The 57,671-nt window shown below is 48.3% G+C and carries 52 protein-coding genes (1 of these 52 running past the window's edge); 17 read left to right on the plus strand and 35 right to left on the minus strand.

The features are described from left to right. On the plus strand, positions 1–1,297 hold a 1,297-nt coding region (locus tag BQ7117_RS00405), incomplete at its 5' end, for a G5 domain-containing protein (protein ID WP_237563019.1). A gap of 120 nt (positions 1,298–1,417) precedes the next feature. On the opposite strand, the gene BQ7117_RS00410 is transcribed toward BQ7117_RS00405, so the two are convergent. After that, entirely contained in the window at positions 1,418–2,074 is a 657-nt protein-coding gene (locus tag BQ7117_RS00410; RefSeq protein WP_073995704.1) for a DUF4352 domain-containing protein, read from the minus strand. A gap of 171 nt (positions 2,075–2,245) precedes the next feature. Between BQ7117_RS00410 and BQ7117_RS00415 the strand changes: the two genes are divergently transcribed. Together BQ7117_RS00415 and BQ7117_RS00420 are read left to right on the plus strand one after the other, a co-directional pair. Next, the gene (locus BQ7117_RS00415) at positions 2,246–3,529 is read left to right on the plus strand and encodes a sensor histidine kinase (RefSeq protein WP_073995705.1); all 1,284 of its coding nucleotides are present in this window, start codon (positions 2,246–2,248) and stop codon (positions 3,527–3,529) included. Positions 3,530–3,564: 35 nt separating this feature from the next. After that, a complete protein-coding gene (locus tag BQ7117_RS00420) occupies positions 3,565–4,236 on the plus strand; it encodes a response regulator transcription factor (RefSeq protein ID WP_073995706.1) in 672 nt (223 codons plus the stop codon). Positions 4,237–4,308: 72 nt separating this feature from the next. On the opposite strand, the gene BQ7117_RS00425 is transcribed toward BQ7117_RS00420, so the two are convergent. After that, complete coding sequence (locus tag BQ7117_RS00425) at positions 4,309–5,316, minus strand: LacI family DNA-binding transcriptional regulator (protein ID WP_073995707.1); 1,008 nt, start codon at positions 5,314–5,316, stop codon at positions 4,309–4,311. A 214-nt stretch (positions 5,317–5,530) separates the two neighbouring features. On the opposite strand from BQ7117_RS00425, the gene BQ7117_RS00430 reads away from it, so the two are divergent. Then, positions 5,531–6,934 (plus strand): sugar porter family MFS transporter, encoded by a 1,404-nt coding sequence (locus BQ7117_RS00430; RefSeq protein WP_073995708.1) that lies wholly within the window; start codon positions 5,531–5,533, stop codon positions 6,932–6,934. 19 nt (positions 6,935–6,953) lie between these two features. Beyond that, positions 6,954–7,916: a carbohydrate kinase family protein gene (locus BQ7117_RS00435; protein WP_073995709.1), complete on the plus strand. Its 963-nt coding sequence runs from the start codon at positions 6,954–6,956 to the stop codon at positions 7,914–7,916. A 65-nt stretch (positions 7,917–7,981) separates the two neighbouring features. Here BQ7117_RS00435 and BQ7117_RS00440 read toward each other — a convergent pair whose 3' ends face one another. Next, positions 7,982–8,809: a FadR/GntR family transcriptional regulator gene (locus BQ7117_RS00440; protein WP_073995710.1), complete on the minus strand. Its 828-nt coding sequence runs from the start codon at positions 8,807–8,809 to the stop codon at positions 7,982–7,984. A 464-nt stretch (positions 8,810–9,273) separates the two neighbouring features. On the opposite strand from BQ7117_RS00440, the gene BQ7117_RS00445 reads away from it, so the two are divergent. From BQ7117_RS00445 to BQ7117_RS07595, 6 genes are all read left to right on the plus strand, one after another. After that, on the plus strand, positions 9,274–10,077 hold the full coding sequence (locus tag BQ7117_RS00445) for a sugar phosphate isomerase/epimerase family protein (protein WP_073996905.1): 804 nt from the start codon (positions 9,274–9,276) through the stop codon (positions 10,075–10,077). A 108-nt stretch (positions 10,078–10,185) separates the two neighbouring features. Further along, the gene (locus tag BQ7117_RS00450) at positions 10,186–11,043 is read left to right on the plus strand and encodes a phosphogluconate dehydrogenase C-terminal domain-containing protein (RefSeq protein ID WP_073995711.1); all 858 of its coding nucleotides are present in this window, start codon (positions 10,186–10,188) and stop codon (positions 11,041–11,043) included. A 101-nt stretch (positions 11,044–11,144) separates the two neighbouring features. Then, positions 11,145–12,503 carry an MFS transporter gene (locus tag BQ7117_RS00455; RefSeq protein ID WP_073995712.1) on the plus strand — a complete coding sequence of 453 codons (1,359 nt, stop codon included), beginning with the start codon at positions 11,145–11,147 and terminating at the stop codon, positions 12,501–12,503. Positions 12,504–12,577: 74 nt separating this feature from the next. Continuing rightward, positions 12,578–14,317, plus strand: a complete 1,740-nt coding sequence (locus tag BQ7117_RS00460; protein ID WP_073995713.1) for a D-apionate lactonase family protein — start codon at positions 12,578–12,580, stop codon at positions 14,315–14,317. A 50-nt stretch (positions 14,318–14,367) separates the two neighbouring features. After that, positions 14,368–16,095 carry a dihydroxyacetone kinase family protein gene (locus BQ7117_RS00465; protein WP_272914086.1) on the plus strand — a complete coding sequence of 576 codons (1,728 nt, stop codon included), beginning with the start codon at positions 14,368–14,370 and terminating at the stop codon, positions 16,093–16,095. Between the two features lie 217 nt (positions 16,096–16,312). Then, positions 16,313–16,555 carry a CsbD family protein gene (locus BQ7117_RS07595; RefSeq protein WP_073995715.1) on the plus strand — a complete coding sequence of 81 codons (243 nt, stop codon included), beginning with the start codon at positions 16,313–16,315 and terminating at the stop codon, positions 16,553–16,555. Between the two features lie 150 nt (positions 16,556–16,705). Here BQ7117_RS07595 and BQ7117_RS00475 read toward each other — a convergent pair whose 3' ends face one another. Next, complete coding sequence (locus BQ7117_RS00475) at positions 16,706–19,186, minus strand: isopeptide-forming domain-containing fimbrial protein (RefSeq protein ID WP_073995716.1); 2,481 nt, start codon at positions 19,184–19,186, stop codon at positions 16,706–16,708. Positions 19,187–20,036: 850 nt separating this feature from the next. Between BQ7117_RS00475 and BQ7117_RS00480 the strand changes: the two genes are divergently transcribed. Beyond that, on the plus strand, positions 20,037–20,726 hold the full coding sequence (locus tag BQ7117_RS00480; protein WP_202613005.1) for a GntR family transcriptional regulator: 690 nt from the start codon (positions 20,037–20,039) through the stop codon (positions 20,724–20,726). A gap of 127 nt (positions 20,727–20,853) precedes the next feature. On the opposite strand, the gene BQ7117_RS00485 is transcribed toward BQ7117_RS00480, so the two are convergent. The 7 genes from BQ7117_RS00485 to BQ7117_RS00515 all read right to left on the minus strand — a co-directional run bounded on the left by BQ7117_RS00485 (position 20,854) and on the right by BQ7117_RS00515 (position 28,316). After that, the gene (locus tag BQ7117_RS00485) at positions 20,854–21,615 is read right to left on the minus strand and encodes a triose-phosphate isomerase family protein (protein WP_073995717.1); all 762 of its coding nucleotides are present in this window, start codon (positions 21,613–21,615) and stop codon (positions 20,854–20,856) included. Continuing rightward, positions 21,615–22,052: an RpiB/LacA/LacB family sugar-phosphate isomerase gene (locus BQ7117_RS00490; protein WP_073995718.1), complete on the minus strand. Its 438-nt coding sequence runs from the start codon at positions 22,050–22,052 to the stop codon at positions 21,615–21,617. The genes BQ7117_RS00485 and BQ7117_RS00490 overlap by 1 nt, the downstream gene beginning before the upstream one ends. A gap of 205 nt (positions 22,053–22,257) precedes the next feature. Then, complete coding sequence (locus BQ7117_RS00495; RefSeq protein WP_073995719.1) at positions 22,258–23,631, minus strand: GntP family permease; 1,374 nt, start codon at positions 23,629–23,631, stop codon at positions 22,258–22,260. 33 nt (positions 23,632–23,664) lie between these two features. Beyond that, positions 23,665–24,432, minus strand: a complete 768-nt coding sequence (locus tag BQ7117_RS00500) for an SDR family NAD(P)-dependent oxidoreductase (RefSeq protein ID WP_073995720.1) — start codon at positions 24,430–24,432, stop codon at positions 23,665–23,667. Positions 24,433–24,597: 165 nt separating this feature from the next. Then, positions 24,598–25,527, minus strand: coding sequence for a sugar phosphate isomerase/epimerase family protein (locus tag BQ7117_RS00505; RefSeq protein ID WP_073995721.1), 930 nt, complete (start codon positions 25,525–25,527; stop codon positions 24,598–24,600). Positions 25,528–25,665: 138 nt separating this feature from the next. Beyond that, on the minus strand, positions 25,666–26,949 hold the full coding sequence (locus BQ7117_RS00510) for an MFS transporter (RefSeq protein ID WP_073995722.1): 1,284 nt from the start codon (positions 26,947–26,949) through the stop codon (positions 25,666–25,668). Next, entirely contained in the window at positions 26,946–28,316 is a 1,371-nt protein-coding gene (locus tag BQ7117_RS00515; protein WP_073996907.1) for a glycoside hydrolase family 1 protein, read from the minus strand. Before BQ7117_RS00515 ends, BQ7117_RS00510 begins: the two co-directional genes overlap by 4 nt. Before the next feature lie 218 nt (positions 28,317–28,534). Between BQ7117_RS00515 and BQ7117_RS00520 the strand changes: the two genes are divergently transcribed. Beyond that, a complete protein-coding gene (locus BQ7117_RS00520) occupies positions 28,535–29,929 on the plus strand; it encodes an amino acid permease (RefSeq protein WP_143273934.1) in 1,395 nt (464 codons plus the stop codon). A 159-nt stretch (positions 29,930–30,088) separates the two neighbouring features. Here BQ7117_RS00520 and BQ7117_RS00525 read toward each other — a convergent pair whose 3' ends face one another. The 7 genes from BQ7117_RS00525 to BQ7117_RS00550 all read right to left on the minus strand — a co-directional run bounded on the left by BQ7117_RS00525 (position 30,089) and on the right by BQ7117_RS00550 (position 36,912). Then, entirely contained in the window at positions 30,089–30,829 is a 741-nt protein-coding gene (locus BQ7117_RS00525) for a 5-formyltetrahydrofolate cyclo-ligase (RefSeq protein WP_202613007.1), read from the minus strand. Then, positions 30,829–30,978, minus strand: a complete 150-nt coding sequence (locus BQ7117_RS07675; RefSeq protein WP_154662959.1) for a hypothetical protein — start codon at positions 30,976–30,978, stop codon at positions 30,829–30,831. The genes BQ7117_RS00525 and BQ7117_RS07675 overlap by 1 nt, the downstream gene beginning before the upstream one ends. Positions 30,979–31,007: 29 nt before the next feature. Continuing rightward, positions 31,008–32,435 (minus strand): sodium:solute symporter family transporter, encoded by a 1,428-nt coding sequence (locus BQ7117_RS00530; RefSeq protein ID WP_073995724.1) that lies wholly within the window; start codon positions 32,433–32,435, stop codon positions 31,008–31,010. 370 nt (positions 32,436–32,805) lie between these two features. Further along, complete coding sequence (locus BQ7117_RS00535) at positions 32,806–34,287, minus strand: NCS2 family permease (RefSeq protein ID WP_073995725.1); 1,482 nt, start codon at positions 34,285–34,287, stop codon at positions 32,806–32,808. A gap of 186 nt (positions 34,288–34,473) precedes the next feature. After that, positions 34,474–35,715 carry a mannose-6-phosphate isomerase, class I gene (manA, locus tag BQ7117_RS00540; protein WP_073995726.1) on the minus strand — a complete coding sequence of 414 codons (1,242 nt, stop codon included), beginning with the start codon at positions 35,713–35,715 and terminating at the stop codon, positions 34,474–34,476. A gap of 14 nt (positions 35,716–35,729) precedes the next feature. After that, positions 35,730–36,533 (minus strand): DUF3027 domain-containing protein, encoded by an 804-nt coding sequence (locus BQ7117_RS00545; protein WP_073995727.1) that lies wholly within the window; start codon positions 36,531–36,533, stop codon positions 35,730–35,732. Then, on the minus strand, positions 36,526–36,912 hold the full coding sequence (locus BQ7117_RS00550) for a cold-shock protein (RefSeq protein WP_084789790.1): 387 nt from the start codon (positions 36,910–36,912) through the stop codon (positions 36,526–36,528). The genes BQ7117_RS00545 and BQ7117_RS00550 overlap by 8 nt, the downstream gene beginning before the upstream one ends. 370 nt (positions 36,913–37,282) lie before the next feature. On the opposite strand from BQ7117_RS00550, the gene BQ7117_RS00555 reads away from it, so the two are divergent. Together BQ7117_RS00555 and BQ7117_RS00560 are read left to right on the plus strand one after the other, a co-directional pair. Next, positions 37,283–39,346: a TPM domain-containing protein gene (locus tag BQ7117_RS00555; RefSeq protein ID WP_073995728.1), complete on the plus strand. Its 2,064-nt coding sequence runs from the start codon at positions 37,283–37,285 to the stop codon at positions 39,344–39,346. Positions 39,347–39,419: 73 nt separating this feature from the next. Then, on the plus strand, positions 39,420–40,139 hold the full coding sequence (locus BQ7117_RS00560; RefSeq protein WP_073995729.1) for a PspA/IM30 family protein: 720 nt from the start codon (positions 39,420–39,422) through the stop codon (positions 40,137–40,139). Positions 40,140–40,215: 76 nt separating this feature from the next. On the opposite strand, the gene BQ7117_RS00565 is transcribed toward BQ7117_RS00560, so the two are convergent. Together BQ7117_RS00565 and BQ7117_RS00570 are read right to left on the minus strand one after the other, a co-directional pair. Continuing rightward, the gene (locus BQ7117_RS00565; RefSeq protein WP_073995730.1) at positions 40,216–41,073 is read right to left on the minus strand and encodes a lysophospholipid acyltransferase family protein; all 858 of its coding nucleotides are present in this window, start codon (positions 41,071–41,073) and stop codon (positions 40,216–40,218) included. Positions 41,074–41,084: 11 nt separating this feature from the next. Further along, complete coding sequence (locus BQ7117_RS00570; protein WP_084789792.1) at positions 41,085–41,909, minus strand: SDR family NAD(P)-dependent oxidoreductase; 825 nt, start codon at positions 41,907–41,909, stop codon at positions 41,085–41,087. A gap of 117 nt (positions 41,910–42,026) precedes the next feature. On the opposite strand from BQ7117_RS00570, the gene BQ7117_RS00575 reads away from it, so the two are divergent. Beyond that, positions 42,027–43,523 (plus strand): HD domain-containing protein, encoded by a 1,497-nt coding sequence (locus BQ7117_RS00575; RefSeq protein WP_143273935.1) that lies wholly within the window; start codon positions 42,027–42,029, stop codon positions 43,521–43,523. Between the two features lie 116 nt (positions 43,524–43,639). Here BQ7117_RS00575 and groL read toward each other — a convergent pair whose 3' ends face one another. The 3 genes from groL to BQ7117_RS00590 form a co-directional block, all read right to left on the minus strand. Further along, entirely contained in the window at positions 43,640–45,259 is a 1,620-nt protein-coding gene (groL, locus tag BQ7117_RS00580; protein WP_073995732.1) for a chaperonin GroEL, read from the minus strand. Positions 45,260–45,601: 342 nt separating this feature from the next. Continuing rightward, a complete protein-coding gene (locus BQ7117_RS00585; protein ID WP_073995733.1) occupies positions 45,602–46,225 on the minus strand; it encodes a LytR C-terminal domain-containing protein in 624 nt (207 codons plus the stop codon). A gap of 142 nt (positions 46,226–46,367) precedes the next feature. Further along, positions 46,368–46,637, minus strand: coding sequence for a DUF3263 domain-containing protein (locus BQ7117_RS00590; RefSeq protein ID WP_073995734.1), 270 nt, complete (start codon positions 46,635–46,637; stop codon positions 46,368–46,370). Positions 46,638–46,867: 230 nt separating this feature from the next. Here BQ7117_RS00590 and BQ7117_RS00595 point away from each other — a divergent pair, with 230 nt between their 5' ends. Next, positions 46,868–47,548, plus strand: a complete 681-nt coding sequence (locus BQ7117_RS00595; RefSeq protein WP_073995735.1) for a uracil-DNA glycosylase — start codon at positions 46,868–46,870, stop codon at positions 47,546–47,548. 38 nt (positions 47,549–47,586) lie between these two features. On the opposite strand, the gene BQ7117_RS00600 is transcribed toward BQ7117_RS00595, so the two are convergent. The 12 genes from BQ7117_RS00600 to BQ7117_RS00655 form a co-directional block, all read right to left on the minus strand. Beyond that, positions 47,587–49,008: an alanine/glycine:cation symporter family protein gene (locus BQ7117_RS00600; RefSeq protein ID WP_073995736.1), complete on the minus strand. Its 1,422-nt coding sequence runs from the start codon at positions 49,006–49,008 to the stop codon at positions 47,587–47,589. A gap of 142 nt (positions 49,009–49,150) precedes the next feature. Further along, positions 49,151–49,513 carry a YbaN family protein gene (locus BQ7117_RS00605; protein ID WP_073995737.1) on the minus strand — a complete coding sequence of 121 codons (363 nt, stop codon included), beginning with the start codon at positions 49,511–49,513 and terminating at the stop codon, positions 49,151–49,153. Positions 49,514–49,541: 28 nt separating this feature from the next. After that, complete coding sequence (locus BQ7117_RS00610) at positions 49,542–50,477, minus strand: Ppx/GppA family phosphatase (protein WP_073995738.1); 936 nt, start codon at positions 50,475–50,477, stop codon at positions 49,542–49,544. 48 nt (positions 50,478–50,525) lie between these two features. Continuing rightward, the gene (locus BQ7117_RS00615) at positions 50,526–51,155 is read right to left on the minus strand and encodes an alanine:cation symporter family protein (RefSeq protein WP_474070775.1); all 630 of its coding nucleotides are present in this window, start codon (positions 51,153–51,155) and stop codon (positions 50,526–50,528) included. A gap of 277 nt (positions 51,156–51,432) precedes the next feature. Further along, positions 51,433–51,795, minus strand: a complete 363-nt coding sequence (locus BQ7117_RS00620) for a YbaN family protein (protein ID WP_073995737.1) — start codon at positions 51,793–51,795, stop codon at positions 51,433–51,435. Positions 51,796–51,823: 28 nt separating this feature from the next. Next, the gene (locus BQ7117_RS00625) at positions 51,824–52,759 is read right to left on the minus strand and encodes a Ppx/GppA family phosphatase (protein WP_073995738.1); all 936 of its coding nucleotides are present in this window, start codon (positions 52,757–52,759) and stop codon (positions 51,824–51,826) included. Between the two features lie 199 nt (positions 52,760–52,958). Next, on the minus strand, positions 52,959–55,565 hold the full coding sequence (locus BQ7117_RS00630; protein ID WP_084789793.1) for a YhgE/Pip domain-containing protein: 2,607 nt from the start codon (positions 55,563–55,565) through the stop codon (positions 52,959–52,961). Positions 55,566–55,805: 240 nt separating this feature from the next. Then, positions 55,806–56,255: a 50S ribosomal protein L9 gene (rplI, locus tag BQ7117_RS00635; RefSeq protein ID WP_073995741.1), complete on the minus strand. Its 450-nt coding sequence runs from the start codon at positions 56,253–56,255 to the stop codon at positions 55,806–55,808. Positions 56,256–56,269: 14 nt separating this feature from the next. Continuing rightward, positions 56,270–56,506 carry a 30S ribosomal protein S18 gene (gene rpsR / locus BQ7117_RS00640; RefSeq protein ID WP_073995742.1) on the minus strand — a complete coding sequence of 79 codons (237 nt, stop codon included), beginning with the start codon at positions 56,504–56,506 and terminating at the stop codon, positions 56,270–56,272. Positions 56,507–56,673: 167 nt separating this feature from the next. Then, positions 56,674–57,216 carry a single-stranded DNA-binding protein gene (locus BQ7117_RS00645; protein WP_073995743.1) on the minus strand — a complete coding sequence of 181 codons (543 nt, stop codon included), beginning with the start codon at positions 57,214–57,216 and terminating at the stop codon, positions 56,674–56,676. A gap of 14 nt (positions 57,217–57,230) precedes the next feature. Continuing rightward, positions 57,231–57,533, minus strand: coding sequence for a 30S ribosomal protein S6 (rpsF, locus tag BQ7117_RS00650; protein WP_073996911.1), 303 nt, complete (start codon positions 57,531–57,533; stop codon positions 57,231–57,233). Positions 57,534–57,650: 117 nt separating this feature from the next. Then, a protein-coding gene (locus BQ7117_RS00655; protein ID WP_237563020.1) for a transglycosylase domain-containing protein crosses the window boundary here: on the minus strand, positions 57,651–57,671 show its final stretch. The gene runs 2,109 nt beyond the window's last position; the window shows 21 of its 2,130 coding nt (coding positions 2,110–2,130); its start codon lies beyond the right edge, outside the window — the gene reads right to left on this strand; it ends in the stop codon at positions 57,651–57,653.

Below are 57,671 nucleotides of genomic sequence, written 5' to 3' on the forward strand. Positions count from 1 at the left end.
CCCCCCCCCGATGATATTTGCGAATACGAGCAAAAAATCCACTTGGACTTCTCGCCTTTTTGCCTTTGTGCTTGCAGTAGCTTTGGCCTGCACAGGCTTTGCTTTTATCACAGCTACCCAAGCTCATGCTGAAGACGACGAAGCTCCCGTTGGAAAAGATATAACTATTGGATTGCGCTGGAAGACGTATGCAGATACCCCTGGCCAGGCTTGTAATCCAGAGCAGGCTGGGCAATCAGCTGGAAAAGTTACTTTCTCTCTGGACTTCGTAGGAAAAAATAAAGCAACCGGGCAGCGCGAAAGGTTTCACAGCCAATTCTTCCCTCGCGATATTAAATACTGCCAAGATGTAACAATTAAAATTAAGAAGGACGAAGAAATAAAAGACGCGCGCGAAGAGAAGACTTATACTGAGCTTTCTAAACCGCTGCAGGTATTTTCTTATATAGATGGAAAGAATTACCCGGGGCGAGTAAGGCTAGCAGCTACTCTTATAGCCGAGCCGGATGCGTACTGGATTAGCATGGTACAAGCTGCCAATTTAGATGTAAATAGCACTAAGCTGACGGGCATAATTGCACCGAAAGATGAGAATAAATTGAAGGTGCGTACTTCTTTCGATGTGCAGAAAAAAGGCGAAGAGCGCAAAGTCTATAAATCCTGGAATCGCCGTTGGAAGATGGAAGGACTTTTTGATTTCAAAGATAATCAAAAGTTCTCACTTATTTCGCTTAAGGATAGCAACGGAAACACCGGCTATAAATCGGCCATAAGCAGCGCCAGTGGATTCGAAATTTGGAATGCATATGCAGGCAAGAATCGCGATTACTTCTTGAAGGCAGCTTTCGCTGATCCGGAACTAGCAAAAGCTAAGTACTACTCTTTAGAAGTGAGCGGAAACGATATCGCCGGCTGGAATATTGAGCTGAAATCTAAGCTGCAGAAAAAGGAATACGACGCCGTGAAGAATCTTCCTTATGAAGAAGAGCGCCGCGCTAATCCGAATATGCCTACTGGAGAAGAAAAAGTAGTGCAAAAGGGCGTAGCGGGTATGGAAACCACGAAGATGGTGAAGTATTACTATGACGATAGTGGCGAAGAAAAAATTGTAGAAGACAAAGCTCTCGGAGATCCGGAAGTTAAAGCAGCAGTGAAGCAGATTGTAGAATACGGTACCGGAGCAAAAGCTGCGGCAAAGCCAGCTTTACCGCGTACTGGTTCGGCTGCTGGCCTGCTAGGCCTCTGCAGCTTACTGCTTCTGGCAAGTGGAGGTGCTTTGGCTCTGCGCCGGCGCTAGTAGTAAATTTTAAGTAAATTTACTAGAACCTAAACTTAGGGGCAGACGGGAAATTCCCGTCTGCCCCTAAAAATATCAACTCTTTATATTGCAGAGCCGCTTTTTAGCACAAAACTACTTTTACTGCAGAGCCACTTTCACGGGCGCTGCCAACCACTCCGTATCAAATTTTAAGAAAGTGGGGGTGGCATCTTGTGGTACATCAAAAAGCAGTACTCCTTCTACGCTGTTACCAGGATTAATATCCTTCAGCATTAAATTGGCATCTCCCAGATAGAAGGAATCGGAAGAAGTGGAGTGCTCTCGATTCTGATCGTCGATGAGCTTCACGTCGTTATCAAAAAATACGGCCTTTTTCTGCCCGTTATTCTTTATACTCACCACCGCTTGGATAAATTTACCTTGCGCTTTCTTATTTAGAAATTCATCTCCCACTTGATCCTGCGGAGGCTGCAGTGCCTTCACAGTTATCAGGAAATCTCCAGAGCTGAATTCTTCTCCAATCTTCACTTCCTGCTCTTTCGATTTCTCCGCTTTCTTAGCAGTTTTTTCGGATTTCTTATCCGCACTATCTGCTTTATTCTCTTCGCTTGTAGAAGCTGACTTCGCGGAAGAAGCGGAATTATCGCTATTTCCCCCGCCAAACATACTGCCTAGACCTGCCAGCACTACCAGCACAAGCAAAGCGGTAAGAATTTTATGCCGCACAAACCAATTCTTTTTCTCCGCGGTGCTCTCTGGAGTAGCCGGAGCTGGATTAGGGGTTACGTTATCCATATTATTCGCCTTTCTAGTGGTTAAAGCATTTGTACTTTATTTTCTGCGCCGCAATTAATTTTTACCTCCACCAAGTGGATAATTATTTTTGCCAAAAGAATGATTTTCTGCGAAATTTAAGGGCCAAAAGCAGTATTAAATTTTTCGGAGCCTCTTCATATAGTTATATCTATGAATAAGAATTCGCAGCTTCCCTCGCTCGCAGCTACATTGCGCGTGCTGAATTTTTGTGGCCGGATTTTCAGCGTCTTATTACTTTTTTGCGCCCTCGCACTGCCCCTTGGCTACTTTGCCATGCGCATACCTGCCTCGCAGCAAACTCAAACTTCCGGCAAAGCAATTTTTATGAATATAGAGCTTCTCCTGGCAGCAGTGGTAATTTTCTATATCCTTTTCCTCTTTTGCCGCCGGAGCCGAAATCCATTCCGAGCTGCCCTCATCACCGGAATAGCGCAGATATTTCTCCCTCTCGGAGCACCACTAGCATTTTTCTTACCCGAAACCCTCCGCAAATGCACTCCCCGCACCAATATCAAACTTATTGCCCTGCACCTAGTAGGATTCACAATAAATATCTGGCGCGATCTGCAGGGCTGGAATACCGATACTTCTTTCTTGCGCATTGATCCGAAAAATTCTTCTCACCTCTCCAATATTTCCAATCCTGCCAATTTAGATATTTTTAAGTTATTTATCTTGCTGCTGATTGTAATGGTGATACCTATCTGGATCGGGCTCTGGTCACGCGAAAAACTGCAGGTAAAGCAAACGCAAGAAACAGCAGAAAAGGAACGCATAGCCGGAGTCGCTTTGCAGAACGAAATCCTCAATCGCGATCAGCGCGATGCTTTAGCGAGAAATATCCACGATACAATCGGCCGGAAACTTTCACTTATTTCTCTCTATGCAGGTGGTTTAGAGGTATCGAAAAATAGTGACGAAAAATTGACGAAACAAGCTCGGCAAATGCGGGAAACCGCGCAAGAAGCCGTCGTCGATTTACATAATTTAGTCACTATGATGCGTGAGAACACCGCAGAGGTAGCCGATACCGAAAAAGTAGCGCCCTCCTTAGCGAATCTATCAACACTAATTGACCACTCTGTGCAGGCACAGCAAAAAATAATATCTACGATTTCTTTACAAAATTTAGAGACGGCGGGGGCTCGCTCGGCAGAGGCAACTTATTTTATAGTGGCCGAAATCTTAACGAATGCAGCTAAGCACGCTCCGCAAAGCACCTTGCAACTAAAAATATCGGGCAGTGCCAGCCAAGGTATTAGCATTTCGGCGGAAAACGAGCTCGCGGAAAATGAAGAAAATGCCGAAAACTTCCTAACTACCGGATACGGAATGAAAGGAATTGCGGAGAGAGTAGAGATATTAGGCGGAAGTATTCAACAGAAAACTGAAGCAGGATACTTCAAGACTCATATTTGGCTTCCATGGAAATGACTTCTGGGTATTAGTAGTTCTGTATATTAGTAGTTGTGAAAGAAACCAAGCGCCCTTTAAAAGTGCTTATCGTAGATGATGATCCACTGCTGTGTAATGCTTTAGGTAATCTACTAGAGCAAGATCCACTGGAACGCATAGAAGTAGTGGGAGAAGCTTTTAACGCTGCCGAAGCTTATCGCGCGATAGAATCCCAGCGGCCAGACGTAGTCTTGATGGATATTAAATTACCGGGAGAAGATGGGATTCAGGCGACGGCTAATATCACGAAAATGCCGAATCCACCTCAGGTAATCGTCATTACTACTTTGGATTCCCAGCTAGAACCACTGCGCGCTATCGAAGCTGGAGCAGCTGCCTTTCTTTTAAAATCAGAAGATCCAAATTCTATTATCGAAGCGATTGTAGCGGTGGCGCGCGGAGAGGGAGCAGTTTCTGCAAAGACGGCGCGGCAGCTTTTTACGCACTTAGAAGCGAGCTTCGCCACCCCGGAAAAAATTCGCGCCCAAAAATTAATCGCACAGCTTTCTCCAGCTGAATTAGAAGTAGCTAAGTTAGTGACGCAAGGCCTGAGCAATAGCGAAATTTCTGCCCAACTATTTATCTCTACCAGTACGGTAAAGACCCATATCGCAGGAATTATGCAGAAATTTTCGGTGACTAATCGCGTACTTATTGCGGTGACTCTCACTTTGGCACAAATTTAAGGCACCGCAAATTAGAGTGGAGAAATTTTAAGGCACCGCAAAGTAGCACAAAAAATTTGCAGGCGCCGCAGATTAGAAACCCGTAAAGAGTGGCGGAATTTCTCCGGAACCGCGAATCTTGAAGCCCGTAGGTACGATAATTTTTTCCGGCGGGCCAGAAATTTCTCCAGATAGCCGCCCAAAAAGCCGTTCAGCTGCCACGCGCCCTATTTCTGCCGGATTCTGCGTAATCGCCGTCAAACCTACTTTAAATAAATCTGCATTAGGTAAATCATCGAAAGAGACTACCGCTATTTTCTCTTCTAAACCGAGCTCTTGCAGAGCATAGAGAGTACCAGCCGTCAGTTGGTTCTGCGCGGCAAAAATAGCTGTCGGGGGCTGTGGCGCTGTCAATAATTCATGTACCGCCAATCGCGCCGCGTCTTCCCCCGTTATCCCTAGCTTCATGAGATGAGGGTGTGGCAAAATTTTTGCTTCGGCGAGGGCAGCCAAATATCCCGCTTTGCGCAGCTGCGCTGTCTGGATTTGCTCATTATCTCCGAGAAAAGCAATACGCCGATGGCCTTGACTAAGTAAATGCCGTATCGCCCGCATTGCCCCGACTTGATTATCGGAAATTATCGAATCTGCAAATTCTGATTCTGGGCTGCGATCTATGGCCACCAGCGGGCGGGAGATAAAAAGATCTGGCAGCCATTTGTGCTCTTCTCCACTGGGAGAAAAAATTAAACCGTCAATTTGCCTGCTAGCGAGAATAGCGGCGCGCTCTTGGGCGAGCTGTACATTATTTGCCGAGCTCACTGCCAGCACCACTGTGGAATACTTATCGGCCACTTCTTCTACTGCCGCATGTACGGCGCTATCGAAAGGATTAGCTACCGAAGATACCAGTAGTCCCACCGTGCGGGAGCGTCTATCGCGCCGGCGTAACGATTGTGCTTGCAGATCTGCCTGGTATCCCAAATCTGCAATAGCTTGACGCACAGCTTGGGCAGTGGCAGTGGCTACTCCTTTCTCCGCATTTATGACTCGCGATACTGTCTTCACGCTGACACCCGCGCGCGCAGCGACATCTTTCATTGTTATCCGAGGACTAGGCATATAAATAAGTATTCCAGAAAAAAGCTAAAAGTAAATTCTAAGTTTGCTTGCACTCGCCAAAATTGTCTGTTATTGTCTTTTTTATAGACAACGTTGTCAAAGATTAGGAATCATTCCTTTCTCCGCAACGAAGCTATTTACATCGCAAGTAGATAATTCGTAAATTAAATATCGCAACACAGAAAGATACACCATGCACACTGGAGAAAATACCTCTCAGAAATCCGGACCTACCCGGCTGGTGATTCGCAGCGCTATCGTCGCCTCTATTGGTGGCCTTATTTTCGGTTTCGATACCGCCGTAATTTCTGGTACTACTTCCGCCCTCGAAAGAGTATTCGGATTAGATAGTTTCGGCCTCGGAATCGCCGTCTCCAGCGCCACTATCGGCACTATTTTTGGCGCCATTTTCGCCGGCACTCTTGCCGACCGCTTCGGACGGAAAAAGATGCTTTTCACTATCGGAATTCTCTTCCTACTCGGCGGTTTAGGCACTGCCCTAGCTCCCGCTAATGCCTACTGGTTTTTCCTCTTCGCCCGGCTCTGCGGCGGGATCGGCGTCGGAATGTCGAGCGTATGCGCTCCAATCTACACTGCCGAAATTGCTCCCGCTGCCCAACGCGGGCGTTTAGTGGGGCTGGTGCAATTTAATATCGTACTTGGAATTTTGGTAGCTTATGCTTCCAATGCACTCGTGCGCGAAATCGTATCCGGCCCAGAAGCCTGGCGCTGGATGCTGGGAGTAATGGTCATACCCGCAAGTATCTTCTTACTGTTGCTTTTCTCGGTACCAGAGACACCGCGCTGGTTGATGAGCAAAGGACGCACGGCAGAAGCCACTGCCATTAGCCGCCAACTTTGCCGTACCGAGGCAGAATCCGAAGTGGAAATTGCGGAAATTCGCGCCCAGATAGCTACCGATGCCGCCCACAAAGGCGTAAAAATTGCTTTCTTCACTAAGCGCTACCGCCGCGTAATTTTGCTCGCTTTCACTATCGCAATGTTCAATCAACTTTCGGGCATAAACGCTATTCTCTACTACGCCCCCATGGTCATGCAGGAGGCGGGAGCTGCGGAAAGCGCCTCCTATCTCATGTCAATCGCCGTCGGCTTTATGAACCTAATCGCCACCCTGACCGCCCTCACCGTAATCGATAAATTAGGCCGGCGCACGCTCATGCTAGTAGGTTCAATCGGTTATCTAATCAGCCTCGGCTTTCTCACTTTTGTGATGTTCCGTTTCGAAGGTAATTTCACTTCCGAATCTTCGGTAATGGTCTTAATAGGACTACTGGTATTTATTGCGGCACACGCTTTCGGGCAAGGCTCGGTAATCTGGGTATTTATCTCGGAAATTTTCCCCAATCGCGTGCGCGGGCGGGGGCAATCCCTCGGATCGACCACCCACTGGGTATTTGCCGCTATCACTTCTTTCGCTTTCCCCTCTATGATTAAACTGCTCGGAGGCGGAGTAAGCTTCTTAATCTTCTTCTGCTGTATGGCTGCCCAGCTTTTCTGGGTACTAAAGCTTATGCCGGAAACCAAGGGCGTGCCCTTAGAAGAAATGGCAGAAAAACTGGGACTAGAAAATGACTAAACAACTAGGAGAAACACCAATGAAAACCCCCTCAGCAGCACCTGTACTCTGCCTCGGAGAAGCTCTTATTGACGTAATCTCGCGCGCCGGCCAAGCTACGGAAGAGCACGTCGGGGGCAGCCCTCTCAATGTGGCTTGTGGATTAGCTCAGCTTGGCCACCCCACCTTAATGGCCTCCTGGTGGGGAGCAGATAAACGCGGAAAAATGATTGCCGATCATCTAAATGCCGCCGGAGTGAGAATTGTGGACGGCAGTGATCAGGCTGCTCAGACCCCGATAGCTGATGCGCAAATCGATATTAACGGGCAAGCCACTTACCATTTCGACTTAGATTGGCAAGTACCGGAGCTACCCGCAATGGCAGATATAGCGCATCTACATATTGGCAGTTTCGGCGCCACGCTCGAACCAGGCGCGGAAGCGGTACTGGCAGCGGCAAAAGAAATGGCTATTACCGGCACCCTCAGCTACGACCCGAATGCTCGACCTTCTATTATGGGAGATCCGGAGAAAGTACGGGAAAGAGTAGAGGTGCTGATTGGACTGGCTGATTTAGTGAAAGCTAGCGATGAAGATGTAGCTTGGCTATACGGGCCCGATACTCCGCTGGAAGAGGTACTGCGGCGCTGGTTAGAGCTGGGAGCAGGCATGGTAGTAATTACGCGCGGGCCGTGGGGAGCGTATGCGAAAGTCGCAGGTGACCGCGACATGCTGGTAGTAGATCCGCTCAATATCGAAGTAGCCGATACCGTAGGGGCAGGAGATTCCTTTATGGCCGGGCTTATTTCCGGATTATTGGACGCGGGACTGCTGGGAAGTGCGCAAGCAAAGACGCGCCTGCGCCAAGCCACTCTCGCCGATGTGCGCAAAGCGCTACACCGCGGCGTAATTACTTCTGGTTTGACGGTGAGCCGTGCGGGAGCTTATGCACCAGATCGCGCTTGCATTGAACAAGTGCAGACGGCAAATCCGCAGCTTTAATGCAGTAAATCCGCAACTCTAGTCGGGTGCTATTTACGCTCTAGTTGTACTCTAACTGCGCTCGTTTATTGCTCTTCAGATTTCGGCGTATCCGTATCCGTTGCATCCCGCTTTCCTTGTGCATAATTTGCTCGCAACAAGCGCTCATTAGCTGATTTCATATGCTCACGCATTACCTCTACAGCTTGCAAAGGATCAGTGGAATCTAAAGCGCGAAAGATATCTAGATGCTCTGCATAAGCAATCTGCATATCCTTATTAACTTTTAGTTGGTTACGCACCCAAATAGAGAGCATTCTGCGCAGAGTAGAGAGCAAATTTTTCAGAGTTTCATTGCCAGCTAGTTCCGCCATCTCAATATGAAAAGCTGCATCGGCGTCGATAAAAGCAGCCATATTATCGGAATTGATGCTCTCCTCTTGCTCTTCCAAACAGTCACGCATTACGCGCAGCGTCTTCAAAGGCTGGGGATCTTTCACTAAAGATTCGGCCGTGAGCTGCACCGCCAGTACTTCCAATGCCGAGCGTATACGCAAAATATCTGGGTAGTCGGCGGGTGCTAGCAGCATCACCCACTGCAAGCTATCAGATAATAATCCGGTACCGCCGGCTCGCACATAGGCACCAGAACCAGGGCGAATTTCTACTACCCCGAGAATTTCCAATACGGTAAGGGCTTCGCGAATAGTAGTGCGGCCTACTTTCAAAGCCTCTGCCAGAGCGCGCTCCGCCGGCAATCGCTCCTCCGGCTTGTAATCACCGGTAATAATCTGCGCCAAAATATACTGGGCAGCCTCCGCCGCTTCGGAAGTAGAATTGACCGTCAAATTAAGCGGGGTAAAATTTCCTTTTTCCTGCGCTAACCGACGCAAACGATTTTCACTCACCTGCATAATGATACTCTATCCTGCACTTTTTGCCAGACGTCAAAGAGGGAGAGCCCGGCTGGACTCTCCCTCTTATTAGCAGTTATTTCTGATTAACTTAGGAAACTATTACCCAGAGGATAGAAATTCTAATAATTTTAAAGAAATTTGCAATCCATTAAAACTAGAAATTTTATAAACAGATTTACTGGTACTTCAATTTACTTAAAATCTTAAAACTATAAAAATAATAAATGGGAACGTTATAAATTATATGTAATCATTATTGGCTAACCAATTTTCTTAAAATACATCTTACAGCCAGCAATCTACCTTTTTAAAAACATCACAAATTTTATTTACAATCAATACCCACGGGAATTTCCAAGAATACTTTCTAATTAACTTATTTATAAAACCGGTTGACCAAAAATCTTTTTTAGGTAATAATCTAACTAAACGCAAATACGGAATCACCAACGGGGGTGGAAATGCGTATAGGAATCGGAACCTATGCCCTATTTTGGGAATGGTCAGAGCGAGTACCTAATCCAATATCTTTAGAAGGTATGCTCGATCGCACTGCAGAACTGAATTGCAATGTCTTTCAGATTTGCGATTACCCGCTTTTAGAGACTTTTGACGCCGCGCATTTACGCGATATTAAAGAACAAGCTACCGCCCAAGGGATTGCTCTCGAAGTGGGTACCCGCGGTACAGAACTCGAAACTCTCGAAAAATATCTGCAGCTGGCGCAGGCATTAGACGCCAAAGTAATTCGTTCGATGGTGCAGGTAGGAGAAGGAAAACCCTCTCTAGAAGAAAGCCTGCAAAACATCAAAGCAATTGTGCCGCAATTAGAAGAAAAAGGCATCGATTTAGCTTTTGAGACTTATGAACAGCTCCCCACTACTCAGCTAGTAGAGCTAATTCAAAAAGTAGGCAGCGAGCGCGTAGGCGTAGCTTTAGATCCGGCAAATTGTGTGGCCGGCTTGGAGCACCCTCGCGATGTAATCGATAGATGTGCTCCCTACACTCTGAATTTACACGTGAAAGATTTTGCTTTCTCTCGGCAAGCCGGTTGGGTGGGATTCACCTACGCCGGAGCCAATATGGGCGAAGGTCTCTTAGATTACCGCTACGAACTGGAGAAAGTACAGCCCGTAGCGCGTGGTATCAGCCAGATAGTAGAGCACTGGCTGGTATGGCAGGGAGATCCGGAAACTACCGTGCGGATGGAGCGGGAGTGGACAAAGCAAACTCTACAAGTAATTAAAGCGCAAGCCGCTAAATAACCTAGCAAAAATACTTCCATCAAAAGAACAAGGATCGCTTAAAAAATAAGAACCTTTCAAGTTTCCTAAACAAAATAAACAATAAATATAAAAGGAGAATGAATCGATATGGCAACGAAGCTAAACATTGCAGTAATTGGCGCCGGCGGGAAAATGGGAATGCGAGTTTCCCCGAATCTGGCTAGCCACCCCGAATACAATGTAAAGTTCTGTGAAGCTGGCGAAGCGGGCATTAAGCGCTCGGAAGAAGCTGGCCGGCCGATTACCCCCACGCCGGAAGCAGTAAAAGACGCCGACATCGTAGTATATGCAGTACCGGACCGGGCACTGAATAAGATTACTGCCGATATTGCCCCGCTGCAGAAGCCAGGCTCGGTGGTACTCACCCTCGATCCAGCGGCTGCTTATGCGAACCAGCTCTTCATCCGTGATGATTTGACCTATATCGTCTGCCACCCGGCACATCCGTCCGTATTCTTAGAGCGCAAGACGGACGAAGAGTATGCCGATACCTTCGGCGGTGTAGCTGCAGCTCAGCACGTACTGGCCGCCATGCACACCGAATCTGAGAAGTGGCAGCCAATTGGCGAAGAAGTAATCGCCAATATGTTTGCCCCGGTAGTAGCCGTGCACTGGGAGTCGGTACACGATCTCGCAGTACTCGAACCGACTTTGAATGAAACCATCGGCTGCATGATTGGCCAGTTCCTCAAAGACGTACTCGATTACACCGTAGAGGTAACCGATATGAAGTACGAATCCGTAGAAGCTATGTTCTTCGGACACATCTTCATCGCCCTGACCAATGCGCTGCGCGGATCTAACCCCTTCTCCGACGCCTGCCTCTTGGCCATGGAATACGGACGGGAAAGAATCATCAACCCGAACTGGAAAGAAGTATTTAACGACGAAGACCTCGACATAGTGCTAGCTAAGATGCTGGAACTAGACAAGATTGAGCGTTAAAAATTTTATTTATAGCACAGCAAAGACGCTGTATATAAGATAAAAAATAATTTATTTACCTTCATTAAAGGTAAATAAGTTTTTACTTAAAGGAAATTAATATGATTGATAAGTACTCGCCGGAATACTTAAAAGAATTGGAAGATTTAGGCCTAGAAGGCTTTAAATCTGAAAAACACGAAAAACGCTACACAACATACTTAATAATTGTTGCCTTATTGGGCTGGGCACTAGCTGCATACGACACAAACCTATACAACCTAACTATCGCAGACATAACTGCTGAGCTTAATATTTCTGCTTCTTCCCTTGGAATACTAGGAATGTTCGTATATGCGGCAGAATTCCTAATAGCTCTAGCAATGGGCTACTATATGGACGCACGTGGCAGAAGAAAAGCTTGGATGCTTTGTCTGTGTATGGCTGGATTGTTCACGGGACTAACTTTTTTTGTTAATGGATTCTGGACTCTAGTATTAGTACGTTCTCTCGCATCTGGATTTGCAAATGCTGAGCTAGCAGTATCTGTAACCTTGGTAAATGAACAAGTTCCAGCTAAACGCCGCGGAATGCTCTATTCCATCGTGCAATCTGGATACACAGTAGGAGTATTCTTAGCAAGCGGAATGTATCTAATGGTAAATGGGCTTGGCTGGAGAATGGTATTCCTCTTTGGCGTTATACCTCTCATCCTTGTAGGAATAGCACGTGAAAAAGTACGTGAATCTCCTCGTTTTTTGCATATGAAAGCCATGGAAAAAGCACAAGCAGCTGGTGATGAAGAAACCATCAAAAGACTGCAAAAAATTATGCCTATGGACATTGAGGCAAATGAAGATGGCAAATTCATACAGCTTTTCTCTAAAGCTGGTGGGGTATTGCGCACAACGTTATCGCTTTCCACCACTTGGATATTATATGGAATGTCATACGTAGCAACTAACATCTACCTAACTTATTGGATGGTTCATGTAAAAGGATGGGAATCTTCCGAAGTTGCGACCCTTTTGCTCGCCGGTGGCGGAGTAGGAGTACTCTTCTACATATTTGGTGGATTATTGGGAGAAAAATTTGGTAGGCGCAATGTGTTGCTAGGTTCTGCTGCATTCATAGCCCCACTATCATTAATAATTTTATATTCTGATCCACACCCCATTCTCTTAATCTGTATTTTCCTGCTATTCCAGGCAACTAACGGAACATGGTCTGGAGTAGGATACACCTACCAAGCAGAAGTATTCCCAACTCGAGTACGAGCACTAGGTGTAAGCTGGATGGCTGGAATGCTAGTCCTAGGATTTACATTAGGAAGCTTCTTATGGGCACTATTAACTAGCAGCATAAGCCTTGAAAATACATGGTTAATAATTGCTGTATTCCTTGGCGGTGCTCAAGCGATTAGTTGTTTATTCCTCCCCAAAGTAAAACCTGGGCAAGAATTAGAACAAATAGCCATATAAATTATCACGATGTGGCCGTGAACTTTCATTATCCACAATATAAATTCGCATTATTAACCAGAGAAGAGTAAAAAATGAAAATAGATTCATGGAATTTCCGGATTTCTAACGAAGAGCTATCCGACGTATATTATGAAAATATCCATTTAGCTACATCTCTTCGACCAGCAATACGCGATGTAAATTGGGGAACTTATGAACCAGAAGATGTTGTTGTTAAAAAAGATTCAAATTCTATCGAGATTAAAGCCACCTACAGCGTAGGAGTAGCAGAATCTTTAATTGCAGTTGAATCCAATAAACTCAGCTACTCATATAAGTTCACGGCCACATCTAACTTACCTACCAATAGAACTGGAATCACCTTAATGATTCCAGCTTCCTATTCAGGTTTAGATGCAGAAATAACTGATAGTCAAGAAAAAGTAAATCTATTTCGTTTTCCCCAACGTGTTTCTCCCTGGCAACCAGCTAAAGATATTAAACGCATATACCTGCAAGAAAAAAATGCACAGATAGATTTTTCTTTTTACGGCGACTACTTCGAAATGGAAGATCAAAGAAACTGGCACGATTCCAGCTATAAAATATATAATCGCGACCTTTCTTTACCATTTCCATACGAAATTAAAAAAGATGAAATAATCAATCAAAAAATAATCATTACAGTTACTCCCGCCGTAAGTAATATCTCTGAAAATATCAATTCATATATAACCAAAGCACCCACAAAACAAACGGCTAATAAAACGCTAGATTTATCTGAGATTATTGAAAACGGATCGCAGCATACAGTTCCCCCCATATCTATAGGTGCATCCACCGTCTTTAACTCTAAAAAAACTGTATCCACTTTTGCACCATCATCAATTACTGCCGAATTTGCTGAAGGATACCCACTAGAGAAATTCACTAACTCTTTACTTAATGACTCTAATCTCGGAGAAATCCCTATAGATTTAATGCTTGCTACGACAAAAGAAAATGTAGCTAAAGAATGCATAAAAGCATTAAAAAAAGCAAAATTACAAATTTCATCAGTTATGTGTGTAGATCCTAAATTACACATAACTACACCGGAATGTATGCTGATTAGCTCTGTAATAGCAGCCTTATGCGATGCAAAAATAGTAGTTGGAGCTAGAACGCACTTTGCCGAATTTAATAGAAATATTAAACAATTTTCTTCTAAAGCTGACAGCTATCGCTATACCTATACCCCACAAATGCACGTTACAGAACCATGGCACATTATTGATAGCTGCCAAATAATTAAAGACACAGTACAATCTGCACGAGAATATATAGGAAACTCTCCACTCATCCTAGGACCAATTACTTTAAAAGCACGAGTTAATTCAGTATCCACGGAACCTGGAATAAACGATCAATGGGAAGAAGATGGATATGGAGCTAATTATATTGCATCTTCGATTGATGAAAGAGCCGGAAGTACTTGGGCAGAAACCTGGACAGCACTATGCATTTCACATGCAATAGGTTCTGATGTAGACGCTTTAGTGTTTTATGAAATGTTCGGTCCACGCGGAATACATGACGAAAATGGTTCACTGACTCCAGAAGGCATTTTACTTAAAAAACTAAACGACCTAAAAAATGAAACTGTTATAGTCAACAACTCTTTAATTGATTCAAAAGTTTCAGTTATGTATATGCCTGCTAAAAAACAACTATTTTTAATTAACGCTAGCAATGACGATATCTCTTTCAAAATGACTACTCAAAAAGACTCTGAAGTTTTAGTTATTCCAGCAAATGAAATAAGAAATATTACAGTGACTGAAAATAATTAATTAAAGCTTGTTAATTATTTAGCTTAAACAACTTTTACTACTAACCCGGAGTGAAATTGACCTATTTAGTTAATAACCCAGAAGAGTTCGCTGCTGATTCCTTAAAAGGATTCATTGCGGCGTATGAAAATTATGTGCAACCAGTACATGGTGGCGTAGTGCGCACTAGCGGCAGCCCGCAGGGAGAAACCGCTCTCGTAGTCGGGGGTGGATCGGGGCATTATCCAGCTTTTGCCGGCTGGGTAGGGCCAGGAATTGCCCACGGCGCAGTATGTGGCAATGTATTTGCTTCTCCCTCCGCCTCACAAGTGCGCTCGGTCGTAAAAGCTGCTAATAACGGCGGAGGCGTAGTACTACTTTTCGGTAACTACGCAGGCGACGTGCTTCATTTCGGCAATGGCGCAGAGCAGCTTCGCGCCGAAGGAATCGACGTGCGAATCGTGACTATCTCGGACGACATCGCTTCTAACTCTCCGGATAAACATGACGATAGACGTGGCATCGCGGGCGATCTTTTTGTAGTGAAAATTGCCGGAGCAGCAGCGGCAGCTGGGAAAGATGTGGACAAGGTAGAATCCGTGGCCAAAAGAGCTAATGAGCGCACCCGCTCCCTCGGAGTAGCTTTTACCGGATGCACTCTACCGGGAGCTCAGACCCCACTTTTCACCGTGGCACCTGGCACTTTCGGATTGGGTCTAGGAATTCACGGCGAAAAAGGCATCTCTGATCACGAGATGCTTCCGGCCCGCGATATTGCAAAAATGCTGGTAGAAAAGGTACTAGCAGAAGAGCCACCGCGCGAAAATGGCTACAAAGGCGGGGTAGGCGTGCTACTAAATGGGCTAGGCGCCACTAAGTATGAAGAACTTTTCGTGCTCTACGGATCAGTGGTAGAGCTATTAGAACAACGCGGCTTACAAATCGTAGCTCCCGTAGTAGGCGAACAAGTAACTTCACTGGATATGGCTGGGGTGTCGCTGAGCATTTGTTTCCTTGATAGCGAATTAGAAGAATACTGGCTAGCCGCTGCCGATACTCCGGCTTTCCGCAGAGGAGCCCTTTCTGTTGCAGAGAGTGCGGCGCCGGCGCGGCGAATTGTACAGGATGAAGAAGAATCCGCTATTCCCGCCGGATCTCCTGAATCTGCTGCTTTCGCCGAAAAAGTGGCAAAAATCCTCGAAGTTTTTGAAAGTACGGCACGCGCAGCAGAAGCTGACTTGGGGCGGATAGACGCAATAGCGGGCGATGGCGACCACGGGCAAGGTATGACTCTGGGAACTACCGCGGCAGCTAAAGCAGCACGCGAATGCGTAAACGCCAAAGCGGGAGTTCGCACCCTACTGGTGCGCGCCGGCGCCGCCTGGGCAGAAGGAGCCGGTGGCACTTCTGGCGCACTTTGGGGAGCAGCCCTAGGGCGCACCGGCAATTCACTTTCTGATGAGCAGGCACCGAGCACTCGAGAAATCCTCCAAGCCGTAGCTGCCGGAGCACGGGCAATACCAGAAATGGGCGGTGCAAAGGTCGGCGATAAGACCATGGTGGATGCAATTATTCCTTTTGCAGAGGGAATCGAAAAGCGCCTCGATTCAGCGGAGCCCCTAGCAACAATCTGGGCGGCAGCAGCTGCAGAAGCCCAGGCAGCTGCGGAAGCTACTGCAAATATATCGGCGCAAAAAGGCCGGGCGCGTACTCACGGAGATGCCTCTATCGGCACTCCAGACCCGGGCGCCATTTCGTTCTCTCTTTTAATGCGGGCAGCTGCTGCTACACTCTCCTAAACAAAAAAAGCAGCACTACCGAGTATGCCAGCCGGCGTGAATTCTCTGGATTCCGCCGGCTGGCAGCTTTTCATCTTTCGCTTTCTTCACTTTCTCCGCTCTATCTGGCGAATAATTTTCTTTTCACCTATTTCGCTACCAGCTATAAAATACTCGAAATTTCAAATATTGTGTAAGACTGAAGAAGTAGGTATAAGAAACTATTTAAGGAGTGTTTATGTCTACTTTGGAAAATAAATTCGATGAAGCCGCCGGGAAAGCTAAAGAAGTAGCAGGCGAAGTGGCTAACGATAAAGATATTAAAGCAGAAGGTAAGATTCAGAATACCGAAGCAAAAGTAAAAGAAACGGCTGAAAATATCGGCAAAAAAGCTAAAGACGCTGCAGAAGATATTGAAGCAGGCGCCAAGAAACTGGCCGAGCGAGCAAAGGATGCTCTGCACGGCAAAGACAAGAAATAAAGTACCAATAAATTAGAGTTGAGGGGAGCCTCCGGATCAAAATTCCGGGGGCTCCCGCTTTTAATATTTCTCTTCGTTAATAGCTATCTTCTCTAATAACTCTTTTTTCTAGTACCGCTTTTCTTAATATCACTCTTCTCTCCCGCAGCCTTATTTATTGAGCTGCTGGCGAGAGCGGCGGCATATTTCCAATCCACCGATCCCCAGACCTAACATCGCTATAGCAGCAAGAAGAGCATTACTACCGGTCCGCGGCAGCTGTGGTGTAGGTGGTTCTTCTGGTTTAGGCGGTTCTTCCGGTGTAGGAGGCTTCTCCGGCGGCGGCTGCGGCGGTTTATAAGTATTGGTAAATTCCACTACCTTTATGCCGCTAGTATCGATATTTTCCTGCTGCGTCACCACAAATTTGCCCCGCAAATTCTCCGGCAAATTCTCCACTATTTTATAGCTGAGTGCTTCTCGGTCAGCCGGTGCTTTCGTTAATTCACTCGGGGCATACTTCGGTAATTTTTCCAGCACAAAACGGAAATCTTTTCCGCCTAGCGTCTGAAAACTTCCCGGGCGTAGATATTTCTTTACCGGTTCCACGCGCACTTTATTCTCGCCCTGATAGGTCTCAATCTGGAAATTATCGATATAGTTTTCCATATCCATATTTTCCAGTAGCTTTTGCCCACCAGTCCACTTTTTCTGCACCAAAATCTCTAGATAAGGCACTATCTCCACTTCCCCACCCGGAATGCGGTTAAAAAGTGGTTGATTGCCAAAATCTTTCACCTTTGCTTGGAAATTAATCGTGATATTTTTTTCGGCGCGATAGGCAATCTTGGTATTGAAATTAAAATCTACCACTTTGCTTTTTTCATTATCGATTAACTGTATCTGCCGCGAAGTAGCATCATATTTCACCTGATAATTAACGCTCGGCGCACCGTCTTCTAAAATTTCTAAAGTACCATTTACCATTTCTAGACGTTCATCTAAAGTGTCTACCAGGGTGATGGTGTTTTTAAATCCTAGATCTACGTACTTGCCGTATTTCAACACTAATCGATGATCTCCCGGAATTTTTCCTTGGAGTTGAAAATCGATTACATCGCCGCGCGCTGCAAAAGCCTGCTTAGTACCAGCTGGGTCGTCAGCATTTTTAATCACTTTGCTAAATTTTGCTTTCTGCGGTACTAACAGCAAATAAGGATGTTTATATCCTACATAGGCGCGGGATTCCGCACTTCCGTCAAACCGACTATCCGTACCCCCATAAGGATTAATCCACACTTCTTTATCCGGGCTCGCAGCAGTAAATGCCTTTACGTGCGTACTGCCATCTTCTTGTAAACGCAGTTGATACTGCATAGATAGATCATAATTTTCTTGAAAATTAGCATTAGCCTCGAGAATTTTTATCGTATATTCTCCCGGCACTACCTTTGTGAAATAGTAGCGAGTCACCCCTAATTGAGGGTCTCTATCGGTGCGAGATTTCTCCACTAAGTTTCCCGCAGAATCATATAGCCCTAATACGAATCCAGATTTGCCAGAAGCCGTGGCGAAATCGTCGTAATTTACTTTCTCGATATTAGAAAGCAGAAAATATACTTTCTTTCCCAAAGTGACATCTAAAGTATTGGTAGCGGCGTCATATTTCTGCTCCGCAATGGAATAATAAGGATATTTCTGCGGAAGTTGCGGCAGCGAAAGCGCGGCCGTTTCCGCTACATCGGCAGCATTGATATCGAAAGTAAAATCGCCTTTACCGAGCGGTATATTTAACTGCGGGGCGGCTTGAGAATCCAACTTTCCATTGATAGCAAATTTCCATTTGGTATTCTCACCCAACACTTCAAATGGGCGCTTAATATGCACATGGAAAGTCTTATTTACTAACTTTACTTCTTTAAGCACTAGCTGGTAATCTGCACCCACTTGCGCTACTTTTTGCACCGCATAAAACTGCTTCCCGCCGTCTTTCCGGAAAGTGAGCAAAGGCAGTTGCGCCTCCGCCGCCGGCTGCAAAGCGCTAGGCAATAATTCACCTGCGTCGTCATAGGAAATATCTTCTAGAAAATAGACGCCAGTGGCATCTTTGGTGACCGATACATTTTGCAGCGCACCTGAATTTTTATTTTGTAGCGGAAGCTGGAAATTATCTGGGATACCGGCTACTGCTTTCCCCTCTACCTCGCTAAAACTAAGAGTACGGCGTGCCTTTATCTTCTCTTTTAAGACGGCGTTTACGGCCGGATTGCCCTGTGCATCCGCACTAACTTTTACGCGCACCGTATCGCTTATATCCCGCAAATTTTTCACCAAAGTAAAAGGAAATTCTTTACCGAGTGGATAATCAGCTGCATCTCCTAAAAATTCTATTTCGTATTTTTTCAGCCCATTGGCGAGCGGAGTAGTGGAGGTGACGTCATCCTGCTCAATTTCATAACTCTCAGCAAAAAATCCTGTACCTTCTTTGATTTCGAGATTAGTAATTTCCTCTTTGCTGTAAATAGTGAAATGCAGAGTCACCTCTGCTTCAGCGGGTTCCGCACCCGCGGGGGTAGCCACGAAAGGCAATACTAAACCCCAAGCTAATAGGGAAATAATGAGTATCAATACTCGCGATTTTACTTTCGTCATACTCTTAAAAATACTCCCGTTTTATTTAGTGAGCGCGGAGTTGTTTCGTGCTCAAATTAAATACCTCATACCCATTTATTACAAATAATAGTAAATAAGCTAATTTAGGCATAAGATGCAGAACTTTTTGTGACTAGCCCGATAAGAAATAGTTAAATCATCTAAGTGCTGCAGATAATAATTTGCGGGCACGCTAAATTCCACCGTGCCCGCAAAAGTAATTATTTACTTATTTGCTATGCAAAAACTCTGCCGTAATTTAAGCGGCAAATTCCTAGCAAGGTACACCACTATTACCAAGTTATCTAAAACTAGCTATATCGCTATTTTAGAGAAAAATCGCTATTTTTCCTTGATATATCGTTTCCTCGCTAAATAGTAAGTACATAGGTGCCAAAAATCTTCCATATTTCTAAAAGGAGCTATACATCACGCAAAGCTATATGGCGCGAAATCTGTGCGCCACAAAAATTCTGCAGCGAAAAGTACTTACCCAAAACCGGGTAATACCGGTAGACGTAACGGAGATCGACGTCTAGACTTAAGTTCTCCGGTAAATGGATTGGCCTCGGTAATCTTCCCCAGATTTTACGCCGAGGCCAATTCGCCTTTCTCTGGCAAAGTTGTCTATTTCTGATTTTTTAAACTGGAGGAAATTTCCAGCGCATCCGCCGCGCTCTTTTCTAAAACTATTCCGGCAATTATTCCTATAGTTATTTTCACGTTTCTGCTCCTGCACTTCCGGCATAAAATAGCGTTTTTTTGATACACTATTCCAGGTTAAAGAATCCGAGATTTCCACCTCTAGGTGGCATAATCACAGCAGCTACTAATTTTTAGAGGAACCATTTTGAGCGGGAAGTTTGCATCGCTGAAAACAGCCGGAGGCCTACCGGATACGGTATACGACCAACTCCTAGATCTTTTAACTTGGGGTGATCTCCCCCCAGATTCTGGACTTTCCATAGACGGGTTAGCAGCTCAGCTGGAAGTCTCCCCCACTCCCGTACGCGAAGCTTTAGCTCGCTTAGAAGCTACTGGCTTAGTGCAACGCAAAGCCCGCCGTGGATATCGGGTAGCGAAACCAATGTCGCAAGCACAAATGCGGGAATTAGTAGATGCTCGCCTCGTATTGGAGATGGGTACAATTGCGCGGGCGATGCAGCATCGCAATGAACTGCTCCCCGATCTAGAAGCTGCTTTTAAAAGACACCAAAAAGGTGCCCAACGAATTTTAAATATGACGGCGGAAGATAATCAGCCAGAAGCTGTACGGGATTATTTTGCCGACGATTGGTCTTTCCACGAGGCGATATTGAATCACTGCGGCAACCGCTATTTAGTGCACGCGGTAAATTCGCTTTCTTTCCGCGTGCATCGTATGCGCCAAGCAATAGGATCCGGAGTATCTGACGCCGAATATGCCCTCGCAGAGCACTTAGAGATTCTAGAAGCGGTACGCAGAGGAGATACCGCTGGCGCAGTCGCTGCTATGGAGCGGCATCTCGATAAATTAGATATTCGAGTCGCCCAGAGCTAAAGAACCCAGAGCTAAGAATAGCGCCGAAACTGGAACTAAAGAATAACGCGCTAAAAATTAAAGCCGCTTTTCTAAGAGAATCAAAATCTCAGAAAAGTGGCTCTAATAATAATCTAATAATCAACAACTACAGTGAGGTGCGCGCTGCCGTTTCTTTTGCTACTTCCCAAAAAGCCTGCGGATCGTGAGCGAAGCGCCCTAAGAATAATCCATTTATGCTTTCATCTAGTTGGGAAATAAGCCCCGGCCCAGCAGAACCACCATAAAGAATAGTGAGGTTCAAATCCTGCGTAGCGGCATTTTCTGCTAGTTGCTGGCGAATATTGCGGCAAACCTCTGATACGTATTCCGGACTGGCTGGTTTCGGCGCACCGATTGCCCAATAGGGCTCGTAGCCTAACCACAGCTCAGCTGGTTTCCCGTAACGCAGAGCAGAAAGTACTTGCTCTAAGCAAATCTGCGCTGCTTCGGCGGCTGACATTTCCGTCGCTTCACCTATGCAGAGCAGCGGAATTAAATCATTCCGCGCCGCAGCTTCCACTTTGCGCGCCACCATATCCTCGTCTTCTCGGAAAATGGTGCGGCGCTCAGCATGCCCTACTTCTACTACCTTTGATCCCAACTCAGCTAAATCGCTACCGGATACTTCGCCGGTGAAAGCGCCTCTATCAGCTGGTGCTAAATCTTGCGCACCCAACAGAAAAGGAGAATCTTGGAAAATCTCCGCCGCTTCTACTTGAGTGAGAAAATCCGGCAATACCGCTAGGCGCACTTTCGCCGCAGTATCTGGATCAGCAGCCGCTAAATCCCGCACTGCTTGGCAATAGGAAAGAGTGCGGCCGCGCGGAAAATACATTTTCAGACTGACGGCCGTAACCGGCTTTTGCATCAGTTCGCTCCTTCGTATTCGCAAATCCGCGCTACTTTATCCCGCGAACGCGAATTCGGGTCGAATTCATGCTTCAGATATTCTTCTAAGAACATTTCTGCAGTCTTAATACCCACTACCTGCGCACCAATCGCAATCATATTGGCGTTATTGCTAAGAGTAGCCCGCTGCGCCTGATAAATATCCGTGATGCAAGCACAGTAAGCGCCCTTTACCTTATTAGCAGCGATAGAAACGCCGATGCCGGTGCCGCATACCACTACTCCGCGATCATATTCCCCAGCAGCTACTGCTTCCGCTACTGCTACTGCTACATTGGCGTAAATGGGATCATCTGCGCCGAAATCTTTTACTTCATGGCCCAGCTCAGTAGCTTTTGCCATCAGTGCTTGCTTTAATTCAGTGGCGTTCGGATCACAGCCAAATGCGATTTTCATTTTTCTCCTCTTATTTCTATTTTTAGTAATTTTATTTTACTAAATCTATAAAAGTTTTTCCCGGCCTCGCCCACGTTAACTCTTATAAATCTGCCAAAATTATCATATTCCGAAAAAGTAACAGCGGTGCCAGGCTCATTTCACTCCAAGTTTTAAGAGTAGAGCCTGGCACCGCATTTACTTCGCACACCTATCGGAGAGAACTTTACATTGGGATCGGAATTAGGAAGGCACCGATCAATGCTTGTGCGAAGATGAAAATTGCCGAGATAAAGGAGCCGAGAGTGTAGGTCTTTAACCCTCCCGTCACCGTCAAACCCGACATATTAGTCGCCACCCAGAAGCCAGAGTCATTCACATGCCCGATAGAATTACCGCCGGAGAGGCAAGCGAGCGCTATCCATACCGGGTGAATTCCTACCGCCGGGGCGACGGAGGCCATAATCGTCATGGAGGTCATGCCGGCTACCGTGCCGGAACCTTGAGCTACGCGGAATATCATTCCAATCAGGAAGCCGAGGCACATCACGCCAAGAGTGGAAGAAGTACCGGTCGAAAGCTTGGAAACTATTCCGTCTCCCACGCCAGCCTTCGCGATTACCGAGGCGAAGGCACCGCCTGCGCCAGTAATGAGAAGTACTACGCCGGCAGCTTTCAAGCCCTCTCCCACCGAATCTTCCAATTTATCGCGCCCAATGTACTTCACGGAAACTAAGTAGGCTCCCAAAGTACCGAGCAGCATGGCGATGAGTTTATTGCCGAAGAACTGCGACCAAACCGGTGCTTCGTCAAAAAGCGCATTGCCTACCGTACCGAGAAGAATACAGACGATTGGAATAATAATCGGCAATAAGGCCAACAAGAAAGGCGGAGCTTTTTCCACCATCTGGGTGGCGTTACGCCGAGCAAGGAGCTCATCGGTGACCGTCGAGGAATGATTTACATCTTTTTCCTCGTTCCAGATATTGAACCGATGATGAATCCATGAGAACACCAAGTTGGAGCAAATTACCGTAATGAAGCCGACTACCAGGCCTACTCCCAGCATAATTCCCAAATCAAATCCGAAGATATCGGCAGCTGCCAACGGGTTCGGAGTAGGCGGTACCACACAGTGAGCGGTGGTGGCACCGATAGTGAGGAATCCCGTCACGTAGGCCATTTTCATATTGATCTTGGCGGCAATGGTGATGCCAATCGGAATCAAGATTACGAAGGTGACATCGAAAAATACCGGAATCGAGAGCACGAATCCGGCCAAGGAGACTGCCCACATTGCTTTATTCTCTGGGAATATCGCCATAATTTTATCGGCGATTACTTGTGCTCCACCTGAATCGGAAAGCAACTGCCCCAACATTATTCCAAAGCCAATGGGTAAGCCAATGCCAGCCATCATATTTCCGAAACCACTCGAAGCAGCATCAATGGTGTCTAGTAAAGGTAGCCCAGTGGCTACGCCCAGATAGAGAGCAGCAATTACCATGGAAACTGCTGCATTCAGTTTAAGAGCGATAATTCCGATTAAAATTATCGAAATCGCTATTACTAGGTGAATGATTAGAAAAGTAGGACTCATGAATTTTCCTTCCGAAATATAGTTTCAGAAAAATCAGTGCATGTGCTTTCCACCGTCTACGTTCATTACTACTCCGTTTACGAAAGACGAATCCGGAGAGCAAAGGAAGGAGCAAACTGCCGCAATTTCTTCCGGCTGCCCCACGCGATCGAGCGGGATATTAGAAGACATGCTGGCTTTCCGTTCCGGAGTGAGCTTGCCGCCCATGATTTCCGTATCAATCGGTCCCGGGGCCAGCACATTGCAGGTAACGCCGTAGTGACCAAATTCGCGAGCGCCACCACGGGTAAGGCCTACGATTCCCGCCTTTGCTCCGGCGTAGAGACCCTTGGAGAAGGTGCCGCCACCGTCATAAGCAGTAATGGAAGAGAAGTTTACGATCCGGCCGAGCTTATGCTCTTTCATGAGCTCAAAAGCTTCACGCATAAGCAGGAAAGTACCGCGGCAATTTACGCGGAATACCCGTTCGTATTCTTCGATGGTGGCTTCGCCCATCGGGGTAGGAGAAGCTACGCCCGCCGGATTTACCAATGCCACTAGCTGCGGCAGCTCCGCCTTAATTTTGGCAAAAGCGGCTTTTACGGATTCTTCATCTGCTACATCTAGGTGCAGACCGATGATTTTCTTTTCCGGGAATTCTGCAGATATTTCTTTTACGAAAGCATCTACATTTTCAAACATGATATCGCCGACGGCTAGGTCGTAACCATCTTGCAGGAGCCGGCGTGCTACTCGGCGGCCAATTCCAGCCGGAGCTCCGACACCAGTTACGAAAGCGGCGCGTTGTTGTGGAAATTCCATTTTTCCTCCTAGAAATTTGTGTATAAAAATTGGTATCTCGATAGTTAAAAGTTGATTACGAATATCTTGAACAGATAAATAAATTTATTTACTTGTGCCCAGCGGCGGGGCGTCTCTGCCCAGCCACCGTAGCTTCTTGACTGCCAAATTTTTTGGCTGGCAAATTTATTCCATAAATAGTTTTTGCGAATCCCGCAGCACGCTGCGGATATACTTAGCGTTAGTGGCACCTACTCCCAGCCAATCACCACCGTAGTGTTCAGTCTGGAAGACGCCGCGATAGCCAAGACGAAGAGCCTGGCGAATTATCGATCGATAATTAATCAAGCCGGTTTCGAGCGGAGCCGGCGCCGAGAAGTAAGCACCCGTGCTCGGATCTTCATCGCGAATATAGTTCTTTATATGCCAGTAGTTAGCATAAGGAAGCACTAAATCAAACATTTCCTGATACCCAGGCATAGGCCGATGCAGGCGAATAAGGTTACCGATATCAGGATTTATCCCCACTGCAGCGTGGTCACAATCTTTTACGAAAGCGACGGCATCTTCCGCAGTGCCCAGGTAGGTATCTTCATACATTTCCAAAGCAATCTCCATGCCGTTTTGCGCGGCATGATCAGCTACTTCCCGGATTCTCTCAATCGCCAAGGGGCGCAGTTCCGCACTATCTTTATGCCCATCGGCATACCAGAACCACTGCGCTTTTTCTTGCGCCGGCGTCAAATCTTGCATAAAACCAACGTTGAGTATGTGTGCACCTAATTCCGCAGCCCGATCCAGAGCGACGTGCATACGCTGCACATATTCTTCCCCGTGCGCTTTATCTACCGGGCTGCGCCGCCCGAAAGATACGCCCGGCACCGCTAACTCGTAGCTGGCGAGCAGTTTCTTAAATTCTGCAAATTTTTGGCTACTCATTGTGGATATATTGACCCAGTCATCGATAGGGTCTATTGCCTTATAACCAAGAGCCATTACCTGCTCAATATGATCGGCCCACTCTGAAGCAGCAGCTTCGTTCAGCGGTGTACCGTCGGCAGCTTTATTGCCGAAATTCATTTTGCAGGAAATAGGCCAAGTATCTGCCGTATACATGTATCTCCCCTCATTGGGATTATCTAAATTGCGGAAACTCCTCTTGCTTTCAGGCTATATCCCCAAAAGATTTAGGAGCAAGACCTCCGATGTCCCTTATATCCTATATCCTATACGATTCTTGTGCAAGCGTTTTTTCTAGGCCACGTGCCGCACCTTATAGATAAGGATTGCTCCCAGCAACGCCAAACTTCCCGAAAGAATATAGAGGCCGGCGTAACCTCCTAAATACTGCAAAGATGCTGCCGCAAATACCGGCGCGAGCGCATTCGGGGTAACTACGGCGATATTCATAATTCCAATATCGCGCCCACGATTCGCTGGGATGGGAAGCACTTCGTTGATAAGTGCCTGATCTACCGCCATATAAGTACCCCAAGAAATTCCCAGTACTAGAGCGGCAATTATTACTAAAACGAATTGCGCGGCAAAAGCCATAATTAAACAGGCTATCGCCACTCCCGCCGAGGCGGCAGCCACAAAAATCCGCCGCTTGTGGAGATGGTCAGAAAGTAAGCCAGAAACTACGGCAAAAATAAGTACTGCCACGGCGTAGATGCCGGTCAAAATGAGTACACCTAAATCCGGATCGGCAAGTTTTATTTTATCGCGCAGATAGTAGAAGAGATAAAAAAGCGCCGTCACATTACCGAGAGTTACCACTAGGCGCGCGATAAATACCCAGCGGAAATCCGCATAAGGATGGGCAGCTTGCGCTTGCGCACCCACTGGCTGGCAAGAAGCGGCAGTAGCTTCATCTTTATCTTTATTTATGCGTGCAAAAGCCAGCACCTTGCTCCCAGTAGGCACATCGCGAAAATGCAGTAAAAATTGCATTACCAGTAGCATAGTAGCGGCCGCCGTCACCCAGTAAGCCGGGGTAAGAGAAAAGAGCGTGCCGATAGCCGTACCTAGCACCACTGCCAAAGTGTAAGTGAGGCCAAGTACCCCCGATACCAAACCGTACTGCTGGGTAGGTACCGTATCAGGAGCGACTGCTTGGCAAGCTCCCACGGCAGCCGCAATTACAATTTGAAATATCGCCCACGCGAGAATCATTTGCGCAAAATTAGGAGCACTACCTAGCCACACTAAACATAGAGCCGGTATGAGAGATCCGAGGAAAATCCAGGGGGCGCGGCGCCCGAAACGCGAACGCGTCCAATCCGAAAGATAACCCCAGAGTGGCGTAGCAATTACTGAAACTACCCCACCTATCGCCATTATTAAGGCAAAATACTTTTCTTTTTGCCCATCTCCGTAGAAATTAAGGACTTGTTTGGCGATTAGCAATTGGCTCGGGGCGGCCCAAGCAATATTGATGCCCAAATAGGAGAGGCCGTAACGAGCAATCCAGCTGCGCGAAACACGCGGGCGAGCATGCGGATCAAGGAAGTTATTTACGCGCGTATCGCTGCTCATGGCAGGCGTACCTCCGCTTCGCTGCGGTATTCTTGCCCACTCACGTATTTGCGATACATTTCAGAATCAATAAGCCGCTTAGCAATTATTTCTTGGTAAAAATGCCCTGACGGTTTAACTATGCGCTCTTTGGTGTGGGGGTCGAGATATACCAAACCGAAGCGAGCGGCCATACCCTCACTCCATTCAAAATTATCTACAAAACACCAGTAGTAGTAGCGCTCAAAAGGTAAATCACTAGCGGCAATGCAGCGTAGCTGATCGTAAATAAAGCGCGGACGGAAAGATTCCAGCTTTGTATCGGCAAGACGCGGCGCCGCAGAAAGCTCCCCAGTATCGCAGGTGCCATTTTCCGTCACCCAAATCGGCCCCGGATATTTTTCAAAAAGCTTCTGGGTAATTTCTATTAAACCTTGCGGATAAATTTCCCACCCTAAATCATTACGGGGAGTACCAGGCACTACCCCGTCATCTAATTTGCTAGTAGCGGTACGGGAATAATAATTTACCCCCAAGTAATCGTAGTATTTTCCTTTGGCAATTTTTTCTTTTCGGCCAGCTGGGCGAGGCGAACCGAGCAATGGATGAAAACTTCCACCCAGCATGGCATCGCTCAGTACGTCTTGAAAAGCAAATTCCGAGAATTTAGTGAGCTGACGCTGTAGGCGGCTTTCCGGATTTAACGGCACAAAGGGGCGAATATGGTGGGCAAATCCTACTTTAGCTTCCGGCTGTAATCGATGAATTAGCCGATAGGCGAGGCAATGAGCTTGCGCAAGATGAAGCAGATTAGCACGCACTTTACGCCAAGATTCTTCGTTCGGCGGAGCGGTGTGGAAAAGATAGCCTTGCGTCACATATACATTTGGCTCATTAATGGTCACCCACTCATCTACCAAATCTTTTAAGGCATTTACCACGTATTCGGTGTAGCGGAGAAAAAGTGCCACTGATTCTGGGTTAGTGAATCCGTCTTTATCAGCAAACCAAATCGGATTACTGAAATGATGTAAAGACACCAGCGGAATAATGCCGCGCGCGCGCAATTCACTAATTTCTTCTCGATAGTGCTCAATAGCGGCAGTGGAAAACTTTCCACACTCCGGTTCAATACGCGCCCATTCGAGTGACATCCGGTACACTTCGATACCTATTTCACTGAGGAGTTGGGTGTCTTCTCGCCATTTCTCCCAATGGTCTACGCAGCGCTCAGGGTGAGAGCCGTCTTTTATATTTCCGGGAGTATTCGCCCAGCGGTACCAATCATTATTGGTGTCGCCGCCTTCAATTTGCAGGCTGGCGGTGGCGGTGCCTAAAAGTAAATTCTTCGGTATCTGTACTTCGTTGTAAAGATTCTCGCTTCGCATGGAATCATGGTAGCGCACTTTTTCATTCTTTTCGGTTTTCAGTACCTATTTTCAGTACCTATTTTCAGTACCTATTTTCAGTACCTATTTATCCCGAGCAGAAAGCCTTTTTATCTAGAAAAAATGTTTGTGAGAATGCAGAATTTTATGCTATTTTATCTCTAAGACTGCGCAAAAAACAGTCTGCCAGTAAAACATACTGGCAAAGAGAGGAAATCATGGAGAAACGCACACATTTAGACCGCAGACTTACCAGCGGTCAAGTTGCAATGATTGGGCTTTCCGGTGCCCTAGGTACCGGCCTTTTCCTCGGTTCCGGCGCGACGATCGCGTTAGCGGGGCCGGCCACAATCATCAGCTATATGTTGGCGGGCTCTCTAGCACTGGCAATAGTCTGGGCGCTCGCCGAAATGGTCTCTGTACATCCCGTACCTGGCGGTCACGGTGCCGTCGCGGGGCAGTATCTAGGGCCATTCGGCGGCTATATAGCGCGCTGGAACTTTGGTATTCAATCTTTCGTAGCAGTGGGTGCAGAAGTGGTAGCTAGTGCCACTTACTTGCAGCACTGGTTCCCCAATCTGAATTTAGGCGTCGGCACCGTTTTGTGCTCCGTTTTTGTGATTGGGCTTAATCTCGCTACCGTACATCTTTACGGCACCAGCGAGTACTGGTTTTCAATGATTAAAGTGGTAGCAATTTGTGCATTTATTTTGCTCGGGCTATCGCTAATTTTCGTAGGCTGGCCTAGCCCAAATCCGCCGACCGGTCTGAGCAATCTGACTACTCATAACGGTTTTGCTCCCAATGGTTTAGGAGGAATTCTCCTCGCTGCCTGTATGGCTATATTCTCTTTCGGAGGAATTGAGAATGCTTCTGCCGGAGCGGCAGAATCTGAGCATCCAGAGCGAGATATTCCCCGTGCCGCCGGGACTATGATTTGGCGGCTGCTGATTTTCTACATTTTGGCAGTGGGAGTAATAGTCACGATGCAGCCATGGACGGAGACGGCCGAAAGTGGCACCATCGAATCTTCGCCTTTCGTAAAGGCGCTCGATCAGGCAGGAGTTGCAGCGGCTGGGCACATTATGAATTTCATTCTGATTGTGGCAGCGCTTTCCGCAGCTAATGGCTGCCTCTACGCTTCCAGCCGGATGATTCATTCGTTGGCGCTAGACGGCATGGCTCCGAAATTTGCCGCGCGCACTTCCGCACAGGGTTCACCGCGTGCCGCCGTCGTTATAGTGAGCATTGGCATGGTAATTGCCAGCTTGCTCGCTATTTTCGCAGCTGATAGTGCCTTCCAGTACCTAATGGGCTGCGTAATTCTCGCCGTATTAGTCACCTGGATAATAGTGCTTCTTACGCATTTGCGCTTCCGCCAAGTGCGAAAAGAACAAGGCAAACCAGATGCGCCGGCACGGCTCTGGGGCGCACCGGTAGTTAATTACCTAGGTATAGCTGCCTGCTTGTGCGTATTTGCTGTACTCTGGTGGCAAATTCATGCAGCTTGGGTAGCAGGCATCCCCTACTTAATTTTACTTTTTGGTTCCTATTTCATCTGGCGGCACTTCCACCCGGACTATAAGCCGCAACCTCTTCCAGAAGGTCACTAATACCAAAAATTAAAGTGCTAGAGGATGCCAAGCCGGCTCTTCGGCTTAGCTAACTTAAACTGGGCAGCATCTTAAAGATGCTGCCCAGTATTTTTTGTTGTTTATTTTATATCGGCTATTTTCTTAATGATTTTTACCGATCTTTAACAGCAAAATTTCTTAACGGCAAAATTCATCTGCCCATAATTCTTGCAAGGGCGGAATCCTCCCGAGCATATCGTCTTCTAACAAATACCAGCACACGCCGCACTCTGGTTTCGGAAACTCATTGCGTGTTTCTAAAAGCTGCGTAGGAGTGACTATTAAATCGATAGCGGTATCGTAGGGGCGCACTTCTACCGGCACGTCTACTACCTGGCAATCATGCCCCACCGCCACAATTTTCGAATCAGTATCCACTAAGCCTTTGGTGTAGAGCATAGCCCATTCCAGATCAAAGTAACCGTGCCCCTTTCCGAAGCGAATACCACTGGGAGTAATCGCAGAAGCTCCCGAAACTAGCACCGGAATCTTCGATATTTCTGCTGCCAGTTGCGCAAGGCTCCGATGCTGCCAGAAACGCTGAATACCGTCTAAAGTGGAGGCTAAAGCTTCACTTCCAGCCGGCACCCATTCCGGGCGCAAGAGAAAGAAGCCCCGCGAGATTCCATAATTGGTAATAATCATGGTCTTGCCATCGCGAATTATGCGCTCGCGCAAGGCCTCTAGATTGTTATCCGGAGTCACAAAGAGAATATCGGCGTTTTTATAGATATCCGTGCGGCAAAAAAGCTCTGCGCATTTTTCCGAGCCTTCATAGTCAGCTATGAATTCAGCAAAATCCCAGGAAAACCGCGAATCCGGGCGAGCTACTTTCCGCAGCTTTTCCCAAATCATTACGCGCGCTTCAGCTGCTTCCACTATTTTTCTCCTTCTTCCATCGGCAAATTTTCCGCCGTCTTGCTGTCCTTATGATCTTTTATAAAAGCTCCTACTTGAAAAGCATATACGCCTACCAAGCTGGTTAGGGATGCTATTACCAGCACCGCAAAGAATCCGCTTGTATACATAAAATTTACCTTTCTTTCCGCTGCTCACACTAAGCGATATTTTCAATCTCGGTACGTAGACGCGCAAAATCAAATTCTTTTTTACTGAAAAGCGCCCACAGTAAAGTAATTGCGGTGGAGGTACCTAGAGCCGTCAAGAAGCTCCACAGGCTCTGCCCGCTGAGGAACATAGGAATTCCGGAAACTATTCCTGCTGCACAAGCAATAAAGGCACCCATGCCACCAATCCGCCGGAGATAGAGCCCGCCGATTATTGGTACTACAGCTGCACAAGCTAGCAAATCCGCCAATAGCAGCAAGAACAAAATTGAAGGAGCGCGGTAAGCTACCAGCATTCCGAGAGCGCCAAAAAGGACTACTCCTATCCGGCCGGCCAGCACGGCTTGCTGGGGAGAAATCTGGGGTTTTAGTACACGCACCACATCGAAAGAGAAAATGGAGGAGAAGCCCGCGAGCGCGTCTCCACCGGTAGACGAGGCCGCCAGCACTACTACGATGCTGAATAGAGCCGTAATCCAAGTAGGAGTATTTTCGAAAATTACCATTCCGGAGACGATCGAGGTGTGTGGCACCTGCGTACCGAGGCCAATCGCGGCGAAACCGAGGAAAGCCGCCACTATGGTAAGGGGGAATACCATTACTGCAGCTGCTCCCAATGAACGATTGATGGTCTTTTGATTTTTGGCCGTGTAGATACGCTGCCAGAGAGATTGATTGAGTAATTCTGCTGCCGTGACGGCCATAATTATCATTACGGCAAATTGCATCGAAGGATCCCAAGCAATATCTAAGAATTCGGGGCGAGCAGCGCGTACGCCTTCGTAGATAGAAGAAGTACCCCCGAGATTAAAGAGCATATAAGCTGCCGGTAAGAAAATAAGCGGAGTGATGAGAAGCGATTGCAAACCGTTCGTAGCTATAGCTGCTTTTACGCCACCGATGCCCGCAAAATATAAAGTAGGAAGGCCAATGGCCAGCACGGATATCGGCATGGGAATTCCGCCTACATACTTAAATATAAGCGCCGCACCGATTAGGTTCGAGACCAGCAGTATGAACATATAAATGACCGTTACAAGGGTAGTCATTAATTGCATCGGCGTACCGTAACGCACCTTTGCATATTCCGCAATGGTATGCCCTTGCGGAATGAGGGAGCGGATTTTCCGCGAAATTGGAATGAAAACTAAATACGCTACGGTAAGAGCCAAAGCGTAGCCAATCATCGCCGAAAGTCCAGAAGTATAAGCTGATTCTGCTGGGGAAAAGATTAATCCCGTGCCGACGGCGTAAGAAATCCAGGTGGCCGTCATGAGCGACATCGTCACATTGCGTCCACCCGTAAAATAGTGTTCACTATTCTTCATTTGGCGTTTGCCGATATAGGTACCTATAAGGGCTACGCCTCCTCCTACACCTATACCTAATAATAAAATTATCCAACCGAGGGTAGTCATAAGCGCCTTTCCAACTTTTATTTAAGTGTGTAGACCTTTTGAGCGTAATAGCTCCTATAGGATATTTTTACGTATTCCAAAGAATGGACGATTTCTGTTCAATATATAAAAACGTGGTCTAGCTCTCGGAGCTGGAGATTTTGAAGCGGAATTTTCCGAGCTAGAACTTTCGGGACCAAGACTTTCCGCACCAAAACTTTCGGAGTCAAAACTCTCGGAGTTGGAACTTCGGGAGCTAGCCGCAAGAGGAAACTTCTTAAAAAATAAACGAGTGGGCAGCGGGGATATCTTCTCCACTGCCCACCCGTAATATCAGGGATTTAAATTAAGCCCGTGCAAATTAGCTAAACCACGCAATAAGCTAAGCTAATCAGCTAAAAAGTAGCTGCTGAATGGGGCCCATTACGAAGTAGAGCACGAACATTACTGCCACAACCCACATAAGTGGATGTACCTTCCGGGCCTGCCCAGCCGCTACTTTCATAATGACGTAGCTAATGAAGCCCGCACCGATACCCACCGTGATCGAGTATCCGAAAGGCATAAACACAATTGTGAAGAATGCCGGTACCGCAGCGGAGAAATCATCCCAGGTAATATCGCCTACGGAACGCACCATAAGCACACCTACCGCTACCAACGCCGTAGCTGCAGCTTCACTCGGTACTAGCGATACGAGTGGAGCTAGGAACGTGGAGAGTAGGAAAAGAATTCCGGTGACTACCGAAGCCAAGCCGGTGCGAGCTCCGTCAGCCACACCCGAAGTCGATTCTACGAATGAGGTATTGGAGGAAACGCCACCCATACCTCCTGCAATTGCGGCGATGGAATCGATGAGCAGAATGGCTCGTGTACGTGGCGGATTGCCGTCTGCATCGAGTAAATCACCTTCGGAAGCCACTGCTACCATGGTACCCATGGTGTCGAAGAAATCGGCCAGCATTACAGAGAAAGCCAGCACTACCACGGCAATTACGCCGAGCTTCTGGAAGGGGCCGATCAGTGAGAACTGACCGAGCGTGGAGAACTGAGGAAACTGCACTAGCGAATCGGAGATGGTCGGCACCGAACCAGCCCAACCACCTAGATTTTCTTCACCTTTCGGGCCGATTCCCCCCACCGCTTCCGCAATGAACGCAATTATTGTGGAGGAGAGAATACCGAGAAGAATTGCACCTGGAATCTTGCGCAGCATGAGTACCAGGGTAATGAAGGCGCCGAGAATAAATACCACTAGTGGCCAAGTATCAATAGAACCGGCGTTGCCGAAATTCATTAAGGTCGGGCCTTCTTTATTGCCTTTGACGATGCCAGCATTAGCGAAACCTACTAAAGCCACGAAAAGACCAATACCTACGGAAATAGCGGTACGCAGGAATTTAGGAATCGCCCGGAAAATTGCTTCGCGCAGGCCGGTGAGCACTAGAAGTACAATTACGATACCTTCTAGCACGATTACGCCCATACCGTCTGCCCAGGTCATACCAGGAAGCTGCACAATTGTGTAAGCTACTACGGAATTCAAGCCCAGGCCAGCAGCCAGAGCGAGAGGGAAATTCGCCGCCGCACCCATCAGAATGGTCATTACACCAGCTACTAGGGCAGTAGCAGCAGCGATGGCCGGAATATTAGCTTCCGAACCGCCTCCGAGAAAACCGCCGGTAGAATCGGGGCCAGAAAGAATAATCGGATTTAAGACGAGGATATATACCATCGAGAGGAAGGTGACGAAACCGCCGCGCACTTCCCGCCCGATTGTAGAATTACGCTCTTTAATGTGGAAAAACGAAACTAACCAGTTATCTTTTACTTTTGCATTCTGCTTAGAAGCAGCTTCCTTAGTTGTATTCACCTTTGCAATAGTAGGCGAGAAAAGCGCTCTTTCTCGTCTATTTAATCTTTTTAAGATAAATTTTCTCAAATTATGAGATAAATGCAGGGAAAAGTGGCGGCGCTTACAACCAAAATCAGTGCCTTGCTCTCCGGCGCATCATCTTAAGGCCTATTATTTTATGGCCATTATTTTATGGCCATTATTTTAAGGCACATCCGCCTGGACGGCTTTTCCGGAACCAAAAATATCAATCTCTCCGTCTTGCAGTCCCAGAAATACCGCTTGCCCTTTTTTCAATACCCGGCGTTCCGCCGCCGTACAGAGCGTAATCTCACCCGCCAAACCAAAAATAATTCGCGGTCCAGCGTTGCGGAGCCGTTGCACACCTTGATTTTCTTCTACCGTAATCACCGATAGTTCAAAATCGCGCACCGGCGCATAGTAGGTAGCCTGCACAGGAGATATTTGCTCGGGGGCGATTCTAATTGGCGGCGCAGCCAGCATATCTACCACTTGTAAAAGTTCGTATACATCTACGTGCTTCTCCGTGAGCCCCGCCCGCAAGACATTATCGGAATTTGCCATTATCTCCACACCCATTCCCCGTAAATAAGCGTGTACCATGCCGATAGGAATATAGAGCGCTTCCCCTGGCTGCAAAGTAACCGGATTGAGCAGTAAAGACACTACTACCCCCGGATCTTCCGGATAATATTTTGCCAATAACTGCACAATTGCATCTGCGCGCCGGGAAGGCGATTCGGCGGGATTTCGCGCTGCACAGGCTGCCACTACTTCCGCTATTTGCTCCGGAGACGGGCGGCTTTCCCTATCCAATAAATACTTAAATACTGCGCCCACTCCAGTTCCTGCTGGTAGCTCTACCAGTAGTTTTAGCATTTTTTGCGTGATTTCCGTATCTAAGCCCTCCAACACTTCCCGAATACGCCGCGGAGAGCGAAAACCAGCCAGAGCTTCAAAACGATCCAAAGCATAAACTAATTCCGGTTTATGATTCTTATCTCGATAGTTACGCTGCGGGGAGCTAAGTAAAATTCCCTGCGCATTTTCCCGACGATACCCCAGCTCTGCCTGCGCAGCTGACGGGTGTACTTGCAGAGAAAGCGGGCGCTGTGGAGCAATCAGTTTTAATAAATACGGTAATTCCTGCCCAAATTGCCGCTGTACCTCTGGCCCAAGCAACCACTCAGAACCAGTCAAAAGATAATCGCGCAGACTTTGCCGGTCTAAATCATCCGGCTCCGGATTTACCGAAGCTAAAGCTAGGGCCTGTGGGTCTTCCGTAATATAACTCGAAGCTGCCGGATGAGTACCTAACCACAATTCCGCTAAAGGGTAATCGGCTGGCGGATAGCCAAAAAACTCCGGAATCGCTTGGAAAGAACCCCACGCATAATCGCGCACTCTACCTTGCAGTTGCTTCATTTACTGCTCGCTTCTTATTCGCGATAACGCAGTATTTCTAAATCTGCCTCGTTCAATACTGGCTCTGACTGCTGCCAAAGCGTGGTGCGCTTCTTAATATCCGTCTCTGAATGGGAACCGCAGCCGTGATCGAGGGAAACTACTCGACCGTCAAAAGCTGACCATTCATTGGCACAAACGCCGAATACTCCCCGCGCCGAGCCAGCCATTTTCATTAAATATCCACAGGTAGAGCAGGATTTTCCTGCATCTCGCACTGCTTTCGTATTGGCGCCTGCATCAGAATTGTACCAGCGCTTAAAAGCTGCAGCGCGCCCCTTTGCCGAAAGTACGCGTTCCCGCCCTAGGCCTAGCTCCCATTGCGCGGCCGCATCCATATCTACACCCGTTTCACCATAGCTTTCCTGCAACTCAACTAGGTCAGATTCGATAGGCTCTAAATTAGAATCATCTGGGTTATAGGGGAGGCGATCTTCGGGATCTACATCTTCCGGGCGCAGCCGATCAGCCCACGGGGTCCAATCTGGAGCTAAAAGAGCCTCTTCCCCGGGCAGCAAGGCCACTTCATTTACCGTCACTTCTTTTTTATGAGCAGCTCTCACTAAAGTAACTGTCCAAAACCACCCAGAGTAACCAGGCAAAAGGCAAATAAAGGCATGCGAAACTACCCGCACATCTTCTTGTAGTACTCCCGCATGCGCTCCGATATTTTCCTCAGCAGTCACGCTCAGGAGAGCTTCCCGCGCTAAATCAACTGCTTCTGCAAGCAGTTTTTCTTTCGGCAGTTTCGCCTTAGGTGCAATTCTTCGTTCAGACATCAAAATCCTCTGCGAGTGCCCGCAGCCCAGCAGCTATCCGCGCGCCCCCTTCTGGGTAACGACCGCGCCGTAACTGATCAGTAGATCTATCCAGTATCTTAATTAAGTCTTCGATTAACGGCAGAATTTCCTCTGGACTGCGCCGGTTCTTCTCCGCCAACGATTCTTCTTTTTTAATCACTGATACCTGCAGAGCTGCCTGCCCGCGCCGGGTATCTCCCAAGCCGTATTCCACAAGCGTACCGGGGCGCAAACGCGCTCCTAGCGGTACCGCGCTTTTCGGTAAATAAACTTCTCGGCCGTCTTCGCCAGTAATAAAACCAAAGCCCTTCTTTTCATCAAAGAACTTCACTTTTCCGGTGGGCACTTTTCTCTCCATTTCTCAAAGTATTTCCTGCGGGGCGCGCAATCTAAAAACTACTTTACCTTCCGCCCGCCAGCGCAGCTTCTATAATCATATATCGAAAGCGAAGGCCGGGGAAACTGACGTATTTATCTTCTCTATTCTACCTACTGCTAGTTATTCCTACTTCTACTCTTTCAAAGCTCTCGCGCAAGTCCCTTACTTAAGCTCCACGTTCAAATCCTTCGCTCAAGCCCCACACTCAAATTCCCGCACTCAAATCCACGCTCTCCACTTCCGTTTACCCTTTCTACTCTGCCCCGCCAACAATAAAGGTGCGTTAAAATGAAGAATAAAATACAACCCATTGAAAACAGCGTTTACGCATAATTGTGCAGGTATCAATATGAATATTCGGCAAAAATTTTCCCTCTTCCTCCTTGCGTTCACTTTAGGTGGGGTGCCGCTGTCGGTAGCAAGTGCCGATAGCCTAGGTGCTGATCTAAGTGCAGATAATTCGCACACCGCTACTTTAAGAACCTTCAATCCAAGCGGAAAACTGCACAGCGAAGAACCACTCGATTTGAAAAGTAATTTTACCGATGCGGCGGGAGTAATCTCCGATAAAGAAGCCGTGACGGCGGCACTGCAAAAAATTCCCGGAAAAGATTTGTGGATAGTGCTAGTAAAAAATTATGAAAGTGCCGATGGAAAACGGTGGGAAGGAGAGCAGTGGGCGAAAGAAACTTTCCAGCGTTCCCGCTTAGATTCACACGACGGCTTAATAGTTATTTCGGTGGGCACCTCAGAACTTTCCTACTGGACCGGAGGAAGTGAAAACGGCGTCACCACGAAAATAATAGATCGCGCCACTAACGCCGATGTGCTCGATCTTTTCAGTGCTGGAAAGTGGCAAGAAGGCGTGCTGCTTATTGCAGAAAATGTGCACAAATTCTACAATAACGGCCCCACGGGTTCTTCCAGCTTCAGTATGCCGATATTTTTACTTGCAGGAGGAGCTGCGGGAATTGGTATCTTCCTCTATCTGCGCCGCAAGAAAAATTCGGGAGCGGGGGCAAAAACGGAAGCGGCCAATAAGAAAAAATCTGCCACCAAGCCAGAAACTTTAGCAGAACTTTCCCGGCGCGCCAGCGCCGAGCTATTACGAGCAGATGACGCCGTACGCGATGCCCAAGCAGAGCTAGAATTTGCGCGCGCCGAATTTGGCATACAAGATACACAAGAATATGCAGCTACGCTGGCAAGCGCTCAAAAGAAATTAGAGAAAGCTTTTACGCTGCGCACAGCGCTCGGAGATGCTTATCCGGAGAGCCCCCAACAGCAGTGGCAGATGAATAGCGAAATTTTAGCTTTGGTAGATAGTGCGCTTACAGAGCTACAGGAGCAAGAAGCCGCGGTGCAGAGACTGCGCGATCTGGCGGAGCACGCTGGAGAAAAGGCCGCTGAATTGGCAGAACGCTTAAAGGAAGTGCAGGCAGATCTACCGCATTTAGAAGCGGAAATTTCTCATTTAGAAGGTAGCGGAAATGAAGTTTTGGTAGCTCCGCTGCGCAACTACCCGCAACAGATTACGATGCTACTCGAGGCGGGAGAAAAAGCCTTGGCAGAGGCACAGAATCAGCTACAGGAGAATAAGCACAATGCCGCTGTGCCTTATGTGCGGATGGCCGGAGAGAGTCTGCAACAAGCAGAAAAGCTGCGGAAACGGCTGCTAGCGGCACCCGAAAAACTTGGGAAAGCCACAGCGGAGTTAAAGGCTAATATCGCTTCTTTACAGGAAGACGTAGACTACGCCAATCAGCTACCGCAGGCGGAGAAAAATATCTTGCAAGCGCAGGCGGCAGCGCAAGCGATATTAGAGAAGGCCCGCCCAGCCGTGCAGGATAACTCCGGAATCGATTTGCTAGAGCTGAATGAAGAGCTGGAAAACGCAGAAATAAATTTGGATGCCGCATTAGAGAATGTACGGGAAGAAGCAGAGGCACGCCGGCGGCTACAAGCACATATTGAAAGTGCCGCAGCACAGAGCGAAAAGGCATTGGCAGCTGCAGAAGATTTTATTAATAGCCACCGTGCCGGAGTAGATAATCGCGGGCGCACTCTGCTGGCGCGCGCTCATCAGACGCAGGCAGCGGCAGCAACTGCCGAACTATCTGAGCAGCTAGAGCTGTATAAAACTGCACAAACCGAGGCTCAGCAGGCCCTAGCAGCAGCTATGGATTCAGTGCAAACAGCTGCGGATAATAGCAATAGCGGATCTAAAAATGGAAATATGGATGGAGTGGTAGCCGGAGTAATACTTTCCTCCATCTTCAATGGCATATTTAATTCTGGAAACTCTACCTGGGGTGGCAGCGGAAACTTTGGTGGCTCCGGGAGCTTCGGCGGTTCAGGTAATTTTGGCGGCTCGAGTAGCTTTGGAGGCTCGGGCGGCAGAAAGGGATTTTAGGAAGTATCTCCACTAGGAGCAGATTTCCCGTAAAATAGGAAACGTAAAATTACTTCAGGAAAGGTCTACTACCATGGCAGAGAAGCAATCGATTCTAGGAAGAATTGGGCAACTGGCGAAAGCTAATATCAATGCCCTGCTAGATCAGGCAGAAGATCCACAAAAAATGCTCGACCAGATGGTGCGCGATTATACAAATTCTATTGCCGAAGCAGAAGATGCCATAGCGGTGACTATCGGAAATCTACGCCTTGCTGAAGCAGATCACGCTGAAGACTTGCGCGCCGCCACCGAGTGGGGAAATAAGGCCGCAGCTGCCGTAAAGAAATTCCACGAGATGGAAGCGAGCGGCAACGCCGAAGCTGCTGAGAAGTTCAATAACTTAGCTAAGCTAGCTTTAGAGCGGCAAATTCAAGCGGAAAAAGAGGCAAAAGCAGCTGAGCCTTTGATTGAGTCGCAGCGCGCCGTGGTGGAAAAACTAAAAGACGGTTTAAATTCAATGCGCGGCAAGCTAGAGGATCTAAAAAATAAACGCGATGAGTTGGTGGCGCGTCAGAAGTCAGTGCAGGCGCAGAACCAAGTACACGATGCTCTTGCCGCTGTCAATGTGCTCGATCCTACCTCGGAATTAGGGCGTTTTGAAGATAAGATTCGCCGCGAAGAAGCCGTGGCAGCAGGGCGAGAAGAAGTGGCGATCACGTCTTTGGAAAGTCAATTTGCCGAGCTGGGAGACAACACCGAACAAGCTGAAGTCGCTGCCCGGCTAGAAAAATTAAAGTCAGAAGATCTCTGAGATTTAAAGATTTTTCTATTAGGTTCAGTCGGCGTCTAGATTGGCGCTTATATCAGAAGCTAGATTGACGCCTATATCAGCCTTCTATATCGGCGCCTATGAGCGTGGCAATTGCTTCTTTGAGGCGCGCAGTAAAATCAGTAGCAGTTTCGCCTGGCTGCCCCAATAAAGGCTGGCCTATATGCATCTCTACCGGATTTTTCCCTAGCTTTGGAAATTTTGCCCCGACGGGCATCGCGTCGCGCCCACCGCGCATTGCCACCGGCAATATCGGAATTTCGAGTTGCTGAGCCAAAGCCGCTGCACCGGAGTGGAATTCACCTAGTTTTCCACTGCGGGAGCGGGTGCCTTCGGGAAAAAGTAAAATCGGCACTCCGGCGCGCAGCAACTGTTCGCTAAAGCCCGGTATTTTTTTATTAGCGTCACTTGGAGCGGCTGGATTCGGGGAGGCTGGATTCGGAGCGCCCGAATTCGGGGTGGCCAGATTTTCTGGTTGGCGGTGACGCTTTACGGGGTACGTATTAAAGAAAAGTGACGTCAAAGCGGCCACCACGCGATTTTTATAAAAATAATCAGCTGCTGCGCCAGTGGCGAGCCGAGCCGTTATCTCCGAAGGGAGGAGGGCAAAGAGCATCGGCGCATCGAGATGCGAGGAGTGATTAGCCACCACTATATAGGCACCGGGAAAAGGAGAAGCGGCACTCAGCTGCAGTAATTCTTCCCCATATTGTTTTCCATATACCTCGGGGCTAAGTAAGAGATTAATCAACGGAGACGTGCAAAAACGGCGCACGGCTGCGCGCAGGCGCCGGCGCGGCGCACTGAGATAAGCCGGTAGAGCCGGCTCTTCCGGGTTTAGCTTATCTACATTTTCTACAGCATTCCGCAACCCAGCAGTTAAAGATTTCGGCTCTTGGAAGCGAAAATTACTCATTTTTCCTCTTTTCACCGGCGACCTTTATTGAGTTTACGGGCGGCTCTGCGCACGAGCGAATCCGGTAGATGCTTGGCCAAAAAAGCCACCATTCTGATTCGCCGCGCCGGAATCACCGTATTCTTACCTTTTTCTACTCCTGCGAGGGCTTCTGCCACTACTTCGTCTGGGTTTTTCCACACCCAGCTTGGAATCGAAGAATTAGATACTCCGGTACGGGCGTGGAATTCCGTATGTACCCAACTCGGTAAGAAAGTAAGTACCTGTACGCCGGTGCCTTGTAACTCTAGGCTAAGCGAATCAGAGAAATTTTTTAGCAAAACTTTAATTGCCGAGTAGGCTCCCATCGGCGCCAAGGCAGCAATAGAGGAAGTATTAATAATTACTCCCGCTCCTCGTTCTTTCATAGCCACCGCTGCTGCTCCGCCTAGCTCCATGGGTGCCAATCCCATTATTTCGGCCGCGCGGCGAATTTCAGAATAGTCTGTGCTGCTCAGACGCGCATAAAGCCCGCATCCGGCGTTATTTACGAATACAGTTATCGGATTTTCTGCCACCAAAAGCCGCGCTTTTATTTTTGCCACCGCGGCCGCATCCGCTAAATCTCCCACACAGATTTCACATTCTACTTGGTAGGATTCCTGCAACTCTGCTCGGCGGGCATGGAGTCTTTCTTCGTCACGTGCGACCAGCACTATATTCATTCCGCGCTGCGCGAGTTGCCGCGCAAATTCATAGCCGATACCGGAGGTACCGCCGGTGATTAGTGCCCAACCCTGCCAAGGCTGAGCAGCTAGCGAAGCCGGATTCGAAAATTTTCGATCTTTAATCTCCATGGTACCTCCCGAAATATGCCTGCATACTCGGCTCTAGTATATATCGCTTGCCCAATCGTACCGAGCCAAGTATTTTCCTAGCTAAAAAATTCGGGTTTTTCTTATTTTAGGTATAGTATGGCATTCATGCGTGATTTAGGAGGCGTCATTACTCTTAGCGATGTACCGCAGTGGGTTATCCAAAATTTTATACGAGCAGCAAAGAACGCCGGCGCACAAGCAAATGAAGAGCAGATTAAAGCCTGTTGCTTAGCCTTGCTGCGCGATTGGTGCCAAGCAGATAGATACCACCACGATATTCATCATCTACTGGATATGTTGATGCGCCTAGATACGCTTTCCTCTGAAACTTCCCACCCGGATTATTTGCGTTTAGCCTGCTGGTTCCACGGAATCGTGTTTTCAACTTCTAATCAGGAGGTCTATACGCGTAACGGCGGAGAAGACGAAATCGCTTCTGCATATTTAGCGCAAGAAAAAATGCAGCAACTCGGAATGCCGGAAGAGGCCATCTCCACCGTCCAAGGTCTTATTATTAGCCTGAAGAATCGCCCCCACACTCAGCTAACCACTAAGGAAACGGGTGCTTTTCAGGCAATAGATATGGATCAAGTGACTTTACGCGATGCACATCTGGGCTCGCTGGCGGTAGAACCGCAAAAATATAAAAAGTACTTGGCGGAGTTGCGCCAAGAATACTCCCATATTCCACTAGGGCACTTTCTCCAGGGAAGAATTGAAATCGTGCGCCGACTTTTAGCGCGCCCGCAGCTTTTTATTTCACCTCTAGCTGCACAGTGGGAGAACGTAGCTCGGCAAAATCTAAGTGCAGAATTAGAACGCCTACAAGCTGAACTAGAAAACGCGCCCGATCTCTCGATTCCCACTGGGGCAGAAAATACCACCCAACCCACAACTACCACACAACCCGCAGCTAAAGAGCAAACGACGCCGGCTCCAGCTCCTGCACCGGCTGCTAAAGCTACCCAAAACAATGTGCCTACCGCAGCAGCGAAACAAGTAACTGGGAATACAGAGATGAAGCCTAGCGAGAATCCGGCTTTACCGAGGACTACGCCGAGCACCAAGCCAGCAAAGGCAATAAAAACTGCCGCTAATGCCGCATCCACCGCATCTACTGTAAGCGAAAATACTGCAGAATCAGTAGAAAGAATAGAAAAAGCAGGCAGGGCTGAGAAAAGTACTCCGGCGTATATTTTCGAAGACGCTACGAGTGAAGAAGTGGTGCGGGCAGAAGCAGCGGCAATTAAAGAAGCCGAAACTCCGCGCTCTTCGATGGAGAATCTCGACGATGCTTTTTCTCCGGGACTTCCCAAAACTGCTGGTAGTAAGCTAGGGAGCGAAGCGCAAAAGAAAATTAGCGGCTCAAATGAAGGCACTGCACCCACGGAAGGCACTGCACCCACAAAAAATGCTGCACCAATAGCAGAAAATGCAGTAGCGGAAAAAGACTCCACAGCGGAAGATAAAGTGAAGAATCCCGAAACGCCAGCAAATGTGCACCCCGCTTCCTCGCTGGTAGATTCAGCAGATAGCCCGGCCGAAATTTCCACTGAGCCGGTGCACGCCATGGAAGAAGCACCTGATTACTAAGCCGCCACCTATAAAAATATCTAAAGCAAAAAATACCTGCAGAATTAAAGAGACCGCAGAGCCGATAAACGACTCTGCGGTCTTCTAGAAATTAGTCAGAGACTATGCCGAAAGGTTTAGTACATTCCGGCAGCGTCATCACCAGCAGCAGGTGCCGCCGGCGGTTCCGGCTTATCGGCTACTACTGCTTCGGTGGTGAGGAAGAGGCCAGCAATCGAAGCTGCATTTTGCAGCGCCGAGCGGGTCACCTTCACCGGATCATTTACTCCTGCAGCCAGCAAATCTTCGTATTCACCGGTAGCAGCATTCAGACCCTGGCCGGCCGGAAGCGAGCGTACTTTCTCTACTACCACTCCGCCTTCTAGGCCAGCATTTTCCGCAATCTGCTTCAGCGGAGAAGTTACGGCTACCCGCACGATATTGGCGCCGGTTTCTTCATCGCCCTGCAGCTTCAGTGAGGGGAATACATCATCCATCGCCTGCAGCAAAGCTACGCCACCGCCAGCTACGATTCCTTCTTCTACAGCTGCCTTCGCATTCAGCACCGCATCTTCAATACGATTCTTCCGCTCTTTCAGCTCTACTTCCGTAGCTGCACCAGAACGGATCACTGCTACACCGCCGGCGAGCTTCGCCAAACGCTCCTGCAGCTTCTCCCGATCGTAATCCGAATCAGAGTTTTCAATCTGCGTCTTAATGGTGTGTACCCGAGCTTCGATATCTTCTGCCTTGCCGGCACCATCTACGATAGTGGTGTTGTCCTTGGTCATCACTACCTTGCGAGCCTTACCGAGCATATCCAAATCGGCATTCTCGAGGGTGAGTCCCACAGTTTCCGAAATTACTTGCCCGCCGGTAAGAATGGCCATATCCTGGAGCATTTCCTTGCGGCGATCACCGAAGCCCGGTGCTTTCACAGCCGTGGACTTGAAGGTGCCGCGAATCTTATTCACTACCAAAGTAGCTAAAGCTTCGCCTTCTACGTCTTCCGCAATGATTACTAGCGGCTTCCCGCTCTGCATTACTTTCTCCAGCAGCGGCAGCAAATCTTTCACATTGGAAATCTTGGATTCTACGAGCAGAATGTAAGCATCTTCTAGAGATACTTCCTGCCGCTCCGGATCGGTGACGAAGTAGGGGGAGAGATAGCCCTTATCAAAAGACATACCCTCCGTAAGCTCCAGCGAAGTACCAAAAGTATTGGATTCTTCTACGGTAACTACGCCTTCTTTACCTACCTTGTCGAGAGCTTCGGCAATGAGTTCGCCGATTTCTTTATCGCCTGCCGAAATAGCAGCGGTAGCGGCAATTTCTTCTTTAGTTTCTACATCTTTTGCGTTCTTCAGCAGCTGCTCTACTACTGCTTCTACTGCCAAATCGATGCCCCGGCGTAAAGCAATGGGGTTAGCTCCAGCGGCCACATTACGCAGACCTTCTTTTACCAGTGCTTGCGCCAGTACCGTAGCGGTCGTGGTGCCGTCTCCGGCTACGTCGTCCGTCTTCTTCGCTACTTCTTTTACTAGCTCCGCACCAATCTTTTCAAACGGATCATCGAGGTCAATTTCTTTTGCGATGGAAACGCCGTCATTCGTAATGGTAGGAGCGCCCCACTTCTTATCCAGCACCACATTCCGGCCTTTAGGTCCGAGGGTAACTTTCACGGTGTTTGCAAGCAGGTCTAATCCCCGCTCCATGCTGCGCCGTGCTTCTTCATCAAATGCAATTAACTTTGCCATATCTTAAATTTTCCTCCTAGTGGAGTTGATTAAAATCAGCTGATGCCCGCGACGGACGGAATCATTTGCTGCGTTCACATCTCGCATTTCATAATTCCTCATCGGCTGGAAATTATCACTCTCAATCTCTGAGTGCTAATTAGATTCTGGCACTCTTCCCGCGCGAGTGCAAGATTAAAAGACGATTTGTGAAAAAATGTTCACCATTAGCAAATTTATTTGAGTCAAGGCCGCTCAAGTTTGCTCAAGGAAATATCCGAATTTCCTAATCTAGGCGGCACTAATACAAATTATTCAGCACTAATACAAGTAAAGCTCAGCTTAAAATGTTCAGCCGAAAAATTATCGAATAACGACTGCTACTCCGCCTGCTCCACCTACGGCATCCGGATCCATCTGCACCTGCGTAATTTTCAGCTGCTTCGCTACGTCTTCCGCGGTAGCTTTCATATCTTCGGTGCCGTAGTAGACCGTAGAATCGGCAGGAACACTGGAGCGGTAGTTATCAGCTTGTACCGTGGTATATCCGGCAGTGCGCAAAATATCTGCCTGCTCTGCCGCTAGGCCTTGCACACCGCGTCCATTGAGTACGCGCACTAAGGTATCGTGCTGAATCTGGGCAGCTTTTCGCTCTGCTTCGGCTTTTTCTTCCGCCGCTTTCTTTTCAGCTTCCGCCTTCTCAGCTGCCGCTTTCTTTTCAGCTTCGGCTTTTTCAGCAGCGGCTTTCTTATCTGCCTCAGCTTGTTTGCTTTGGGCAGAAGAATGCGAACTACTCAAATTACGCGTCACATCGCTATCGTTACTGAGTATTTGCCCACCGACGATACCGACAATAGGTGAAATTATCAATATAGCTATTAGCCACAGCATCCAAGCACTCACGCGCGGCTGGCGGCGGTGCGCACCAATCGCTTCTCTGCCTTCTGCTAAGCGGTCAAATTCATCTTCTGCGTAATTCTCTGCCACGCCTCTAGCCTACCTTCTTTTTCCATATTCACAGCGATGCTGCCCCGTTTTAGAGGAGTTTTTCAACTCACATATTCCGGCTTCTATTTCTAAGCTATTTCTAAGCTATTTCTAACCCATTTCTGCACGTATTTCGCTGAAGCTACTTGCCACCTTCTTGGCCGCGCTCTGCCAGCCGCCCCCGGCGCAGCTCCCGCAATCTATCTACCAACTGCGGATCTTGCCAATAAAAATCTGCATCATCTAATAACTTAGAAAGAATCATATAATAACGCAGCGGAGAAATACCCAATTCTTTACGAATTGCTTGCTCGCGCGTATTCGCTATTTTCCACCAACTTTTTTCAATACGCAGCACCTGCTCTTGCAGCTTCTTCGCCGCTGCTGGAGTACCCCGAGGTGTCTCGGCCATTTCCCCTCCTTTTCGATGCTGACTATTCTGCTCTATCCTGCTTTATTCTATATTCTGTACTAGCTTCACTATTCTGCACTAGCTTCATTCTTTATAATACTCAGCACCTCCAAAAATTTTCTTCCGCAAATGCCACGCGCGCTCCCAGACACCTAGGCACCCCCAAAACTCAAACAAATTTTCTAGGTACCTATACGCACTCCAAGCAGCCACCATACTAGAATAAAATCATGCGTATTCTAGCTGCCGACCAAGTGCTTGCCCCCGATTGGGCAGAGGCCCTAACCCCGCTACGTAGCCACCTAGAAGAACTAGAGAATTTCTTAGAAAACGAACAGGCGGCCGGGCGGGATTTCCTCCCTGCTCCACCGCAAATACTGCGCGCTTTCTCCTACCCGTTGGACAAGGTAAAAGTACTGATAGTGGGGCAAGACCCCTATCCTACTCCCGGGCATCCGATCGGATTAGCTTTTGCCGTACATAAAAAGGTGCGCCCTGTGCCGCGTTCATTGCAGAATATCTACACCGAGCTAGAAAGCGATTTAGGAATCCCTCCGGCTGCACATGGCGATCTTTCTTCCTGGTGCCAGCAAGGCGTACTGCTCTTAAATCGAGTATTGACTGTGCGCCCAGCAGCGCCCGCTTCTCATCGTGGAATCGGCTGGGAAGCAGTGACGGAGCAAGCGATAAAAATTTTAGCTGCTCGCTCTCGCCCTTTGGTGGCAATTCTCTGGGGGCGGCAAGCTCAAGAGCTGCGCCCACTCCTGAAAGATATTCCGGTGATTGCTTCTGCTCACCCCTCACCGCTTTCGGCGCGGCGCGGATTCTTCGGCTCCCGCCCCTTTTCCCGGACAAATCAGCTTCTTGCACAACAAGGTGCCACACCCATTAATTGGCAAATAGCAGATTAATTAGTAAATGACGGAGAATTTATCAACGCAAGCCGAGCTTATTTTTTCACCCAGACACCTGTGGTGAGGTCTTCCGGAAGCTGCGCTGTGGCCGCGATAAATACCGGCTCAGCGATTCCCGCTTTCCGCTGGCGTTCATAATCTTTCAATGCAGCTACTCCCCACTTGGCGAGAGTAATTAGCGCTACCAGATTTACGATGGTCATTACCGCCATTGCAATATCTACGCTCGCCCACACTACATCGAGCGAAATTAACGCTCCCATTACTACCGAAATAATAGAAACTACCCGCACGCCCCAGGTGGCAATCTTCGATTTAGTCACGAAGTAGATATTGACTTCCGAATATACGTAAGCGGCGATGATAGAAGAAAAGGCCAGCACAAAAATCATTAAGGCCATCGGCACTATTGCCCAATCTCCGAGCTCATGGGCGACGGCGAAAGTGGTGAGATTCGCTGGGTTGATATCTGCGCGGCCCCACACTTCCGGCCCTGCCGAAAGAATTACAAAAGCCGTCATCGTACAAACGATTATGGTATCTACAAAAACTCCAAGAGATTGAATTAACCCTTGCGATACTGGGTGGGAAACAGTGGCGGTAGCTGCCGCATTTGGAGCCGTACCCTGCCCGGCCTCATTAGAGAAGAGCCCCCGCTGAATACCATTGATTACCGCCGCTAGTATTCCGCCTCCTAAGCCGCCTACCAGCGGTTGAGCACTGAAAGCACTCTGTACGATACTGGCGATTATGCGGGGAAAATCAGTGATGTTCATAATTACGATTACCACTGCCATCGCCACGTACATAAGCGCCATTACTGGAGCCATTATTTCGGTGACGCGAGCTACCGAGCGAATACCGCCGAGGATAATGGGGGCTGCGAAAGCAAAGAGAAGCACCGCGGTGAGCATAGGATCAGTATTTGCCGAGCTCATCATGGTGGAAGCGATCGCATTGGACTGTACGGAAGTAATTACGATACCACAGGTGATAGCCGTGATAATGGCAAAAATTACGGCGAGCGCTTTTGAATGCATACCGATGCTAATGTAGTAAGCTGGCCCGCCGCGGAAAGTACCGTCACTCGCCCGCACCTTAAATAGCTGTGCCAATACCGCTTCAAAGAAGGCGGTAGCCATGCCTACGAGAGCCACTATCCACATCCAGAAAATAGCTCCCGGGCCCCCAGCTAGTAGCGCCAAAGCTACTCCGAATACGTTTCCAACTCCTACACGGGCAGCTAGCGAAATACAGAAAGCCTGGAAAGAAGAAATACCGCCGCGCGCGCCACCCCGCGAAGAAAATACCACTTTTACCATATGCCGAAATAAACGCACCTGCACCGCGCGCGTGCGCCAGGTGAGATAAAGCCCTGTGCCAATCAAAATCCAGATGGTGCCGTAGAGCGTAATAAAATCTGCTACCTGGGAAATTCCTGCTGCAAGTGCTTCCACCGGTATCTCCTTATATTTTCTTTTGCATCGAATATTTTCTACATCACATGGCTTGCAAACAGCCACTTTCAAGAAAAGCGTACGTAGTTTTCCCGTAATATGCTAGTTCCGCTCAGAGTATGAACCACGGCTGCGGAAAATTTTATTTATTTTTCGGGTTACGCAGGCGCAGCAAGTGAATACTGACTCCGCACCCCACCAAGGTGAGGAAGATAGTTAAATGCGGGTGAAAATCTAGCAACCACATACAAAAAATCATGCCTGCCCACATCAGTAGCAAGGTGCGGATTTTATTAGCAGTGCTCATTTCGTGCTTTTCATAATCGCGCAAGTATTTGCCGAATACGCGATTTTCGTACAGAAAATTGTACCAACGCTGCGAAGAGCGCGCGAAGCAAAAAGCGGAAAGCAATAAAAACGGAGTGGTAGGGAGTACCGGCAGGGCGATTCCTAGGCAACCTAAGCCCAGCGCCAGAAAACCGACCCCCAAATAGATTATGCGCATACGCCTCTTTCTGAAATAGATAAAGAAATTAATTGAAAGGATATTCTTTATCTAAATAATTCAAAATTGCCCCTTCACGCAACGCCCATGGGCAAATTTCAATTGTGCGCACTTTAAGTGTCTTCATTGCCCGCCACGCCACTTCGGCACCTGCCACAATTTGGTAGGTGCGTTCTGGGGTAATGCCCGGGAGTTCGAGGCGCGCACTCGCCGGAATTTTCCAAAGTCTCCCCGTCCAGTCTTCTAAATCTACGCGGGTGAGGCGGCGGCGCTCTTGCGGCCCGACTACAGCGACTAATTGCCCACCTAGCCGCGCTAAAGAGCGGAAAGTCTTGGAAGTGGCTACCGTATGATCGGGTTTAGGCAGTTGCTTCACAATCTGCTTTAGCGATTTCATTTCTTCTTTTATGTATTGCCGCAATTCTTCCATTTCGGCGAGAGTAGGCGGATCGTGTTGTAAATAAGCATGAGTAAGTCGCCCTGCTCCCAGCGGCAGAGAAGTGGAAAATTCCGGAGCTTCGTCTAGGCCGTAGGCCACTTCGAAAGAGCCCCCGCCAATATCCAGCACGAGTAATCTACCGGCTGCCCAGCCGTGCCAGCGCCGCGCCGCCAAAAAAGTGAGGTCAGCTTCTTCTTTACCGCTCAGTACGGCTAACTTAATCCCAGATATCTGCTCTAATTCGGCGATAGTCTCCGGGCCGTTTTTAGCTTCCCGCAGCGCCGAGGTGCACATCCCGATAAAATCATCCACTCCGAAAGAGCGCACGAAATTTACCGCTTTTTGCACGGCAGTGCGCAATGCGGCGCGGCCAGCTTCGTTGATTTCTCCCTCTTCCGTGAGGTACTGCATGAGCCGCACTACAGAGCGATCACCGGCGGCCGGAGAAGGGCGAGCGCCGGGATGGGCATCTACTACTAAGACATGCACCGTATTAGAACCAATATCAAGAACACCTAATCGCATAGTTCCAGAATAGTTAATTAAAAGAAATTTAGCGGCTTTTGCCGAAGGTTAATACCTCACTCTGCATAAAAAGATGGCNAAAGCACTCTGTACGATACTGGCGATTATGCGGGGAAAATCAGTGATGTTCATAATTACGATTACCACTGCCATCGCCACGTACATAAGCGCCATTACTGGAGCCATTATTTCGGTGACGCGAGCTACCGAGCGAATACCGCCGAGGATAATGGGGGCTGCGAAAGCAAAGAGAAGCACCGCGGTGAGCATAGGATCAGTATTTGCCGAGCTCATCATGGTGGAAGCGATCGCATTGGACTGTACGGAAGTAATTACGATACCACAGGTGATAGCCGTGATAATGGCAAAAATTACGGCGAGCGCTTTTGAATGCATACCGATGCTAATGTAGTAAGCTGGCCCGCCGCGGAAAGTACCGTCACTCGCCCGCACCTTAAATAGCTGTGCCAATACCGCTTCAAAGAAGGCGGTAGCCATGCCTACGAGAGCCACTATCCACATCCAGAAAATAGCTCCCGGGCCCCCAGCTAGTAGCGCCAAAGCTACTCCGAATACGTTTCCAACTCCTACACGGGCAGCTAGCGAAATACAGAAAGCCTGGAAAGAAGAAATACCGCCGCGCGCGCCACCCCGCGAAGAAAATACCACTTTTACCATATGCCGAAATAAACGCACCTGCACCGCGCGCGTGCGCCAGGTGAGATAAAGCCCTGTGCCAATCAAAATCCAGATGGTGCCGTAGAGCGTAATAAAATCTGCTACCTGGGAAATTCCTGCTGCAAGTGCTTCCACCGGTATCTCCTTATATTTTCTTTTGCATCGAATATTTTCTACATCACATGGCTTGCAAACAGCCACTTTCAAGAAAAGCGTACGTAGTTTTCCCGTAATATGCTAGTTCCGCTCAGAGTATGAACCACGGCTGCGGAAAATTTTATTTATTTTTCGGGTTACGCAGGCGCAGCAAGTGAATACTGACTCCGCACCCCACCAAGGTGAGGAAGATAGTTAAATGCGGGTGAAAATCTAGCAACCACATACAAAAAATCATGCCTGCCCACATCAGTAGCAAGGTGCGGATTTTATTAGCAGTGCTCATTTCGTGCTTTTCATAATCGCGCAAGTATTTGCCGAATACGCGATTTTCGTACAGAAAATTGTACCAACGCTGCGAAGAGCGCGCGAAGCAAAAAGCGGAAAGCAATAAAAACGGAGTGGTAGGGAGTACCGGCAGGGCGATTCCTAGGCAACCTAAGCCCAGCGCCAGAAAACCGACCCCCAAATAGATTATGCGCATACGCCTCTTTCTGAAATAGATAAAGAAATTAATTGAAAGGATATTCTTTATCTAAATAATTCAAAATTGCCCCTTCACGCAACGCCCATGGGCAAATTTCAATTGTGCGCACTTTAAGTGTCTTCATTGCCCGCCACGCCACTTCGGCACCTGCCACAATTTGGTAGGTGCGTTCTGGGGTAATGCCCGGGAGTTCGAGGCGCGCACTCGCCGGAATTTTCCAAAGTCTCCCCGTCCAGTCTTCTAAATCTACGCGGGTGAGGCGGCGGCGCTCTTGCGGCCCGACTACAGCGACTAATTGCCCACCTAGCCGCGCTAAAGAGCGGAAAGTCTTGGAAGTGGCTACCGTATGATCGGGTTTAGGCAGTTGCTTCACAATCTGCTTTAGCGATTTCATTTCTTCTTTTATGTATTGCCGCAATTCTTCCATTTCGGCGAGAGTAGGCGGATCGTGTTGTAAATAAGCATGAGTAAGTCGCCCTGCTCCCAGCGGCAGAGAAGTGGAAAATTCCGGAGCTTCGTCTAGGCCGTAGGCCACTTCGAAAGAGCCCCCGCCAATATCCAGCACGAGTAATCTACCGGCTGCCCAGCCGTGCCAGCGCCGCGCCGCCAAAAAAGTGAGGTCAGCTTCTTCTTTACCGCTCAGTACGGCTAACTTAATCCCAGATATCTGCTCTAATTCGGCGATAGTCTCCGGGCCGTTTTTAGCTTCCCGCAGCGCCGAGGTGCACATCCCGATAAAATCATCCACTCCGAAAGAGCGCACGAAATTTACCGCTTTTTGCACGGCAGTGCGCAATGCGGCGCGGCCAGCTTCGTTGATTTCTCCCTCTTCCGTGAGGTACTGCATGAGCCGCACTACAGAGCGATCACCGGCGGCCGGAGAAGGGCGAGCGCCGGGATGGGCATCTACTACTAAGACATGCACCGTATTAGAACCAATATCAAGAACACCTAATCGCATAGTTCCAGAATAGTTAATTAAAAGAAATTTAGCGGCTTTTGCCGAAGGTTAATACCTCACTCTGCATAAAAAGATGGCTATACAAACAAGAACCACAAAATGTTGGCCAGTGGCATACAGCCAATAGAATGAGGCGGGCACTTCTTAAGAAGTGCCCGCCTCTAGTTAGTTAGGGATTTATGCTCTCCCTATTTGCTTTTTAGGCCACCGCAGAAGCCGGAGCTGCCGGCGTCTTGCGGAGAGCAGTAGCAGCAGAAGCCGCCACGCCAATGGCGCCGAATATCAGCATGCCGAGCATTAAGCCGCCTACTGAACCGCCTGCCATGAAGGCACGGAGGAGATCTGCCGCATTTTCAATCGGCGAAAGTATTCCGAGCCCGCGCACCCAAGCAGAGGTGCCAGCCGTAATACCCATCACGATGGTGAGGCCAAGCAGTACACCTGCCAGCGCCCGCCCAATATTGCCGAGCCAAGCAGCTAGAGCGTGGTTGAGGAATACGAAGGAAAGTCCAGCGACTGCTCCTACGCAAGCCATACCAACCATTACGCCAACGCTTACTTCACCGATAAGGCCAGCTACTGCACCAAGTACTACACCGAGGATGCCGTTCACAATTAGCGGAGTAGCGAGGCTAGAGAGCCAGCCACCGATTCCAGCGGCTGCTGCAATCTGCCGGCGGTTAGCACCTACCGAAGCAATTAGCGCAGCGCCCCAGAGGAGAGAAGCTACCAAGATGCCTACCATAGCGAAAGTGCCGGGGGTGACTACATCTTGCTTAGTGACCGGGTTGGCAGCAGCCTTGGAGAGAATTTCCTTATCCTTCGGGGTGAAGGAGGGGATTTCACCGCTGCCTTTCTTTACTTCATCCGCGAGTTGCTTATTGCCATCAGCGAGCTGCCCAGCTCCATCGTCGAGGAGCATTAAGCCGGCGCTGAGTTCAGCTGCTCCCGGAGCAGCTTGCTGCAGACCTTCGGAAATCTGGCGAGCGCCATCTTGCAAAGCTAATGCGCCGTCTTTACCAGCCAACTGCGAAGTACCCGCTTTCAGCTGTGCTACGCCATCTTTCAGGGCAAGCACGCCGTCTTTACCAGCCAACTGATCCAAGCCTGCCTTCAGAGCCGGCATGGTCTCTGGATCAGTAGCAATGTAATTGATTGCACCAGCCAGAGTATCTTCCGGCTTCGCATTCGGATTCAGATCTTTCAGCGCCGGAGTGGTACCAGTTACTTGCCCGGTCGGGTGCTTAATATCTTCACCCGTAAGCAGTACCGGCTGCTTCTCGTAATTCATACCTGCATTGAGACCAGCCGCTCCCTTGAGCAGGTGGTTCAATCCACCAGTGTAGCAAGGCTGACCGGGGCGATCTACGCTCTCCATGATTGGATTGCCAGTAGAATCTGTGCCGGTAATCTTACAAATGGAATCTGCCGGCAACAGATTGCCAGATTCATCCAGGCCGTCCGTAGCGATACCACCTGCAAAGTTGGTGGCACCCATCATGAAGAAGCCGTAAGAAAGCTGCGCTAACTTGTAATGGCACTCTGCATACTTCTTCTTCGCTTTATCAGAAGAATCGAGAGCCAAAGTAATGTCACTTGGCAAGGGGCAAAGCTCTTCTTGGAACTTCGCAAATTGCTCAGCAGTAGGAATAAAAGATGCCGGATCATTAGTAATACCGGTAACCATCTTCGCTTCCAGAATATCCGCTACTTTATTAGTGATATCCGCAACCATGCCAGTCTTACCTTCTACACTCTTGCGAACTTCGTCGATTTGAGCTTTATAGCTCGGCACTAGACCTTGCCCGGGCTGGAAAAGCATACCCATCATTAATTGCTTGGTGAGGTCATTAGCCTGTACAGCTGCCGGATCATTAATATTTACCTTGGATACGGCACTCATTTGATCTTTGATGGAAGCCAAACCGTCAGCAATCTGCTGTACACCAGCAGCCGCACCATTCAGCACGTTGCCATTCTCATCAGCCTTCATCAAACCATTTAACTGCTGTAAACCATCTAGGAGTTGGGCAGCACCCGCATCCAGCTGATTTACACCATCTACTAAGCCATCTTTATTATTTACCGCCGCAGAAAGCTCTCCTACGCCGTCATCCAGCTGCTTAGCACCACTGGCGAGCTCACCGGTACCGGCATAAAGCTCTTTACCGCCGGCATTGAGCTGATTAAGACCGTCTACTAGCTCCGGTACTGCACCAGAAGCCTCTTTCGTACCGTCTTTCAGCTCCTTGCTGCCGTCTGCCAGCTGCTTAGTACCGTCTACCATCAGTACAAAGGAATCAGAAATCTCGTTAAAGCCATCAAATACGCCAGCTGTAAAAGCCTTGGTTAATTCGGTATTCACCGTATCGGTGGCTACGCTATTCACTATTTGTGCCACTAAGCCGTCTACCAAAGTAGTGTTATCACTTACGCGAATATCTAGTACCGACTGCTTAGTCTTAGAACCCTTCATATCAGTGAAAGAAGCAGCAGCAGAAGTGAAATCTTCCGGAATAGTCACCATCGCCGCATATTTGCCGTCGGCGAGGCCCTTCTCTGCAGCGCCCTTATCTACTACTTCCCAAGCGATATTGGGGTCTTCAATCATTCCCTCGGCCACCATTTTGCCGAGTAGCATTTTCTCGCCAGCAACCATGGCAGGCTTATCGTTATTTACGATTGCCCCCTTTGGCGCGGCGTTAGACGTGGCTAAACCGACGAAAATTCCCAATACCAATACTGGTAGCAGAATCATTCCCAGAACGGTACGCCACGAAGTCTTCTTGATGTTACTCTCCGACATCAATAAATCCCTTCTCTAACTATTAATCGCGATCATCTAGATTTACCGGCCTAACCAGCAATCTTTGACCACCTATCTGCGCAATCCACACCGATCCCGCAGATACACGATAGATGAATCGTACCACGCCTACTGCGAAAATACCTTAATTTTCAAAAATACCTTCAGAAAAAAGCCGGTAGGTAAATACAAATTCGGCGCCCAAGGAATCCCCTTGGGCGCCGAATTAGAACCAAAAGACTACTTGGCTGGCTGTACGGAAATTTTAATATTCGCTACTACATCTTCATGCAGCTTCACGATTCCCGTAAAATCACCTACCGATTTGATCGTCGAAGCAAGATTTACTTCCCGCCGATCGATAGCTTTTCCAGCCACTTCCGAGGCTGCTTTCGCCACATCCGCGGTATTCACGCCTCCGAAAAGCCGCCCGTTTGCGCCGGCTGCTTTTTGAATCACGATAGGAGTAGCCTCTAAGGCTTCCCGAGCCGCCTGCGCAGCTTCAATATCTTGCGTAGCCCGCTTCCGCCGCGCCGCCGCCATCTGGTCGATCTGCCGCTGCGCGCCTTTCGTCCAAGCCACTGCATAACCGCGCGGAATCAGGAAATTGCGCCCGTAGCCGTCTTTCACCGTCACGACATCGCCGGCTACACCTAAATTACTTACATCATGGCTAAGTATAAGTTTCATTCTTGGCCTCCTTATCAGCGATTAGAGCTCGAGTAAGGCAAAAGAGCCATTTCTCGGGCATTCTTCACTGCGCGCGCAATGCGCCGCTGATCCTGTACCGATACTCCCGTCACTCGCTGAGCGCGAATCTTGCCGCGATCAGAAATGAATTTCCGCAGCGTAGCGGTATCTTTATAATCAATATGGCCTACTTTAATTTTCTTGTAAGCTACGGGCTTTTTCCGTGGCTTACGCATCGCTTGCTTTGCCATTTATTTATCCTCGTTTCGTATTCTTTGCGCTTCTAGCTCGCCTACCCTTAAATTCGGGTTTAGCTGCATCTAAATCAAAGCGCTTACAAAAAATTATTTTTACCGGCTCATTCACACCGGCAAGCTGTATTGCTTAGAAAGCTGAGCTTTTCGAAAACGTATGCCGCCTAGAAAGGCATTGCCGAATTCGAAGTAGCTGGCGGAGTCTCGTTCCACGGATCATAGGAAGCCCCCTCAGCTGGAGCGCTCTGCTGTACTTGCCCTTGCAGGCCACCCGCCGCTCCAAAAGAATTATTGCCGAAAGAACTATCGCCGTATGCCGAATCGCCGCCGAAGCCACTGCCATTCGCAGCTTTGCTCACCGTCGCCGTCGCAAAACGGAGACACGGCCCGATATCTTCTACCTGTATATCTACAGACGTGCCGGTAGAGCCATCGTTGCGCTTATAAGTCCGGACGGAAAGACGCCCCGTCACGATTACACGCATACCTTTAGAAAGTGACTGATTTACATTTTCCGCATATTCCCGCCATACCGAGCAGTTAAAGAACATGGTTTCGCCATCTTCCCACTGATTGGTTTGCCGGTTAAACTTCCGCGGATTATAAGCCACCGTAAAGGAAGCCACTGCCGCACCGGAACCCACGTAGCGCAAATCCGGATCAGAAGTAAGATTACCTACAATAGTAATCGTAGGATCTCCCGCCATTTTTCCTCCTGCGCTTACTCGCTAGCTTTCTGCGGCTCATAGCGCAGCAACTTCGTACGCATCACTGTTTCGTTCAGCCCTAGCTGGCGATCTAGCTCTTGCGCGGTAGCGGGTTCTACGCTCATGTATACCACTACGTAGATACCTTCTGTCTTCTTGTTGATTTCATAGGCAAGCCGCCGGCGGCCCATCACATCAACTTTATCTAGCTTGCCGCCTTCTGCCGGCACCACAGCCAATAATTTTTCGAGTGCTTTATTCAGATTACGCTCATCTACTTCTGGATCGAGGATAATCATCATCTCGTATTGACGCATTAACACCTACCTCCTCTGGTCTTCGCGGTCACGGTATTTCCGTGACAGGAGAGTCATGCAAGAGCCCAGCCTACCGGAAAAGAGCCCAAAAAATCTAGATATATAGTGTATTTCTCATTACCCGGCAGCTGGATTTTC

Source organism: Arcanobacterium urinimassiliense (assembly GCF_900119495.1).
Lineage (GTDB): Bacteria > Actinomycetota > Actinomycetes > Actinomycetales > Actinomycetaceae > Arcanobacterium_A > Arcanobacterium_A urinimassiliense.

Excerpts from the sequence above, each read along its gene's own strand:
- rpsR (WP_073995742.1), bottom strand. The coding sequence starts at position 56,506 with ATGGCAAAGCAAGCGATGCGTAAGCCACGGAAAAAGCCCGTAGCTTAC.
- BQ7117_RS00475 (WP_073995716.1), bottom strand. The coding sequence starts at position 19,186 with ATGACGAAAGTAAAATCGCGAGTATTGATACTCATTATTTCCCTATTA.
- BQ7117_RS00485 (WP_073995717.1), bottom strand. The coding sequence starts at position 21,615 with ATGCAAAAGCCGGTTACGGCCGTCAGTCTGAAAATGTATTTTCCGCGC.
- BQ7117_RS00570 (WP_084789792.1), bottom strand. The coding sequence starts at position 41,909 with ATGGAGATTAAAGATCGAAAATTTTCGAATCCGGCTTCGCTAGCTGCT.
- BQ7117_RS00430 (WP_073995708.1), top strand. The coding sequence starts at position 5,531 with ATGCACACTGGAGAAAATACCTCTCAGAAATCCGGACCTACCCGGCTG.
- BQ7117_RS00520 (WP_143273934.1), top strand. The coding sequence starts at position 28,535 with ATGGAGAAACGCACACATTTAGACCGCAGACTTACCAGCGGTCAAGTT.
- BQ7117_RS00460 (WP_073995713.1), top strand. The coding sequence starts at position 12,578 with ATGAAAATAGATTCATGGAATTTCCGGATTTCTAACGAAGAGCTATCC.
- BQ7117_RS07595 (WP_073995715.1), top strand. The coding sequence starts at position 16,313 with ATGTCTACTTTGGAAAATAAATTCGATGAAGCCGCCGGGAAAGCTAAA.
- BQ7117_RS07675 (WP_154662959.1), bottom strand. The coding sequence starts at position 30,978 with ATGTATACAAGCGGATTCTTTGCGGTGCTGGTAATAGCATCCCTAACC.
- BQ7117_RS00445 (WP_073996905.1), top strand. The coding sequence starts at position 9,274 with ATGCGTATAGGAATCGGAACCTATGCCCTATTTTGGGAATGGTCAGAG.
- BQ7117_RS00645 (WP_073995743.1), bottom strand. The coding sequence starts at position 57,216 with ATGGCGGGAGATCCTACGATTACTATTGTAGGTAATCTTACTTCTGAT.
- manA (WP_073995726.1), bottom strand. The coding sequence starts at position 35,715 with ATGAAGCAACTGCAAGGTAGAGTGCGCGATTATGCGTGGGGTTCTTTC.
- BQ7117_RS00555 (WP_073995728.1), top strand. The coding sequence starts at position 37,283 with ATGAATATTCGGCAAAAATTTTCCCTCTTCCTCCTTGCGTTCACTTTA.
- BQ7117_RS00595 (WP_073995735.1), top strand. The coding sequence starts at position 46,868 with ATGCGTATTCTAGCTGCCGACCAAGTGCTTGCCCCCGATTGGGCAGAG.
- groL (WP_073995732.1), bottom strand. The coding sequence starts at position 45,259 with ATGGCAAAGTTAATTGCATTTGATGAAGAAGCACGGCGCAGCATGGAG.
- BQ7117_RS00610 (WP_073995738.1), bottom strand. The coding sequence starts at position 50,477 with ATGCGATTAGGTGTTCTTGATATTGGTTCTAATACGGTGCATGTCTTA.
- BQ7117_RS00500 (WP_073995720.1), bottom strand. The coding sequence starts at position 24,432 with ATGGAATTTCCACAACAACGCGCCGCTTTCGTAACTGGTGTCGGAGCT.
- BQ7117_RS00590 (WP_073995734.1), bottom strand. The coding sequence starts at position 46,637 with ATGGCCGAGACACCTCGGGGTACTCCAGCAGCGGCGAAGAAGCTGCAA.
- BQ7117_RS00440 (WP_073995710.1), bottom strand. The coding sequence starts at position 8,809 with ATGCAGGTGAGTGAAAATCGTTTGCGTCGGTTAGCGCAGGAAAAAGGA.
- BQ7117_RS00410 (WP_073995704.1), bottom strand. The coding sequence starts at position 2,074 with ATGGATAACGTAACCCCTAATCCAGCTCCGGCTACTCCAGAGAGCACC.
- BQ7117_RS00425 (WP_073995707.1), bottom strand. The coding sequence starts at position 5,316 with ATGAAAGATGTCGCTGCGCGCGCGGGTGTCAGCGTGAAGACAGTATCG.
- BQ7117_RS00630 (WP_084789793.1), bottom strand. The coding sequence starts at position 55,565 with ATGTCGGAGAGTAACATCAAGAAGACTTCGTGGCGTACCGTTCTGGGA.
- rpsF (WP_073996911.1), bottom strand. The coding sequence starts at position 57,533 with ATGCGTCAATACGAGATGATGATTATCCTCGATCCAGAAGTAGATGAG.
- BQ7117_RS00620 (WP_073995737.1), bottom strand. The coding sequence starts at position 51,795 with ATGCGCATAATCTATTTGGGGGTCGGTTTTCTGGCGCTGGGCTTAGGT.
- BQ7117_RS00605 (WP_073995737.1), bottom strand. The coding sequence starts at position 49,513 with ATGCGCATAATCTATTTGGGGGTCGGTTTTCTGGCGCTGGGCTTAGGT.
- BQ7117_RS00515 (WP_073996907.1), bottom strand. The coding sequence starts at position 28,316 with ATGCGAAGCGAGAATCTTTACAACGAAGTACAGATACCGAAGAATTTA.
- BQ7117_RS00450 (WP_073995711.1), top strand. The coding sequence starts at position 10,186 with ATGGCAACGAAGCTAAACATTGCAGTAATTGGCGCCGGCGGGAAAATG.
- rplI (WP_073995741.1), bottom strand. The coding sequence starts at position 56,255 with ATGAAACTTATACTTAGCCATGATGTAAGTAATTTAGGTGTAGCCGGC.
- BQ7117_RS00625 (WP_073995738.1), bottom strand. The coding sequence starts at position 52,759 with ATGCGATTAGGTGTTCTTGATATTGGTTCTAATACGGTGCATGTCTTA.
- BQ7117_RS00575 (WP_143273935.1), top strand. The coding sequence starts at position 42,027 with ATGGCATTCATGCGTGATTTAGGAGGCGTCATTACTCTTAGCGATGTA.
- BQ7117_RS00415 (WP_073995705.1), top strand. The coding sequence starts at position 2,246 with ATGAATAAGAATTCGCAGCTTCCCTCGCTCGCAGCTACATTGCGCGTG.
- BQ7117_RS00550 (WP_084789790.1), bottom strand. The coding sequence starts at position 36,912 with ATGGAGAGAAAAGTGCCCACCGGAAAAGTGAAGTTCTTTGATGAAAAG.
- BQ7117_RS00490 (WP_073995718.1), bottom strand. The coding sequence starts at position 22,052 with ATGAAAATCGCATTTGGCTGTGATCCGAACGCCACTGAATTAAAGCAA.
- BQ7117_RS00505 (WP_073995721.1), bottom strand. The coding sequence starts at position 25,527 with ATGTATACGGCAGATACTTGGCCTATTTCCTGCAAAATGAATTTCGGC.
- BQ7117_RS00565 (WP_073995730.1), bottom strand. The coding sequence starts at position 41,073 with ATGAGTAATTTTCGCTTCCAAGAGCCGAAATCTTTAACTGCTGGGTTG.
- BQ7117_RS00510 (WP_073995722.1), bottom strand. The coding sequence starts at position 26,949 with ATGAGCAGCGATACGCGCGTAAATAACTTCCTTGATCCGCATGCTCGC.
- BQ7117_RS00560 (WP_073995729.1), top strand. The coding sequence starts at position 39,420 with ATGGCAGAGAAGCAATCGATTCTAGGAAGAATTGGGCAACTGGCGAAA.
- BQ7117_RS00545 (WP_073995727.1), bottom strand. The coding sequence starts at position 36,533 with ATGTCTGAACGAAGAATTGCACCTAAGGCGAAACTGCCGAAAGAAAAA.
- BQ7117_RS00495 (WP_073995719.1), bottom strand. The coding sequence starts at position 23,631 with ATGAGTCCTACTTTTCTAATCATTCACCTAGTAATAGCGATTTCGATA.
- BQ7117_RS00530 (WP_073995724.1), bottom strand. The coding sequence starts at position 32,435 with ATGACTACCCTCGGTTGGATAATTTTATTATTAGGTATAGGTGTAGGA.
- BQ7117_RS00435 (WP_073995709.1), top strand. The coding sequence starts at position 6,954 with ATGAAAACCCCCTCAGCAGCACCTGTACTCTGCCTCGGAGAAGCTCTT.
- BQ7117_RS00455 (WP_073995712.1), top strand. The coding sequence starts at position 11,145 with ATGATTGATAAGTACTCGCCGGAATACTTAAAAGAATTGGAAGATTTA.